General features: G+C 64.1%; 49 protein-coding genes and 1 pseudogene (1 of these 50 running past the window's edge). 19 read left to right on the top strand and 31 right to left on the bottom strand.

The annotated features are described in order from the left end of the window. The 8 genes in view from FJ424_RS28600 to uxaC are tightly spaced (at most 38 nt apart) and all read right to left on the bottom strand, a layout consistent with a single transcriptional unit that may run on beyond the window. A protein-coding gene (locus FJ424_RS28600) for a cupin domain-containing protein (protein WP_181166918.1) crosses the window boundary here: on the bottom strand, nt 1-195 show its 5' portion. The gene continues 138 nt to the left of window position 1, outside the view; only the first 195 of its 333 coding nucleotides appear in the window; it begins with the start codon at nt 193-195; the stop codon falls past the left edge of the window. Nucleotides 196-229: 34 nt separating this feature from the next. Next, the gene (gene kduD, locus FJ424_RS28595; RefSeq protein WP_140658987.1) at nt 230-997 is read right to left on the bottom strand and encodes a 2-dehydro-3-deoxy-D-gluconate 5-dehydrogenase KduD; all 768 of its coding nucleotides are present in this window, start codon (nt 995-997) and stop codon (nt 230-232) included. Then, the gene (gene kduI, locus FJ424_RS28590; protein ID WP_140658986.1) at nt 994-1,845 is read right to left on the bottom strand and encodes a 5-dehydro-4-deoxy-D-glucuronate isomerase; all 852 of its coding nucleotides are present in this window, start codon (nt 1,843-1,845) and stop codon (nt 994-996) included. The genes kduD and kduI overlap by 4 nt, the downstream gene beginning before the upstream one ends. Before the next feature lie 38 nt (nt 1,846-1,883). After that, nucleotides 1,884-2,657: a FadR/GntR family transcriptional regulator gene (locus FJ424_RS28585; protein WP_140658985.1), complete on the bottom strand. Its 774-nt coding sequence runs from the start codon at nt 2,655-2,657 to the stop codon at nt 1,884-1,886. Nucleotides 2,658-2,668: 11 nt separating this feature from the next. Then, nucleotides 2,669-3,949 carry a TRAP transporter large permease gene (locus FJ424_RS28580; RefSeq protein ID WP_140646490.1) on the bottom strand — a complete coding sequence of 427 codons (1,281 nt, stop codon included), beginning with the start codon at nt 3,947-3,949 and terminating at the stop codon, nt 2,669-2,671. Between the two features lie 3 nt (nt 3,950-3,952). Beyond that, nucleotides 3,953-4,534, bottom strand: coding sequence for a TRAP transporter small permease (locus tag FJ424_RS28575; RefSeq protein ID WP_140658991.1), 582 nt, complete (start codon nt 4,532-4,534; stop codon nt 3,953-3,955). A gap of 5 nt (nt 4,535-4,539) precedes the next feature. Continuing rightward, nucleotides 4,540-5,517: a TRAP transporter substrate-binding protein gene (locus FJ424_RS28570; RefSeq protein ID WP_140646489.1), complete on the bottom strand. Its 978-nt coding sequence runs from the start codon at nt 5,515-5,517 to the stop codon at nt 4,540-4,542. Nucleotides 5,518-5,554: 37 nt separating this feature from the next. After that, nucleotides 5,555-6,958 carry a glucuronate isomerase gene (gene uxaC / locus FJ424_RS28565; RefSeq protein WP_140658984.1) on the bottom strand — a complete coding sequence of 468 codons (1,404 nt, stop codon included), beginning with the start codon at nt 6,956-6,958 and terminating at the stop codon, nt 5,555-5,557. A 164-nt stretch (nt 6,959-7,122) separates the two neighbouring features. Here uxaC and FJ424_RS28560 point away from each other — a divergent pair, with 164 nt between their 5' ends. Further along, a complete protein-coding gene (locus FJ424_RS28560; protein ID WP_140658983.1) occupies nt 7,123-8,661 on the top strand; it encodes a mannitol dehydrogenase family protein in 1,539 nt (512 codons plus the stop codon). Between the two features lie 193 nt (nt 8,662-8,854). Here the strand turns inward: FJ424_RS28560 and FJ424_RS28555 are convergent, their stop codons facing one another. The 7 genes and pseudogenes from FJ424_RS28555 to FJ424_RS28525 all read right to left on the bottom strand — a co-directional run bounded on the left by FJ424_RS28555 (nt 8,855) and on the right by FJ424_RS28525 (nt 15,446). Next, entirely contained in the window at nt 8,855-9,262 is a 408-nt protein-coding gene (locus FJ424_RS28555) for a F0F1 ATP synthase subunit epsilon (protein ID WP_095769727.1), read from the bottom strand. A gap of 109 nt (nt 9,263-9,371) precedes the next feature. After that, nucleotides 9,372-10,952 carry a F0F1 ATP synthase subunit beta gene (atpD, locus tag FJ424_RS28550; protein WP_140658982.1) on the bottom strand — a complete coding sequence of 527 codons (1,581 nt, stop codon included), beginning with the start codon at nt 10,950-10,952 and terminating at the stop codon, nt 9,372-9,374. Nucleotides 10,953-11,017: 65 nt separating this feature from the next. After that, nucleotides 11,018-11,902, bottom strand: a complete 885-nt coding sequence (locus FJ424_RS28545; RefSeq protein ID WP_140658981.1) for a F0F1 ATP synthase subunit gamma — start codon at nt 11,900-11,902, stop codon at nt 11,018-11,020. Nucleotides 11,903-11,936: 34 nt separating this feature from the next. Further along, nucleotides 11,937-13,466, bottom strand: coding sequence for a F0F1 ATP synthase subunit alpha (gene atpA, locus FJ424_RS28540; RefSeq protein WP_140646477.1), 1,530 nt, complete (start codon nt 13,464-13,466; stop codon nt 11,937-11,939). Next, entirely contained in the window at nt 13,466-14,026 is a 561-nt protein-coding gene (locus FJ424_RS28535; RefSeq protein ID WP_140658980.1) for a F0F1 ATP synthase subunit delta, read from the bottom strand. Before FJ424_RS28535 ends, atpA begins: the two co-directional genes overlap by 1 nt. A 235-nt stretch (nt 14,027-14,261) precedes the next feature. After that, the gene (locus FJ424_RS28530) at nt 14,262-14,657 is read right to left on the bottom strand and encodes a DUF4345 family protein (protein ID WP_140546140.1); all 396 of its coding nucleotides are present in this window, start codon (nt 14,655-14,657) and stop codon (nt 14,262-14,264) included. 94 nt (nt 14,658-14,751) lie between these two features. Further along, a pseudogene (locus FJ424_RS28525) lies at nt 14,752-15,446 on the bottom strand (aspartate/glutamate racemase family protein). 64 nt (nt 15,447-15,510) lie between these two features. Between FJ424_RS28525 and FJ424_RS28520 the strand changes: the two are divergent. Both FJ424_RS28520 and FJ424_RS28515 read left to right on the top strand, forming a co-directional pair. Further along, the gene (locus FJ424_RS28520; protein ID WP_140646473.1) at nt 15,511-15,753 is read left to right on the top strand and encodes a type II toxin-antitoxin system Phd/YefM family antitoxin; all 243 of its coding nucleotides are present in this window, start codon (nt 15,511-15,513) and stop codon (nt 15,751-15,753) included. After that, nucleotides 15,750-16,205 (top strand): type II toxin-antitoxin system VapC family toxin, encoded by a 456-nt coding sequence (locus tag FJ424_RS28515; protein WP_140658979.1) that lies wholly within the window; start codon nt 15,750-15,752, stop codon nt 16,203-16,205. Before FJ424_RS28520 ends, FJ424_RS28515 begins: the two co-directional genes overlap by 4 nt. A gap of 11 nt (nt 16,206-16,216) precedes the next feature. Here FJ424_RS28515 and FJ424_RS28510 read toward each other — a convergent pair whose 3' ends face one another. Further along, nucleotides 16,217-18,400, bottom strand: a complete 2,184-nt coding sequence (locus tag FJ424_RS28510; protein WP_140658978.1) for a primosomal protein N' — start codon at nt 18,398-18,400, stop codon at nt 16,217-16,219. Nucleotides 18,401-18,490: 90 nt separating this feature from the next. On the opposite strand from FJ424_RS28510, the gene fsa reads away from it, so the two are divergent. Further along, nucleotides 18,491-19,147, top strand: a complete 657-nt coding sequence (gene fsa, locus FJ424_RS28505; protein ID WP_140658977.1) for a fructose-6-phosphate aldolase — start codon at nt 18,491-18,493, stop codon at nt 19,145-19,147. Nucleotides 19,148-19,528: 381 nt separating this feature from the next. Here fsa and lptE read toward each other — a convergent pair whose 3' ends face one another. Both lptE and leuS read right to left on the bottom strand, forming a co-directional pair. After that, nucleotides 19,529-20,110: an LPS assembly lipoprotein LptE gene (gene lptE / locus FJ424_RS28500; protein WP_140646467.1), complete on the bottom strand. Its 582-nt coding sequence runs from the start codon at nt 20,108-20,110 to the stop codon at nt 19,529-19,531. Beyond that, nucleotides 20,097-22,724, bottom strand: a complete 2,628-nt coding sequence (gene leuS, locus FJ424_RS28495; protein WP_140658976.1) for a leucine--tRNA ligase — start codon at nt 22,722-22,724, stop codon at nt 20,097-20,099. Before leuS ends, lptE begins: the two co-directional genes overlap by 14 nt. A 290-nt stretch (nt 22,725-23,014) precedes the next feature. On the opposite strand from leuS, the gene FJ424_RS28490 reads away from it, so the two are divergent. The 3 genes from FJ424_RS28490 to FJ424_RS28480 all read left to right on the top strand — a co-directional run bounded on the left by FJ424_RS28490 (nt 23,015) and on the right by FJ424_RS28480 (nt 25,400). Beyond that, nucleotides 23,015-23,677, top strand: a complete 663-nt coding sequence (locus tag FJ424_RS28490; RefSeq protein ID WP_140658975.1) for a YggS family pyridoxal phosphate-dependent enzyme — start codon at nt 23,015-23,017, stop codon at nt 23,675-23,677. A gap of 134 nt (nt 23,678-23,811) precedes the next feature. Next, complete coding sequence (locus FJ424_RS28485) at nt 23,812-24,216, top strand: hypothetical protein (RefSeq protein ID WP_140658974.1); 405 nt, start codon at nt 23,812-23,814, stop codon at nt 24,214-24,216. Nucleotides 24,217-24,350: 134 nt separating this feature from the next. Next, complete coding sequence (locus FJ424_RS28480) at nt 24,351-25,400, top strand: aldo/keto reductase (protein ID WP_140658973.1); 1,050 nt, start codon at nt 24,351-24,353, stop codon at nt 25,398-25,400. Nucleotides 25,401-25,467: 67 nt separating this feature from the next. Here FJ424_RS28480 and FJ424_RS28475 read toward each other — a convergent pair whose 3' ends face one another. Beyond that, the gene (locus FJ424_RS28475) at nt 25,468-26,373 is read right to left on the bottom strand and encodes a LysR family transcriptional regulator (protein ID WP_140658972.1); all 906 of its coding nucleotides are present in this window, start codon (nt 26,371-26,373) and stop codon (nt 25,468-25,470) included. 123 nt (nt 26,374-26,496) lie between these two features. Here FJ424_RS28475 and FJ424_RS28470 point away from each other — a divergent pair, with 123 nt between their 5' ends. Together FJ424_RS28470 and FJ424_RS28465 are read left to right on the top strand one after the other, a co-directional pair. After that, nucleotides 26,497-27,684, top strand: coding sequence for an MFS transporter (locus FJ424_RS28470; RefSeq protein ID WP_140658971.1), 1,188 nt, complete (start codon nt 26,497-26,499; stop codon nt 27,682-27,684). 40 nt (nt 27,685-27,724) lie between these two features. After that, entirely contained in the window at nt 27,725-28,759 is a 1,035-nt protein-coding gene (locus FJ424_RS28465; protein WP_140658970.1) for an aldo/keto reductase, read from the top strand. 300 nt (nt 28,760-29,059) lie between these two features. Here FJ424_RS28465 and FJ424_RS28460 read toward each other — a convergent pair whose 3' ends face one another. Next, nucleotides 29,060-29,332 carry an usg protein gene (locus FJ424_RS28460; protein ID WP_140658969.1) on the bottom strand — a complete coding sequence of 91 codons (273 nt, stop codon included), beginning with the start codon at nt 29,330-29,332 and terminating at the stop codon, nt 29,060-29,062. Nucleotides 29,333-29,635: 303 nt separating this feature from the next. On the opposite strand from FJ424_RS28460, the gene acs reads away from it, so the two are divergent. Together acs and FJ424_RS28450 are read left to right on the top strand one after the other, a co-directional pair. Continuing rightward, nucleotides 29,636-31,591, top strand: a complete 1,956-nt coding sequence (gene acs / locus FJ424_RS28455) for an acetate--CoA ligase (protein ID WP_140658968.1) — start codon at nt 29,636-29,638, stop codon at nt 31,589-31,591. Beyond that, on the top strand, nt 31,591-32,352 hold the full coding sequence (locus FJ424_RS28450) for an MOSC domain-containing protein (RefSeq protein ID WP_140658967.1): 762 nt from the start codon (nt 31,591-31,593) through the stop codon (nt 32,350-32,352). Before acs ends, FJ424_RS28450 begins: the two co-directional genes overlap by 1 nt. Nucleotides 32,353-32,364: 12 nt before the next feature. Here the strand turns inward: FJ424_RS28450 and FJ424_RS28445 are convergent, their stop codons facing one another. From FJ424_RS28445 to FJ424_RS28435, 3 genes are all read right to left on the bottom strand, one after another. Continuing rightward, a complete protein-coding gene (locus FJ424_RS28445; protein ID WP_140658966.1) occupies nt 32,365-33,633 on the bottom strand; it encodes a cyclopropane-fatty-acyl-phospholipid synthase family protein in 1,269 nt (422 codons plus the stop codon). A gap of 385 nt (nt 33,634-34,018) precedes the next feature. Further along, entirely contained in the window at nt 34,019-35,497 is a 1,479-nt protein-coding gene (locus FJ424_RS28440; RefSeq protein WP_140658965.1) for a TadE/TadG family type IV pilus assembly protein, read from the bottom strand. A gap of 333 nt (nt 35,498-35,830) precedes the next feature. Beyond that, nucleotides 35,831-36,700: a transglutaminase family protein gene (locus tag FJ424_RS28435; RefSeq protein WP_140658964.1), complete on the bottom strand. Its 870-nt coding sequence runs from the start codon at nt 36,698-36,700 to the stop codon at nt 35,831-35,833. Between the two features lie 292 nt (nt 36,701-36,992). On the opposite strand from FJ424_RS28435, the gene FJ424_RS28430 reads away from it, so the two are divergent. Further along, nucleotides 36,993-37,658: an HAD-IA family hydrolase gene (locus FJ424_RS28430; protein WP_140658963.1), complete on the top strand. Its 666-nt coding sequence runs from the start codon at nt 36,993-36,995 to the stop codon at nt 37,656-37,658. Here the strand turns inward: FJ424_RS28430 and FJ424_RS28425 are convergent. Further along, nucleotides 37,655-37,876: a DUF1674 domain-containing protein gene (locus tag FJ424_RS28425; RefSeq protein WP_140658962.1), complete on the bottom strand. Its 222-nt coding sequence runs from the start codon at nt 37,874-37,876 to the stop codon at nt 37,655-37,657. The two genes, FJ424_RS28430 and FJ424_RS28425, sit on opposite strands and share 4 nt — an antisense overlap. Nucleotides 37,877-38,043: 167 nt before the next feature. Here FJ424_RS28425 and htpX point away from each other — a divergent pair, with 167 nt between their 5' ends. The 4 genes from htpX (at nt 38,044) to purH (ending at nt 44,054) form a co-directional block, all read left to right on the top strand. Beyond that, nucleotides 38,044-39,078 carry a zinc metalloprotease HtpX gene (gene htpX / locus FJ424_RS28420; protein WP_140658961.1) on the top strand — a complete coding sequence of 345 codons (1,035 nt, stop codon included), beginning with the start codon at nt 38,044-38,046 and terminating at the stop codon, nt 39,076-39,078. Next, on the top strand, nt 39,069-40,466 hold the full coding sequence (locus tag FJ424_RS28415; RefSeq protein ID WP_181182184.1) for an RsmB/NOP family class I SAM-dependent RNA methyltransferase: 1,398 nt from the start codon (nt 39,069-39,071) through the stop codon (nt 40,464-40,466). Before htpX ends, FJ424_RS28415 begins: the two co-directional genes overlap by 10 nt. Before the next feature lie 133 nt (nt 40,467-40,599). Beyond that, nucleotides 40,600-42,324 (top strand): heparinase II/III family protein, encoded by a 1,725-nt coding sequence (locus FJ424_RS28410; RefSeq protein WP_140658959.1) that lies wholly within the window; start codon nt 40,600-40,602, stop codon nt 42,322-42,324. Between the two features lie 113 nt (nt 42,325-42,437). Further along, complete coding sequence (gene purH / locus FJ424_RS28405; protein ID WP_140658958.1) at nt 42,438-44,054, top strand: bifunctional phosphoribosylaminoimidazolecarboxamide formyltransferase/IMP cyclohydrolase; 1,617 nt, start codon at nt 42,438-42,440, stop codon at nt 44,052-44,054. 139 nt (nt 44,055-44,193) lie between these two features. Here purH and FJ424_RS28400 read toward each other — a convergent pair whose 3' ends face one another. Further along, nucleotides 44,194-45,582 carry an MFS transporter gene (locus tag FJ424_RS28400; RefSeq protein ID WP_246677369.1) on the bottom strand — a complete coding sequence of 463 codons (1,389 nt, stop codon included), beginning with the start codon at nt 45,580-45,582 and terminating at the stop codon, nt 44,194-44,196. 414 nt (nt 45,583-45,996) lie between these two features. Then, complete coding sequence (locus FJ424_RS28395) at nt 45,997-50,766, bottom strand: NAD-glutamate dehydrogenase (protein WP_140658957.1); 4,770 nt, start codon at nt 50,764-50,766, stop codon at nt 45,997-45,999. A gap of 128 nt (nt 50,767-50,894) precedes the next feature. On the opposite strand from FJ424_RS28395, the gene FJ424_RS28390 reads away from it, so the two are divergent. Together FJ424_RS28390 and FJ424_RS28385 are read left to right on the top strand one after the other, a co-directional pair. Then, nucleotides 50,895-51,458: a peroxidase-related enzyme gene (locus FJ424_RS28390; protein WP_140647000.1), complete on the top strand. Its 564-nt coding sequence runs from the start codon at nt 50,895-50,897 to the stop codon at nt 51,456-51,458. Nucleotides 51,459-51,627: 169 nt separating this feature from the next. Further along, a complete protein-coding gene (locus tag FJ424_RS28385; RefSeq protein ID WP_140658956.1) occupies nt 51,628-51,951 on the top strand; it encodes a YciI family protein in 324 nt (107 codons plus the stop codon). A gap of 62 nt (nt 51,952-52,013) precedes the next feature. Here FJ424_RS28385 and FJ424_RS28380 read toward each other — a convergent pair whose 3' ends face one another. The 5 genes from FJ424_RS28380 to typA all read right to left on the bottom strand — a co-directional run bounded on the left by FJ424_RS28380 (nt 52,014) and on the right by typA (nt 56,947). After that, complete coding sequence (locus FJ424_RS28380) at nt 52,014-52,628, bottom strand: LysE family translocator (protein ID WP_140647002.1); 615 nt, start codon at nt 52,626-52,628, stop codon at nt 52,014-52,016. A gap of 87 nt (nt 52,629-52,715) precedes the next feature. Next, nucleotides 52,716-53,051, bottom strand: coding sequence for a hypothetical protein (locus tag FJ424_RS28375; protein WP_140658955.1), 336 nt, complete (start codon nt 53,049-53,051; stop codon nt 52,716-52,718). A 133-nt stretch (nt 53,052-53,184) separates the two neighbouring features. Further along, nucleotides 53,185-54,300, bottom strand: coding sequence for an XRE family transcriptional regulator (locus tag FJ424_RS28370; RefSeq protein WP_140658954.1), 1,116 nt, complete (start codon nt 54,298-54,300; stop codon nt 53,185-53,187). Beyond that, complete coding sequence (locus tag FJ424_RS28365) at nt 54,297-54,974, bottom strand: hypothetical protein (protein ID WP_140658953.1); 678 nt, start codon at nt 54,972-54,974, stop codon at nt 54,297-54,299. Before FJ424_RS28365 ends, FJ424_RS28370 begins: the two co-directional genes overlap by 4 nt. A gap of 143 nt (nt 54,975-55,117) precedes the next feature. After that, nucleotides 55,118-56,947: a translational GTPase TypA gene (gene typA / locus FJ424_RS28360; protein WP_140647004.1), complete on the bottom strand. Its 1,830-nt coding sequence runs from the start codon at nt 56,945-56,947 to the stop codon at nt 55,118-55,120. A gap of 195 nt (nt 56,948-57,142) precedes the next feature. Here typA and FJ424_RS28355 point away from each other — a divergent pair, with 195 nt between their 5' ends. Beyond that, the gene (locus tag FJ424_RS28355; protein ID WP_246677368.1) at nt 57,143-57,430 is read left to right on the top strand and encodes a hypothetical protein; all 288 of its coding nucleotides are present in this window, start codon (nt 57,143-57,145) and stop codon (nt 57,428-57,430) included. Nucleotides 57,431-57,671: the final 241 nt, after the last annotated feature.

Raw genomic sequence — 57,671 nt, 5'->3', positions numbered from 1 at the left:
GGTGACCTCGAAGCGGCCCTCGGCGACATAGCTTGCCTGGACGTGCGGATGCGAATGCAGCGCGCCGATGCCGCCCTTGTCGAAGGCGAACTCGACCATCATCAACTCATCGGTGTGCACCAGCACGCGTCGCCTGTTGCCGTCCGCCGTCGGCTCCCAGGCTTTTTCGCCCGCGTGGGAAAAGATATCGGTCATCACTCAACGTCCGTTCGAAATGGGCGGGAAACTGTCATCGCGCCAGCCAGCCGCCATCGACAGGCATGACCGTGCCATGCACGTAGTCCGACGCCGGCGCGAGCAGGAACACCGCCACGTCACCGATATCCGCGGGCTGGCCCCAGCGTCCGGCCGGGATGCGCCCGAGGATCGCGGCGCTGCGGTCGGGATCGGCGCGCAAGGCTTCGGTGTTGTTGGTCTCGATATAGCCCGGCGCGATGCCGTTGACGTTGATGCCTTTCGCCGCCCATTCGCAGGCGAGCAGCCTTGTGAGGCCGAGCACGCCGTGCTTCGAGGCCGTGTAGGAGGCAACGCGGATGCCGCCCTGGAAGCTCAGCACCGAGCCTATGTTGACGATCTTGCCGCGCCGTCCCGGATCCGCAAGCACGCGCCTCGCGAAACCCTGGCAGAGGCGAAAGACCGTCTTCAAATTGACGTCCATCACCTCGTCCCAGTCGGCTTCGCTGAGGTCGACCGCGTCGGCGCGCCGGATGATGCCAGCATTGTTGACGAGGCCGTCCAGCGGGCCACTCTCGCCCCAGACCCGGTCGAGCATCGCGGCTGCCTCGGCTGGATCGCCGAGGTCGACTTTCACCGCTTCGAAGCTGCCCCCCGCCGCCGCGACCTTCCCGGCCGTCTCGTCCATCGCCGAGCGGCCTGCGCCGACGACCATGCCGCCGGCGCGCGCGACCGACACGGCGATGCCTTGCCCGATGCCGGTGTTGGCGCCAGTGACCAGGATGCGCTTGCCCGTGAGGCTGAAGGCGGAAATATCGCTCACCGCAATTGATCCATCGCCACCTGGTCGACGTCGGTATAGTCTACATTGTCGCCGGCCATCGCCCAGATGAAGGCGTAGTTGGATGTGCCGGCGCCCGAATGGATCGACCAGCCCGGCGACAGCACCGCCTCCTCGCTGCGCATGACGATGTGGCGCGTCTCGTCCGGTTCGCCCATGAAGTGGAAGACGCGCTGCCCTTCCGGCAGATCGAAATAGAGATAGGCTTCCATGCGCCGGTCATGCACATGGCAGGGCATGGTGTTCCACACCGATCCAGGCGCCAGTTGCGTCATGCCGACGACGAGCTGGCAGGTCTTGACGCCATCGGCGTGGATGAACTGGAAGATCGAGCGTTCGTTGCTGGTCGCCTGGCTGCCGAGGTCGAGCCGCCTGGCGTCGCCGATGCGGATCAACCGGCTGGGATAGGTCCGATGCGCCGGCGCGCTCAGCAGGTAGAATTTTGCCGGCTTGTCGGGCTCCGCCGAGGCGAACGACACCTGCTCGGTGCCCATGCCGAGATAGACCATGTCGCGCGCCGCCAATTCGTAAGGCAGGCCGTCGGCCATGACGGTCCCGGCGCCGCCGATGTTGACGGCGATCAGTTCGCGGCGGTCGAGGAAAGCCTTGGTTCCGGTCGGCTTGATCGCCTCGAGCGGCAGGATTTTGTCGACCGGCATGGCGCCGCCGACGATCATGCGGTCGTAATGCGTGTAAGTCAGGCTGACAAGGCCCGGCTGGAAAAGCCCCTCGACGTGGAAATGGTGGCGCAGCTCGTCGGTCCCCATGGCCGCGGCGGCGATAGGATCGATGGCGAAGCGCGAGGAAAATTCGGTGTGTGTCTGGTCCATTTCTAGGCTCTGGTCCATTTCTAGGCCTTGTCTGACGGTCACTCGGTCGATGCCGCTTTCAGCGAATTGGCATAATAGGCCTGTCTGGCCTGCAGCCGCTCGCGGTAGCGCTGCTGGCTGCGGGTCAGATGCGTGCGCATCGCCTCGCGCGCGGCCTCGGCATCGCCCGCCGAGATCGCATTGAGGATGACGAGGTGCTCGCGCTGCAGGCCGCGCTGGTACTCGTCCGACTGGACGATCTCTGTCGACCAGGGCGAGGTCACGTCGCAGGGAATGGCGCGGCGTCCCAGCACATCGAGCATCTCGACATAGAACGGGTTGTTGGTGGCGCTGGCGATCGTGCGGTGGAAGGCGAGGTCGGCCGGGCCGGTCGGCTGACTGGCGAGCAGCAGCCGCTCGAACTCGAAGAAGGCCTCCTGGATCGCGGCCTCCTGGGCGGCGTTGCGTCGGATTGCGGCTAGGCCCGCCGATTCGATCTCGATCGCGAGGCGGACCTCGAGCACGTTGAGCGCGACCGAATCCTTGGCTCCCATGTCGGCGGCCAAAACGCCGAAGGTCGTCGAGATGTGCTCGCTGACGAAGACGCCGGCGCCTTGCCGCGCTTCGACCAGGCCATCGGCGGCAAGCTTGGCCAGCGCCTCGCGGATGACCGTGCGGCTGACGCCGAAAGTCTCCGTCAGCTGGCCTTCGGTTGGCAGCTTCTGTCCGGGCGGAACCTCGCCTGCCAAGAGCTGCTTGCGGATCGCCGCGACCACTGTCTCCGACAGTTTCGGCTTGCGTTCGACCCTGAGGTCGGCAACTGTTTGGGACACGTGGTGCCCTCCTAATGGAACAGGCTCGGCAGCCACAATGAGATTTCCGGTATGTAGGTGACAAGCATCAGCACCGCGAAGGCCGCGCCATAGAACGGCCAGATCGAGCGCATTGCCGTCCAGATGGGAATGCGACCGATGGCGCAACTGACGAACAGCACCGCGCCGACCGGCGGCGTGCAAAGGCCGATGCCGAGATTGAGGATCAGGATGACGCCGAAATGCACGGGATCGACGCCGTAGGCCATGACCACCGGCAGGAAGATGGGCGTGGTGATAATGATGAGCGGCGACATATCCATGAATGTGCCGAGGATGAGCAGGACGACATTGATCAGAAGCAGTATGACCAGCTTGTTGTCGGACACGGACTGCAAAAACGCGACAAGCGCTGCCGGAACCCGGAGATAGGCCAGCAGCCAGCCGAAGGCCGCGGCGCAGCCGATAATCATCAGCACCATCGCTGTCGTGCGCACCGCCGCGGTGGTCGCGGTGACGAAATCGTTCCAGCTCATCGACCGGTAGATGATCAATGTCACCAGGAAAGCATAGACGATGGCGATGCACGAGCTTTCGGTGGCGGTGAAGATACCGGATCGGACGCCGCCAAAGATGATGCCGATCAGGATCAGCCCGGGGATGGCGGCGACAAGCAACTGCAAGGCCCGGCCGAAACCGGCAAACGGTTCCGTCGGATAGCCGCGCCGGCTTGCCACCAGATAGGCGGTGACCATCAGTGACAAGGCCAGCAACAGCCCCGGCAGAACGCCAGCGGTGAACAGATCCGCGATCGAGATGCGGCCGCCGGCCGAGATCGAATAGATGATCATGTTGTGCGACGGCGGGATCAGCAGCGCAATGATGGCGCCGACGGAGGTGATGTTGACTGCATAGTCGACGCCGTAGCCGCGCGCCTTCATCTGCGGGATCATCAGCCCGCCGACGGCTGAGGCATCGGCCACCGCCGAACCGGAAATACCGCCGAACATGGTCGACGCGGCAATGTTGACTTGGCCCAGACCGCCGCGCAGGTGGCCGACCAGGGACCCGGCCAATGCCACCAGGCGGGCGGCGATGCCGCCGCGAACCATAAGGTCGCCGGCGAAGATGAAGAACGGGATGGCCATCAGCGAAAAGACGCTGACGCCGGAATTGAGCCGCTGGAACACCACGACGGGTGGCAGGCCGATCGTGAGGATCGTCGCGAAGCTGGCGACGCCGAGGCAGAACGCGATCGGCGTGCCGATAACCAGCAGGAAGACGAAAGTGCCGAAAAGCACGATCAGCGCCATGGTTCAAAGCTCCTCGCCGGCTGCGTAGATGTCGGCATCGACCGGCAGCCCGGCAAAGCGCCCCGCCAGCCGCTCGAGTGAAAACAGGCAGACGAGCCCGCCACCCAGGATGACCGGCAGGAAGCTGACGCCGCCAGGCAAGGCGAGCGATGGCATCACCGTGTTCCAGGTCAGCCTGGCCAGCTGCACGCCATAGACGATCATGCCGGCGCCGAAGGCCAGCACGACGAGATCGGAAATGCTGCGCAGCACCGCCTTGGCCGAGGCAGGCAAGACATAGAGCAGCACGTCGAAGCCGAGATGCGTGCGCTCGCGCACGCCGACGGCGGCGCCGAGAAAGATGAACCAGCCCATGAGCAGCACGGATGAGGATTCGGTCCAGCTCGGCGAGCGGTTCAGCACGTAGCGCGAGAAAACCTGCCAGAAGATGATGACAGTCATCAGCGTCAGCCCGGTGCCGCTTACCCATAACGCCAACCGCGCAAGCCCGGAAAGGGTCCGTTCCACCCGCAACCAGAACCCTTTCGGACCCGACCGGCCGGATGGCAGCGCGGAAACCTCCGTGCCACCGGGCCCGTTGCCCATCCCGGTCATTTCGTCGCCTGGATACGGGCGGCGAGGTCCTTGAGCTCGGGAGTCGACAGATATTTGTCGTAGACCGGCTTCATCGCGTCGATCAGCGGCTGCTTGTCGATCTCGCTGACCTTGACGCCGGCCTTCTCGACGATGTCGCGTGACTTCTTTTCCTGCGCGTCCCACAGCTCGCGCATCTTGACGACGCTGTCCTTGGCCGCCTGGCGCACGATCGCCTGGTCTTCCGGCGCGAGCTTGTCCCAGCTTGCCTTCGACATCACCAGCACCTCCGGCACGATCTGGTGCTGATCCAGCGTGTAGTGCTTGGCGACCTCGTAGTGCTTGGCGGATTCGAAGCTCGGCCAGTTGTTCTCGGCGCCGTCGATGACGCCGGTCTGCAGCGCCGAATAGACCTCGCCATAGGCCATCGGCGTGGCGTTGGCGCCAAGCGCGTTCACCATGTCGACAAAGACGTCCGACTGGATGACGCGGAATTTCATGCCCTTCATGTCGGCCATCGAGGCGATGTCCTTCTTGGTGTTGTAGAAGGAGCGCGCGCCGGAATCGTAGAAGGCGAGTCCGACAAGGTCATGCGCTTCGAAGGCCTTCAGGATCTCGTCGCCGATCGGCCCGTCCATGACATGGCGCATATGCTCAACCGAGCGGAAGATGTAGGGCAACGACGGCACGGCGGTTTCCGGCACGATGCCGTTGAACGGCCCCATGGAGACGCGATCGAGGTCGATGACGCCGGCTTGGGTCTGCTCGATCGTGTCCTTTTCCTCGCCGAGTTGCGCCGAATGATAGACCTCGATCGAATAGCGCCCGTTGGTGCGCTGCTTGATCAGCTCGCCCATATATTTGACCGCCTCGACTGTCGGATAGCCGTCCGGATGCGTGTCCGAAGAGCGCAGGACGGTTTCGGCCCGCGCGGTGCCGATCATCAAGGACCCGATGGCGAATGTCGCCGCCAGCAATCTCGAAATACGCAACATGTTCTTTCCTCCCTTCAAAAATCACGGATGCCCTGGCTCAGAGCCGGTACGCCTTCTTGGCAAGCGAGTAGGCAAGCTCCCGCGCCAGCTCATGCGCCTCCTCCTCCCGGAGGCGATGCTCTGCGACCAGCCGCGCCAGAAAGGCGCAGTCGACACGCCGCGCGACGTCGTGGCGCGCCGGGATCGACGGAAAGGCGCGCGTGTCGTCGTTGAAGCCGACGGTGTTGTAGAAGCCGGCCGTCTCGGTGGTCATCTCGCGGAAGCGGCGCATGCCTTCCGGGCTGTCGTGGAACCACCAGGCCGGCCCGAGCTTGAGCGCCGGATAGACGCCGGCGAGCGGCGCAAGCTCGCGCGCATAGCTCGTCTCGTCGAGCGTGAACAGGATGATTGTGAGGTCGCGCTCCAGCCCGACGCAGTCGAGCAGCGGCTTCAGCGCCGTCACATAATCGGTCCGGGTCGGGATATCGAAGCCCTTGTCGCGGCCGAATCTCTGGAAAACAGAAGGCGAATGATTGCGCCATGATCCAGGATGGATCTGCATCACCAGGGCGTCGTCGCGGCTCATCTTGGCCATCTCGGTCAGCATCTGGGCTCGGAACAGTTTTCGCTCGCGCTCATCCTCGGAGCCGCTCCGGATGCGGTTGAACAGATCTTCGGCCGCCGCGTCGGAAAGATTGGCGGTCTCGGCCGTCGGATGGCCGTGATCGGACGAGGTCGCGCCGAATTCCTTGAAATAGGCGCGGCGCTTTCGATGCGCATCGAGATAGCCGGACCACCTTCCGGTGTTGCATCCGGTGATCTCGCCGAGGCGATCGAGATTGGAAGCAAACCCTTCGAAATCGGGATCGACCACGGCGTCCGGCCGGTAGGCGGTGACGACACGGCCGTTCCAGCCGCTGTCGCGGATCGTCCGGTGCCATTTGAGATCGTCGAGCGCGCCTTCGGTCGTCGCAATCACCTCGATGTTGAAGCGTTCGAACAGCGCGCGCGGCCGATAGTCGTCGCGCTGCAGCAGCGTGGCTATCGTATCGTAGATGCGGTCGGCGCTGGTCGCGGTGAGCGGCTCCTCGATGCCGAACAGATGTTCGAACACATGGTCGAGCCAGAGTCGTGTCGGCGTGCCGCGGAAGAGATAATAATGTTCGGCGAAGCGCCGCCAGATCGCCCGGCCGTCGGTCTCGACCGGCGAACCGTCGAGCGTCGGCACGCCGAGTTCCTCCAGCCGCACGCCTTGGCTGAACAGCATGCGGAAAATGTAATGGTCCGGCATGATCAAGAGCTGCGCCGGATCGGGAAACGGTTCGTTGAGCGCGTACCAGCGCGGGTCGGTGTGGCCGTGCGGACTGACGATCGGCAGGTCCTTCACATCCGCGTAAAGGTCGCGCGCCAATGATCGCGTTTCCGGCGCGAACAGCAGGTCCGGATCGGTCAATGCGGCCACGCGGCTCCTCCCAGGCTTCGCTATTGGTAGATCGGTCAGAGATAATGTCAACATACAAATATTATGCAGTTGTATGATGACTTTCCAAAGGAACGCGGCCATTGTGTATGGTGACAGCGGGTGTTACGTCGCTGCCGTCGTTTTCCGATCGGAGACTGGCTTCCATGAGCGGCCGCCTGTCAAACGCTACCTTTGCGGAGCTGCCGGCCGAAGTTCTGGTGCCTCGCTACGACCGCAAGTCCGTCGCGACCGGCATCGTCCATCTTGGCGTCGGCGCTTTTCATCGTGCCCACCAGGCCGCCTATGTCGATGCCTGCCTGGCGGATGGCGAGAGCGATTGGGGCATCGTCGGGGTTTCGCTGCGCAGTCCCGACACGCGCGATGCGCTCAAGCCGCAGGACGGGCTCTACACGCTGGCAATCAGGGACAGCGCCGGCGAACGGCTGCAGGTCGTCGGCTCGATCCAGTCCTTGCTCGTCGCCCCGGAAGACCCAGGCGCGGTGCTCGACGCGCTGACCGATCCGCGCACCCGCATCGTCACGCTCACCATCACCGAAAAGGCCTATCTCAGGGCGGCCGACGGCACGCTCGACAGCGCGCATCCCGATATTGTCCACGACCTCGCCAACCCCGGATCGCCGAAGACCGCGCATGGCTTTCTCGCCGAGGCCTTGGCGCGCCGTCGCGCGGCCGGCGCACAACCTTTCACCGTGCTCTGCTGCGACAACCTGCCGGCCAACGGCGCCACGCTGCACCGGCTGTTGATCGAATATGCGAAGCTCCGGGATCTACGGCTCGCCCGCCAGGGCGATGCCGGGGCCGCCCGTCAGGGCGATGCCGACCTCACGCGCCATGTCGCCGACGACGTGGCCTTCCCGTCAAGCATGGTCGACCGCATCGTGCCGGCGACGACGGACGCCGACCGGGCGCGTGTTGCGCAACAACTTGGCATCGATGACGCGTGGCCGGTGATGACCGAGCCGTTCCGCCAATGGGTGATCGAGGACCGCTTTCCCGCCGGGCGGCCGGCCTGGGAGAAATTCGGCGTCGCCATGGTCGAGGATGTCGGCCCGTTCGAGGACATGAAGCTGCGGCTGCTCAACGGCGCGCATTCGGGCATCGCCTATCTCGGCCTGCTCAGCGGCCACGCCACCGTCGATCGCGCCTTTGCCGATCCGTCGATCCGGCAGTTCGTCGACTGGCTGTGGGCCGAGGCCATTCCAACGCTGCCGCAGGATGCCGGGCTCGACCCGATCCCCTACACGGCCGAGCTCGCCACGCGCTTTTCCAACACCGCGCTTGCTCACCGCACCGCGCAGATCGCCAATGACGGCAGCCAGAAGCTGCCGCAGCGCATCATCGCCTCCGCCCTAGCCCGGCTGGAAGCGGGTCTGCTGCCGGAACATTTGTCGCTGGTTGTCGCCGCCTGGATCGCCGCCTGCGCCGCGCGCGGCAAGACATTGCCGGAAAGCCATTTCACCGATCCGCTCGATGCCGCCCTCAGCGACCTGTTCGGCCGCAATCTGCCGACGGCGGAGATGACGGCGGCGGTGTTCGATCTCGCCGGCTTTGCCAAGGGTCACCCGGAGCGGCGGAAATTGATCGAATTTGTCGCCACGCATCTCGTCCATTTCAAGCAGGGCGGCCCGAAGCTGGCTCTCGCCGCGCTCGGCATTAATGGCAAGAGCGGAACGGCCGGATAGCGTTTGTGCCTGGCATTGGCTCGGCGGTGAGCTGGGCGGCTTCACACTTGTTCGCCGGCCGACCCGTTCACCACCCGCAGTGCGGGCGTAGTCGAGCCCATTCGCATTCGGGACTGTTTCGCAAACGAAAAAACGGGCAAACAAAAAAGGCGGGGCAGGCCCCGCTTTCTCGATCGCTTGTCGGCAGCCGAAATCAGGCCGGCAGCAGAGCGCCTTCCAGCGTGGTGAGCTGGCTGAGGAACTGCTCGGCCTTGCTGCGGCTCTCGTCGTCCTTGGCGTCGGCGGCGTCTTCCTTGGCTTCCTGAATGCGGCGAGCCAGATCGGCGCGATCGATGTCGTTCACATGCGTCGCCGATTCGGCAAGAAGCGTGCAGCCGGAAGGCAGGATGTCGGCGAAACCGCCGAACACGACGAAGCGCTCTTCCTTGCCGCCCGCGGTCTTTATCGTGACGACGCCAGGCTTGATCGTGGTCATGACCGGCGCGTGCTGCGCCATCACGGTCATCTCGCCTTCGGCGCCCGGAATGACCACGGACTCCACCTGCTCGGAAACGAGCAGCCGCTCCGGCGAGACCAGTTCGAACTTGAAAGCTTCAGCCATGTAAAACTTAGCAGGTAGGGAATAGTGAGTAGTCAGTAGTGAAGGGACGCAACCGTCCGGATCACACCGCTATTCTCTACTCACTACTCACTACTCCCTATTCGCTTCATTATGCCGCTTCAGCCGCGAGGCGCTGCGCCTTCTCGACCGCCTCGTCGATGCCGCCGACCATGTAGAAGGCGGCTTCCGGCAGGTGATCGTAGTCGCCGGCGCAAAGGCCCTTGAAGCCCTTGATGGTGTCGGCGAGATCGACCAGCTTGCCCGGCGATCCGGTGAACACTTCGGCGACGAAGAAGGGCTGCGACAGGAAGCGCTCGATCTTGCGGGCGCGTGCAACCGTCTGCTTGTCCTCTTCCGAAAGCTCGTCCATGCCGAGGATCGCGATGATGTCCTGCAGCGACTTGTAGCGCTGCAGGATCGACTGCACCTGGCGGGCGACCTGGTAGTGCTCCTCGCCGACGACCATCGGGTCGAGCATGCGCGAGGTGGAATCCAGCGGATCGACGGCCGGGTAGATGCCCTTTTCCGAGATCGCGCGGTTCAGCACGGTCGTGGCGTCGAGGTGGGCGAACGATGTCGCCGGCGCCGGGTCGGTCAAGTCGTCGGCCGGCACGTAAATGGCCTGCACCGAGGTGATCGAACCCTTGGTCGTCGTCGTGATGCGTTCCTGCAGCGCGCCCATGTCGGTGGCCAGCGTCGGCTGGTAACCCACGGCGGAAGGAATACGGCCGAGCAGCGCCGACACTTCCGAGCCAGCCTGGGTGAAGCGGAAGATGTTGTCGACGAAGAACAGCACGTCCTGGCCCTGGTCGCGGAAATATTCGGCGACGGTGAGGCCGGTCAGGCCGACGCGGGCGCGCGCGCCCGGCGGCTCGTTCATCTGGCCGTAGACGAGTGCTGCCTTCGAACCCTGGCCGCCGCCCTTCTTGTTGACGCCCGATTCGATGAACTCGTGATAGAGGTCGTTGCCTTCGCGGGTGCGCTCTCCGACGCCGGCGAACACCGAGAAGCCGCCATGCGCCTTGGCGACGTTGTTGATCAGCTCCTGGATGAGCACGGTCTTGCCGACGCCGGCGCCGCCGAACAGGCCGATCTTGCCGCCGCGGGCGTAAGGCGCCAAGAGGTCGAGAACCTTGATGCCGGTGACCAGGATCTGCGCTTCCGTCGACTGGTCGACATAGGCCGGAGCCGGCTGATGGATGGAGCGCAGTTCGACGCCGTCGACTGGGCCTTCCTCGTCGACCGGCTCGCCGATGACGTTGATGATGCGGCCGAGCATGCCCGGGCCGACCGGGACCGAGATCGGCGCGCCGGTGTCGAAGACGTCCTGGCCGCGGACCAGGCCTTCGGTCGAGTCCATGGCGATGCAGCGCACGGTGTTCTCGCCGAGATGCTGGGCAACCTCGAGCACCAGGCGATTGCCGACATTGTCGGTTTCCAGCGCGTTCAGAATGGCCGGCAGGTGATCTTCGAACTGCACGTCGACGACGGCGCCGATGACCTGGCGGACCTTGCCGGCGGCGCCGACGCGCTTGGCCGCAAAGGCCGGCGCGTTGGCGGTCGCTGCCGCCTTGGCGGGGGCTGCTGCCTTGGCCGGAGCGGCCGCCTTCTTGGCCGGAGCGGCCTTCGTCGCCGCTTTGGGGGCCTCTGCCGCCTTGGCGGCGGTCTTCGGGGTAGCTGCTTTCGCCATCGTCTTTGCCCTTTTCGTCTATCCGTTGTTCACGCCGTCCGCCGGGTGTCCCGCGCGGCGCGTGATTAGAGCGCCTCGGCGCCCGAAATGATCTCGATCAGTTCCTTGGTGATCTGCGCCTGCCGCTGGCGGTTGTAGGTGATCGACAGTCTGTTGATCATGTCGCCGGCGTTGCGCGTCGCATTGTCCATCGCGCTCATCTTGGCGCCCATCTCGCCGGCCGCGTTTTCCAAAAGCGCGCGGAAGATCTGCACGGCGATGTTGCGCGGGATGAGGTCGGAGAGGATCTCGCCCGGCTCCGGCTCGTATTCGTAGACAGCGGTGGCGCCGTTGCCCGTCTCGACGACGGCCGAAGCCTGTGCCGCCGGGATGATCTGCTGCGCCGTCGGGATCTGGCTGATCACCGATTTGAACTGCGAATAGAACAGCGTGCAGATGTCGAAGCCGCCCTCGTTGAAGAGATGGATGACCTTGCGCGCGATCGCATCGGCATTGACGAAGCCGAGAGTCTTGACCTCGCGCAGGTCGACACGCTCGAGGATCATCGAAGCGTAGTCGCGGCGCAGGATGTCATAGCCCTTTTTGCCGACGCAGATGATCTTCACCTGCTTGCCGTCGGCCAGCAGCCTGCGGATGTGATCGCGGGCAAGGCGCGCGATCTGCGAGTTGAAGCCGCCGCACAGGCCGCGCTCGGCCGTGCAGACGATGAGCAGATGCACATCGTCCCTGCCGGTGCCCGTCATCAGCGCCGGGGCATCGCCGCCGCCGCCGATCGCCTGGGTGATGTTGGCCAGAACCGCGCCCATGCGCTCGGAATAGGGACGCGCCGCTTCCGCCGCTTCCTGCGCACGACGCAGCTTCGCCGCGGCGACCATCTGCATCGCCTTGGTGATCTTCTGCGTCGCCTTGACCGAGGCGATACGGTTACGAAGGTCTTTTAATGAAGGCATGCTTCAAACCTGATCCCGTGCGTCCGGCTTGTTGTTAGGCGAAGGTCTTGGCGAAGGCGTCGATCTCGGCCTTGAGCTTGGCGCGCAAATCGTCCGACAGCGCCTTCTCCTTGCGGATAGCGTCGAGCACGTCCTTGCCGGCCGAGCGCATGTGGCTGAGCAGGCCATGCTCGAACTTGCCGACCTGGTTCAGCGGCAGCTTGTCGAGATAGCCGTTGACGCCGGCGAAGATCACCGCGACCTGTTCCTCGACCTTCAGCGGCGAGAACTGCGGCTGCTTGAGCAACTCGGTCAGGCGCGAACCGCGATTGAGCAGACGCTGCGTCGCCGCGTCGAGGTCGGAGCCGAACTGCGCGAAGGCAGCCATTTCGCGATACTGCGCGAGCTCGCCCTTGATGGAGCCGGCGACCTGCTTCATCGCCTTGATCTGCGCCGAGGAGCCGACGCGCGACACCGACAGGCCGACGTTCACCGCCGGGCGGATGCCCTGGAAGAACAGGTTGGTTTCGAGGAAGATCTGGCCGTCGGTGATCGAGATCACGTTGGTCGGGATGTAGGCCGACACGTCGTTGGCCTGCGTCTCGATGATCGGCAGCGCGGTCAGCGAACCGTTGCCGTTGTCGTCATTGAGCTTGGCGGCGCGCTCGAGCAGGCGCGAATGCAGGTAGAAGACGTCGCCCGGATAGGCTTCGCGGCCCGGCGGGCGGCGCAGCAGGAGTGACATCTGGCGGTAGGCGACGGCCTGCTTCGACAGATCGTCGTAGCTGATCAGCGCATGCATGCCGTTGTCGCGGAAATATTCGCCCATGGTGCAGGCGGTGAACGGTGCCAGGAACTGCATCGGCGCCGGATCGGACGCGGTGGCGGCGACGATGATCGAATATTCGAGCGCGCCGCGCTCTTCCAGCACCTTGACGAACTGCGCGACGGTCGAGCGCTTCTGGCCGACGGCGACGTAGACGCAGTAGAGCTTTTCCTTTTCGGGACCGTTGTCGTGCACCGACTTCTGGTTCAGCATCGTGTCGAGGATGATGGCGGTCTTGCCGGTCTGGCGGTCGCCGATGACCAGCTCGCGCTGGCCGCGGCCGACAGGGATCAGCGCGTCGATGGCCTTGAGGCCGGTCGACATCGGCTCATGCACCGACTTGCGCGGGATGATGCCGGGCGCCTTGACGTCGACACGCTTGCGTTCGGTTGCCTTGATCGGGCCCTTGCCGTCGATCGGATTGCCAAGCGCGTCGACGACGCGGCCGAGCAGGCCCATGCCGACAGGCGCGTCGACGATGGCGCCGGTGCGTTTGACGGTGTCGCCTTCCTTGATGTCGCGGTCGGCACCGAAGATGACGACGCCGACATTGTCGGCTTCGAGGTTCAGCGCCATGCCGCGGATGCCGCCCGGGAACTCGACCATCTCGCCGGCCTGGACGTTGTCGAGGCCGTAGACGCGGGCGATGCCGTCACCGACGGACAGAACCTGACCGACTTCGGAGACCTCGGCCTCCTTGCCGAAATTCTTGATCTGGTCTTTCAGAATTGCGGAAATTTCCGCGGCGCGGATGTCCATCAGCCGACCTCTTTCAGTGCAAGCTTGAGCGAATTGAGTTTGGTTTTGAGCGACGTATCGATCTGGCGCGAGCCCATCTTGACGATCAGCCCGCCGAGCAGCGACGGATCGACGGTCATGGCGATGGCCACGTCCTTGCCGGCGATGCCCTTCAGCGTCGCCTTGAGTTCATCCTGCTGCGCGGTCGTCAGCGCATGCGCCGAGGTGACCTCGGCGGACGCCTCGCCGCGATGGTCGGCCGCGATCTGGCGGAACGCCTTGATCATGCCGGGCACCGCGAACAGGCGGCGGTTCTTGGCCACGACGCGCAGGAAATTGCCGACCAGGCCGGTGATCTTGGCCTTGTCGGCGATGGCGGCGATGGCCTTTGCCTGGTCCTCGCTGGAAAACACCGGGCTGTTGATCAGCCGCGAGAGATCGTCGCTGTCATTGAGCATTGCCTCGAAGCCGCCGAGGTCGGCCTCGACCTTGGCGACGGAATTGTCCTGCAGCGCGAGCTCGAACAGCGAGCCTGCATAGCGTTCGGCGACAGCTGAGATTGGCGATGACGATTGGGCCACGGACCGTCTTTTCTCTTGTCTGACAGGCCGCAGATTGTTGGCGCGAGCGAAAACTCTGGCTAAATCTTTGACCTTACTGCATTTTTCCAAGCACGGAGGCGCGGCTTCCGCTATCCCCGGTCGAAAGTCGATTGCCGTCTAGCACAGGCTTTTTAAGACCGCAATGCATCGTCCGGCATGGTTTTCAGGCACTTTTGTCGCATCAGGCGGCGAAGGCCAAGCTCAAGCGTCGAATTCACGGAACGAAGCCGAAGGCAAAGGCCAGCGGCAGCGCCGCCAATGCCAATTCAACCACGATCGAAACCCAGTTGAAAGGGGTGTTGGCGCCGTCCGACATCATCGACAGAAGCCGGCCGAAGGCGGTGAACAGCCAGGAGAAGCCCAGCGCCATGTAAAGCAGCGGCTGCGCCAGGAGGATGCAGCACAGGCTGACGCCGAGATAGAAGCCCGACATGCGGCCGCGTCCTTCGGCGATCGCCGCCGCTTTCTCCGGCCTTGGCTGCAGGCGCAGCGCGCGAAAGGCAAGCCCCGGCGCCAGGAACAGGAACAGGCCGAGGGCCAGGGTCACGACGGCGCTCGACCAGGCCAGCCATTCACCCTGGCTCGCGGGCCACGGAAACGCGAAGTCCATAAATCCCCCTCGTATTTCTTGTTCTGAAACACAGGCATTCTAGCGAGGGAATGAAACCGCGCCAGAGGATGGCGGGCACATTAGGTACAGCGCATCAAGCGAGCGCGAAATCGACTGCGGCCTCGGCATGGATCCGCGTCGTATCGAACACCGGAACGTCGAAATCGCCCTGGCCGATCAACATGGTGATCTCGGTGCAGCCCATGATGACGCCGTCCACGTCGTCGGCGTGCCGCATCCGGCCGACTTCGTCGAGATAGGCGGATTTCGATTCGCCTTTGACGACGCCCTGGCAAAGCTCGTCATAGATCACCTGGTGAACCATGTCGCGGCCGGCCTGGTCCGGCACCACCGGCTGGAGGCCGTATTTGTCGGCAAGCCGACCCTTGTAGAAATCCTGCTCCATGGTGAAGCGCGTCGCGAGCAGCGCCGGCCGTTTGACGCCCGCGGCGACAACGGCGCGCCCAGTTGCGTCGGCGATGTGGATGAGCGGGATCGATATGGCAGTCTGCACATCGTCGGCCAGCTTGTGCATGGTGTTGGTGCAGACCACCAGGCCCTCGGCGCCACCCCCTCCAACTTGCGCGCGGCTTCCACCAGAAGAGCGCCAGCGCCTTCCCAATCGCCCGCATGCTGCCGTTCGGCGATCTCGGCGAAATCGAACGACCATAGGAGCAGCCTCGCCGAGTGCAGGCCGCCGAGCCGTTCACGCACGATCTCGTTGAGCAGGCGGTAATAGATCGCGGTCGATTCCCAGCTCATGCCACCGATGAGGCCGAGGGTTTTCATGATCGCGCTGTCCTTCCTCAGCAATTCCTATATTATGACTACATGAGACCACAAGGAGGTTGCTGTGAAAACAATGCAAGTTCGGGAAGCCAAGGCAGGGTTCTCGGCGCTCGTCGAGGCCGCGGAGGGCGGCGAGCCCACCATCATCACAAAGCATGGTAAGCCAGCAGCCGCCATCGTTTCGGTCGAAGACTTGCAAAAGCTTTATCCGGTCGAGCGTCGAAATTTCGGGGAATTCCTTCTGACCTATCCGGGAGGAATCGAGTTTGAAAGGAATGAGTCGCCGTCGCGGGATATCGACCTTTGAGCGGCTATCTTGTGGATACTTCCATCTTATCGGCATTCGCGCCTGGAAGGCCGCCGCTTGCAAAAGACGTCGCCACCTGGATCGTGACCCAAGGTGCAAAGCAGGCACTCTTCATACCGGTTATAGCGATCACTGAAATCGAGAAAGGCATATGCAAGCTGGCCCGCGCCGGGGCCACAAAACGCGCCGAGGGTCTCACTGCCTGGCTCAATGAAACCATTGAAGACTTCGCTGATCAGATTCTAGAGGTCAATGCCGATATAGCGCGAAGGGCGGGTCAAATGGAGGAGGCAGCCTCTGCACAAGGGAAGAATCCCGGTCTAGCAGACATATTGGTCGCGGCCACGGCGGCAACCAACGAGCTCACCGTGATAACTGCAAACATCAGGCATTTTGAGGCGCTTGGTGTTTGGTGTTGGAATATACTGCAAGACCCGCCGAGCGACGGTTAGTCACCCCATTCTTACAAAAAGCTCTGCGGGTCGATGTCGACCTGCACCCTGACCGAGCCGCGCGGCTTCGGCCCGTCGGCCAGCATGGCGCGGATGAAGCCTTGCATGTCGGCGCGCCGCTCGCCCTGAATCAGCAGGCGGAAACGGTGACGCCCGCCGATCAGCGACAACGGCGCTTCGGCCGGCCCGAGCACGAAGAGGTCGGAAGCCTGCGGCGCCGCGCGCCTTAACCCCCGCGCATGGCTCTCCGCCTCGCCCCGTGTCGCGGCGCTGACGATGATGCCGGCGAGCCGTCCGAAGGGCGGCAGCGCCGCCCGTTCGCGCTCGGCGATCTCGCGCTCGTAAAACGCTTCCGAATCGCCCGAGACGATCGCCCGCATCACCGGATGATCCGGCTGGTAGGTTTGCAAGAGGCCGAGGCTCTTCTTGCCGGTGCGGCCGGCGCGCCCCGTCACCTGGCTGAGCAGCTGGAAAGTGCGCTCGGCGGCGCGCGGATCGCCATTGGCGAGCCCGAGATCGGCGTCGACCACGCCGACCAGCGTCATGCCGGGAAAGTTGTGACCCTTGGCGACGAGTTGCGTGCCGATGACGATGTCGGCCTCGCCATTGGCGACGGCCTCGAGTTCGAGCCGCAGACGGCGTACGCCGCCCAGAAGGTCGGACGAAAGCACGATGGTGCGGGCCTCGGGGAAATGCGCCACCACCTCCTCGGCGATGCGCTCGACGCCGGGGCCGCAGGCCACCAGATGGTCGAGCGTGCCGCATTCCGGGCAGGCCTCCGGCCGCCGCTCATTATGGCCGCAATGATGGCAGACGAGTTGGCCGCGAAACCGGTGCTCGACGAGCCAGGCCGAGCAGACCGGGCAGCCGAAGCGATGGCCGCAGACCCGGCAGAGCGTCAGCGGCGCATAGCCGCGCCGGTTGAGGAAGAGCAGCGACTGCTCCTTCCTCTCCAGCGTGCGCTGCATCTGCTCCAGCAAGACCGGCGACAGGAAACCGCCGCGCGCCGGCGGCGAGCGCCGCATGTCGATCGACTTCAGGTCTGGGAGCGCCGCCTCGGCGAAGCGCGACGACAGCACCGCCCGGCCGTAGCGGCCCTGGCCGGCGTTGACCCGGCTTTCCACCGACGGCGTCGCCGAGGCGAGCACGACCGGGAAAGCACCGATATGGCCGCGCACCACCGCCATGTCGCGCGCATTGTAGAAGACGCGGTCCTCCTGCTTGTAGGCGGGATCGTGCTCCTCGTCGACGACGATCAGGCCGAGTTCCTTGAACGGCAGGAACAGCGCCGAGCGCGCCCCGGCGACGACGCGCACGCCGCCCTCCGCAACCTGCCGCCAGACGCGTTCGCGCATCCGGGGCGGCAGGTCGGAGTGCCACTCGGCCGGCTTGGCGCCGAAGCGATCCTGGAAGCGTTCCAGGAAGGCGTGGGTAAGCGCGATTTCCGGCAAAAGGATCAGCACCTGCCTGCCCTTGTCGAGCGCAGCCGCCACCGCCTCGAAATAGACTTCCGTCTTGCCCGACCCGGTGACGCCGTCGAGAAGGGTGACATTGAAAGTATCGGCCGCGATTGCCGCGCGCAGCTTCTCCGCCGCGACATTCTGGTCCGGCATCAGCTCCGGCACGGCATGGCTGGTATCAGGCGCCGCCACCACCGGACGCGGCGGGATCATCACCGTCTCGAACACGCCTTGTGCCCGCAATCCGTCGATGACGGTCGAGGACACGCCCGCGGCATGCGCCAGCCCGGAGCGCGTCCAGGCAAGTCCGCCTTCGGCCGTCTCCAGCACGCGCCTCCGCGCATCCGTCAACCGGTCCGGTTCGGCCAGCGTGCGCTGCAGCCCTTCGATCCACGGCTCCGGGTCGAAAGCCTCGGGGGCCCTGAGCAGCATGCGCGCCACCATGCCGGGAGCCGACAGCGTGTATTGCGCGATCCAGTCGACGAAGCGGCGCATCGCTCTATCGATCGGCGGGCAGTCGAACACCTCCTCGATCGGCCGCAGTTTCTTCGCATCGACGGTTTCGACGGCGCCGTCCCAGACGATGCCCGCGACCTGGCGCGGCCCGAGCGGCACGCGCACGATCGAGCCCGGCACCACGCGCATGCCCGGCGGCACGGCATAGGTGTAGGGCCGTTCGGCCGGCATCGGCACCAGCACGGGCGCGGCTGCGACAAAGGGCGAATCTTCCATCATCAGGCGTGACCTTGCCCTGACTTTGGTCTAGATCAAAGGGGACCCTCGCATCTGCCTGGCTGGCGCCCGGCAATCCCCAAGGAGACCGCCATGAAATTTTTTGTCGACACCGCTGACATCAAGGAAATCGAGGAGCTCAACGATCTTGGGCTGCTCGACGGCGTCACCACCAACCCGTCGCTGATCCTGAAATCGGGTGGCAAGATCATCGACGTCACCAAGCAGATCTGCGACATCGTCGAGGGTCCGGTTTCGGCCGAGGTCGTGGCGACCGAGTACGAGGACATGATGGCGGAAGCCAAGGTGCTGGCCAAGATCGCGCCGAATATCGCCATCAAGGTACCGCTGACGCTCGACGGCCTGAAGGCCTGCAAGACCATCCGCACCGAGATGAACCGCATGGTCAACGTGACGCTCTGCTTCTCGGCCAACCAGGCTTTGCTGGCCGCCAAGGCCGGCGCCTCCTTCATCTCGCCCTTCGTCGGCCGCATCGACGACACCGGCTCGGACGGCATGGAGCTGATCTCGGAAATCCGCACCATCTACGACAATTACGATTTCAAGACCGAGATCCTGACCGCCTCGGTGCGCACGGTGAACCACGTCAAGCAGGCCGCCCTGATCGGCGCCGATATCGTCACCGCGCCGCCGGCGACGCTGAAGGCGTTGGTCAATCACCCGCTGACCGACAAGGGCCTCGCCGCCTTCCTCGCCGATTGGGCCAAGACCGGCCAGAAGATCGGCTGAGGCCGGAACAGTTCCAGGAAAAGTATGTAACGATTTTCCGTCTGGGAATTGCGCAAGGCAAAAAGTAGCGAAGAAGGCCGGGCAACCGGCCTTTTTCGTGGCAAAGTGTCTATGCCTTGGCAAGTCACATGCCTTGGCGATTGGCCGGGACGCCTATCGCGATCGTCATCCATGGGCGGAGCAAGGAGCGAAGCGACGCGCGCAGACCCGAGGATCCATTCCGTGACATACTAGCGTCGCAACGGTGCAGAAATTCTGCTCCGCTGCACCTTCGGGCCGAGGTAACGGAATGGATCCTAGGGTCTACGCGACGCCGCTTCGCGGCTGCTCCGCCCTAGGATGACGAAGTTCGGAAGGCTTCAGCCAATCCCCGGCGAGGAACTAGGCCCTTTTGCCGTGCTTGGCCAGGTCCTGCGCGATCGACAGCCGCAGAAGGTCGGCCAATTCGCGTGCGGCGCGGTTCTCCGCGTCGATCTGCGCGCGGTAGGCTGCGAATTCCTGGCGCGGCCGGTCGAAGGACGACGGGATGGAGCGCTTGCCGACGGCAATCACCGTGTTGGTCGCGGTGTCCCGCAGCACGTAATTGGCGGTCAGCGTGACCGTGCCCGCCGTCGGCTCGTCTTCCTGGGTCTGCACCTGCACGATGGCCGCCGATTCGACGAGCTCGGTGACGCCGAGATCGAGCGTGTAGGCCGGCGAGGCCGGCTCGCCCGAGCCTTGCCCGAAGGCGAAGATCAGATTGTTGCGCACCTGCTGCGCGTAGCGGGTATTGACCGGCTTGATCGAGATCGAGCCGAGCTCGGCGGACGCGCTGAGCCGCGATCCGGGCGACAGCGGCTGGTTGGAATAGAGCGGCCGCACGGTGCAGGCCGAGACCAGCGCGAGCGCGGCGACCATGCCGCAGACCGCCAAGCGGCCGCGCAGGCGGGCCGCTTCTGACTTCACCGGATCAGGCAACGACATTGACGATTCTCTGCGGCACGATGATCACCTTGCGCGGGGCCTTACCTTCCAGTGCTTTTTGCACGAAGTCGAGGGCCAGCACCGCTTTTTCGACGGCACCTTGATCCGCGTCGCGCGCAATTGTCAAATCCCCCCGCTTCTTGCCGTTGACCTGTACCGGCAGCACGATCTCGTTGTCGACGACCAGAGCAGGATCGTAGACCGGCCAGGGCCGTTCGGCGACCATCTCGGCGCCGCCGAGCTCCTGCCAGCACTCTTCCGCCAGATGCGGCATGACGGGCGCGATGATGTGCACCAGGATCTCCACCGCCTCGCGGCAGGCGCCTTTCAGCGCGGCATCGGCCTTGCCCTCGGCAACGTCGGCGAGCGGCGTCGCCAGCGCGTTGGCCAGCTCGTAGATACGCGCGATCGCCCGGTTGAAGCCGAGCTTCTCGATATCCTCGCCGACCGCCTTCAGGATCTTGTGCGCGGCCTTGGACACGGCGCCCGCCTCGCCATCCGTCGCCGCCGCCGGTTTCACACCGGCAAGCTGCTCGGCTGCGATCTGCACCAGGCGCCAGACGCGCTGCACGAAGCGGTGCGCGCCGGCCGCACCGTCGTCGGTCCATTCGACGTCGCGCTCCGGCGGCGAGTCCGACAACATGAACCAGCGCGCGGTGTCGGCGCCGTAGCCGTCGGTGATCTCTTCCGGGCTCACCGTGTTCTTCTTCGACTTCGACATCTTCTCAAGCGCGCCGACCGTCGCCTCCTCGCCGGTGGCGATCTCGACGGCGCGGCGCTTGCCACCCACGTCATCGAGCCTGACCTCGCTTGGCGACAGCCAGCGTCCGTTGTTGGACGGGCCGCCGACGCGGTAGGTCTCGTGCACGACCATGCCTTGCGTGAACAGGCCCTTGAATGGCTCGGCCAGATCGAGGTGACCGGTCTCGCGCATGGCGCGGGTGAAGAAGCGCGAATAGAGCAGATGCAGGATCGCGTGCTCGATGCCGCCGATATATTGGTCGACCGCCAGCCATTCGTCGGCCGCTTTCGGCTCGGTCGGCTCGTTCGCCCAGGGCGCGGTGAAGCGCGCGAAATACCAGGACGAATCGACGAAGGTGTCCATCGTGTCGGTCTCGCGCCGCGCACCGCGACCGCATTGCGGACATTTCACATGCCGCCAGGTCGGGTGCCGGTCGAGCGGATTGCCCGGACGGTCGAACTCGATGTCGTCGGGCAGCTTCACCGGCAGGTCGGCCTTCGGCACCGGCACGACGCCGCAATGCTCGCAATGGATCATCGGGATCGGACAGCCCCAGTAGCGCTGGCGCGAGATGCCCCAGTCGCGCAGGCGGAAATTCACCTTGCGTTCCGCCATCGGCCGGCCGCCGATCGTCTTTTCTTCCAACAGCTTCGCGACTTCGTTGAAAGCCCTCTGCGGCTTCATGCCGTCGAGGAAGCGCGAATTGATCATCACGCCGTCGTCGACATAGGCCTCCTCGATGATCTGGAAGGTCTTTGCGTCGGCGTCTTCCGGCATCACCACCGGGATCACCGGCAGGCCGTATTTGTTGGCGAAGTCGAGGTCGCGCTGGTCGCCCGACGGGCAGCCGAAAATGGCGCCGGTGCCGTATTCCATCAGCACGAAATTGGCGACATAGACCGGCAGCGTCCAGTTCTCGTCGAACGGATGGACGACGCGTATGCCGGTGTCGAAGCCCTTCTTCTCGGCCGTCTCCAGCGCTGCCACCGAGGTGCCCATGTGGCGGACCTCGTCGATGAACTTGGCCAGCTCGACATTGGTCTCGGCGGCTTTTCTCGCCAGCGGATGGTCGGCGGCGACCGCCATGAAGGAGGCGCCGAAGATGGTGTCGGGCCGGGTCGTGTATACTTCCAGTTCGTTCATGTCGCCGACCGGCGCCGCCAGCGGCCACCGGATCAGCAGCCCTTCCGAGCGGCCGATCCAGTTGTGCTGCATCAGCTTGACCTTTTCCGGCCACTCTTCGAGCCCGTTAAGCGAGTCCAGCAGGTCCTGCGCGAAGTCGGTGATCTTGAAGAACCACTGCGTCAGCTCGCGCTGCTCGACCAGCGCGCCCGAGCGCCAGCCGCGGCCGTCGATGACCTGCTCGTTGGCGAGCACCGTCATGTCCTCCGGATCCCAGTTGACCTTGGAGGATTTGCGCGTCACCAGCCCCTTCTCGACGAAGTCGAGGAACAGCATCTGCTGGCGATGGTAATAGCCGACGTCGCAGGTCGCGAACTCGCGTGCCCAGTCGAGCGACAGGCCCATCATCTTGAGCTGCTCGCGCATGACGGCGATGTTTTCATAGGTCCAGTCCTTGGGGTGGACCTTGTTCTGCATTGCGGCGTTTTCGGCCGGCATGCCGAACGCATCCCAGCCCATCGGGTGCAGCACGTTGAAACCCTTGGCGCGTTTGTAGCGCGCCACCACGTCGCCCATCGTGTAGTTGCGGGTGTGGCCGATATGGATCTTGCCCGACGGATAGGGGAACATCTCGAGCACGTAATATTTCGGCTTCGGGTCGTCGTTGCGGGCCTCGAACAGCTTCTTTTCGGCCCAGGCCTTCTGCCATTTGGGCTCTGAGGTGCGCGGATTGTATCGTTCGGTTGCCATCGGATGTTTTTCACTTAAAAGCAGGTGCGCGGTGCTGGATCAAGGCGTGTTGATATTCAGATCAGGCCGAGCCGAAAATGGCGGGTTCCGAGAACCGGAGCGGAGCGTACTTAAAGTACGTGAGCACCGGAAGCGCAGGAAACCGGCATTTGCAGGCCGGCATCACCTGAATATCGACACGCCTAGGCCGGCAGCCGAGACTATGTCGTCGCGGTGTTCACCATGGATTGCCGGACCCGTCAACTGCGGCGAGCCGGCGCGAGCTTTAAAACTATGGGCAGGATAGTGGCATGACGAGCGCCGTAGAGCAGCTTCACGCGGTCAAGGCGAGGATCGCGAGCGCCGAACGCGAGGCGAAGCGCCCGCCCAGCGCCGTCACGCTTGTGGCGGTGTCGAAGACCTTCGCGGCCGAGGACATCCGCCCCGTCATCGAGGCAGGCCAGCGGGTCTTCGGCGAGAACCGCGTGCAGGAAGCGCAGGGAAAATGGCCGGCGCTGAGAGAGGCATTTGCCGATCTGGAGCTGCATCTGATCGGCCCGCTGCAGTCCAACAAGGCCAAGGAAGCCGTCGCTCTCTTCGACGCCATCGAGACCGTCGATCGCGAGAAGATCGCCGCGGAGCTTGCCAAGGAGATCGCCAGGCAAGGCCGCGCGCCGAGGCTGTACGTCCAGGTCAATACCGGCTCCGAGCCACAAAAGGCCGGCATCGAGCCGCGCGACGCGGTCGCCTTCGTCAAGCGCTGCCGCGACGTGCACGGCCTCGCCATCGAAGGCCTGATGTGCATCCCACCCGCCGATGAGAATCCTGGCCCGCATTTCGCGCTGCTGGAGAAGCTCGCTCGCGAAGCGGGTGTCGCGAAGCTTTCGATGGGCATGTCCGGCGACTACGAAACAGCCGTCGCCTTCGGGGCGACCAGCGTCAGGGTCGGCTCGGCGATCTTCGGCAGCCGGTAGCAAGGAGCGCCTCGAGGAAGCGTAGGCCTTTCCTTGGGCCGGCCGCGTCACACCACCGCATTGTCGCCTAGAATCCTGGCGCTAGCTCCGTGCACAGGAAGCAAGTGGCTCCTTTCATAGCAAAGGAGGTCCCTATGACCGCCACACGCCACAGCCAGCACACCATGCAAAACCGGCAAGTCTCCCGCGGGCTGCACCGCTGGGTCTATTTCGCCATGGTGGGGCTCGCGGCCTGCTATGCGTTGTCGGCCTGGATCGGCTTCGCGGGCAGCGGCGCCGACGACTATTTGCTGTTCGTCGTAACTGGATTCATCGTCATGTCGGTCGTGCTGCCGGCCATCGCCGGCCGTGTCTGGCGTCATCACCGGATCAGCGCTGCCGGCAGACCCACGACGCTCGCCGACTGGATGGCAGGCGAGTTCGACACTGGCGATCATCCCGTGAAGGCCAGCACGGCGACGATCGAAATTCTGCTGCCCCTTGCCGCCGTCGCATTCGGCATGACTGCCTTCGCGATCCTCGCTTTGGTGGAAAGCTGAGCGCCCTGGCAATCGTCACGATCTCGTTACCGGCCCGCCAACCGGACGATATTCTTTGCGCCCGCGCTTGAAACGAAACGGTCCGTTCCTATTTCCCCGATGTCATTCAATCCTTTTCTCGGGGAAAGCTCACCATGCGCTATAACCAGCTTGGCAACACCGGCCTGTTCGTTTCCGAACTCTGCCTCGGCACCATGACCTTCGGCGCCGCCGGCCAGAATGCCCAATGGGGGCTGATCGCCAGCCTCGACCAGAAGGGCGTCAACGAAATCGTCGGCCGCTCGATCGCCGCCGGCGTCAATTTCTTCGACACGGCCGACGTCTATTCCTTCGGCCAGTCCGAGCAGCTGCTGGGACGGTCGCTCAAGGACCTCGGCGTCAAGCGTTCGGACGTCATCATCGCCACCAAGGTGCATGGCGCCATGGGCAACGGGCCCAACGAGCGCGGCTCCTCGCGCGGCCACATCATGGATTCGGTCGACCGCAGCCTGGAGCGGCTGCAGACCGATCATATCGACCTCTACCAGCTGCATGGCACCGACACCGTGACGCCGATCGACGAGACGCTGCGCGCGCTCGACGATCTCGTCGCCAGCGGCAAGGTCCGCTATGTCGGCGTCTCCAACTGGCAGGCCTGGCGCATCGCCAAGGCGCTGGGCATTGCCGAGCGCAAGGGCTTTGCCCGTTTCGAGACGATCCAATCCTATTACTCGATCGCCGGCCGCGATCTCGAACGCGAGATCGTGCCGCTCATCAACGAAGAGAAGCTCGGCCTGATGGTCTGGTCGCCGATGGCCGGCGGGCTGCTCTCCGGCAAATACGGTCCCGGCGCCCCCGGCAATGGCGAGGGCCGCCGCGCTTCCTTCAATTTCCCGCCGGTCAACGAGGACCGCGCCTGGGCGGCGGTCGCCGGCATGCGCGAGGTTGCCAAAAAACACGATGTTGGCGTCGCCACCGTGGCGCTTGGCTATGTGCTGGCCAAGCCTTTCGTGATGAGCGTCATCATCGGCGCCAGCCGCATGGACCAACTCGAGCAAAATCTTGCCGCGACAGGTCTGAAGCTCGACACCGACGACCTCGCCAGGCTCGATGAGGTGAGCGCCCTGCCTGCCGAATATCCCGGCTGGATGCTGGAGCGGCAAGGCGCCGGCCGGCGTCCGGCGCCGTTCGTGCCGAAGGCGTAATCCGTCTTCGCAAGCAAGCCGACGTCCTTCGGGAGCCGCGTGTCCTTGGACGCGCGGCTTTTCCGTTTCAGAGACGAACGGTCTCCGCGAGAAAGTCGAGGAAAGCCCGCACCCGCGCCGGCAGATGCTTGCCATGACCGACATAGACAGCATGTGTCGGCTCCTCGTCGCCAGGATTGAACTCCTCGAGCAACGGCACGAGCAGTCCGGCGGCAATGTCGGGCTCGACATGCCAGCGCGCCAGCCGCGCTATACCGGCTCCTGCCAGCGTCGTTCGCCGCATCGCTTCGCCGTCGGTGAGCGACATGTTTCCGACAATCGGCATGATGATCGATTTGCCTGTCGCATCGACAAAGGGCCAGCCCTCGATATGCCTGGCGAAGCCGAAGGCCAGCATGTTGTGGCGAGCGAGGTCGGACAATCCGCGTGGCGTACCGCGTGCTTCAAGATACGCAGGCGACGCGACCAGGACCATCCGGCTCTGGCCGAGCTTGCGCGCAACCAGGCGTGACTCGCGTAGCGGCCCGGCGCGGATAGCGACATCGGCGCGCTCTTCCAGAAGATCGATCACACTGTCGGTCAGCACGGCTTCGACGAAAATCTCGGGATAATTCTCCAGGAAGCGCGGCAACAACGGCATCAGCCGGTGCTGGCCGAACGGCACATAGGAATTGACCCTGAGCCGGCCTCGCGGCGCTGCACCCGCCGCCGCTTCGCGCTCGGCCGAGTCGAGATCGGCGAGGATGCGCAGGCCGCTATCATGGAAGGCAGCCCCTTCCGGCGTCAGCTGCAGCTTGCGTGTCGAGCGGCTGATGAGCCGTGCGCCAAGCCGCGCCTCAAGCCGCGCGATCAGCTTGCTCACCGCCGACGGCGTCATCCGCAGCGCCCGCGCCGCGGCCGAGAAGCTGCCCGCCTCGACGACGCGGACGAACACTTCGATCTCGCCGGAGCGGTTGATGTCGGGTCTCGCCATTCGTGAATCTATTTCACAGAAAATATGCCGGACGCAAGGCTGGTTCACAGCTTGGCGGATCACGATCTTCCGCCCGGGGCGCGGGACTTTGGGCGTCCCTTCCTGATCAACCGGACCGCAGCCATGCCTCTTGCTCTTTATGCCCTCACCGCCGGCGCCTTCGGCATCGGCGTCACCGAATTCGTCATCATGGGCCTGCTGCTCGATGTCAGCGCCGATCTCGGCGTCTCGATCTCGGCCGCGGGCCTGCTTATTTCCGGCTATGCGCTGGGCGTCGTCGTCGGCGCGCCGCTGCTTGGCGCCTTGACTGGACGCCTGCCGCGCAAGACCTTGCTGCTTGCCCTGATGGTTGTCTTCACCGTCGGTAACCTCGCCTGTGCGCTGGCGCCCGACTACTGGACGCTGATGGCGGCGCGTGTGCTTACCGCCTTCGCCCACGCTTCCTTCTTCGGCGTCGGCTCGGTCGTCGCGACCAGCCTCGTCGCGCCCAACAGGAAGGCTTCGGCCATTGCACTGATGTTCACCGGCCTCACCGTCGCCAACATCCTCGGCGTGCCGTTTGGCACCTGGCTCGGCCAGGCCTATGGCTGGCGCTCCACCTTCCTCGCCGTCACGCTGGTCGGCGTCGTCGCCTTCGCCGTGATCGCATTGCTGGTGCCGCGCGACGAGCCGGCCGCCGCGGACGAGGCGGAAAGCGCCGAAGGCACGCTCGCCGTACTCGGCCGCCGGCCGGTGCTGCTCGGCCTTTTGACCACGGTGCTGAGCTGGGTCGGCGTCTTTGCCGCCTTCACCTATCTGGCGCCGATCCTCACCCGCGTCAGCGGCTTTTCCGAAGCGTCCGTGTCGCCGATCCTGCTCGTCTTCGGCGGCGGATTGGTCGCCGGCAACCTGCTCGGTGGACGCCTCACCGACCGGCATCTGGTGCCGACGGTTATTGGCACGCTGGTCGCGCTGTCGGCGGTGCTGTTCGTCATGACGGCGGCGATCCATCAGCCGATCATGGCGATCGTCGCCGTCGGGCTGCTGGGCGCTGCCGCCTTCGCCACCGTCGCGCCGCTGCAGATGTGGGTGCTGGAGAAGGCCGAGGGCGCCGGCCAGGGCCTTGCGTCTTCCTTCAACATCGCCGCCTTCAATCTCGGCAACGCCATCGGCGCCTGGCTCGGCGGCTTCGTCATCGACCACGGCCCCGGCCTCGGCGCCGTCCCTCTCGTTGCCGGCCTGGTGCCGCTCGCCGCGCTCGGCGTGGTGCTCGTGGCGCTGCGCCTCGAACGCGGCCGCGCCATCGGCAAGCCGGTCACGGCGCAGTGCTGAGCGGCCGAATTCCGCCTTCGACATCCCAAGGAGAAAAATCATGGACTATCGACCTCTCGGCGCCTCCGGCCTGAAAGTGCCGGCGCTTTCCTTCGGCGCCGGTACCTTCGGCGGCTCCGGCCCGCTCTTCGGCCACTGGGGCAACAGCGACGCCAAGGAGGCGCGCCGGCTGGTCGACATCTGCCTGGAGGCGGGCGTCAATCTCTTCGACACGGCCGATGTCTATTCGAACGGCGCCTCGGAAGAGGTGCTTGGCGAGGCCATCAAGGGTCGCCGCGACGCGGTGCTGATCTCGACCAAGACGTCCCTGCCGATGGGCGACGGCCCGGCCGACTGGGGTTCGTCGCGCTCGCGCCTGATCCGCTCCGTCGACGCGGCGCTGAAGCGCCTCGGCACCGATTATATTGACCTGCTGCAGCTTCATGCCTTCGACGCCTCGACGCCGGTCGAGGAGGTGCTGTCGGCGCTGGACGACCTCGTACGCCAAGGTAAGCTGCGCTATGTCGGCGTCTCAAACTTCTCCGGCTGGCAGGTGATGAAATCGCTCGGCCTCGCGGAAAAGCACGGCTACCCGCGCTATGTCGCGCATCAGGTCTACTATTCGCTGGTCGGCCGCGACTATGAGTGGGAACTGATGCCGCTCGGCCTCGACCAGGGCGTCGGTGCGCTGGTGTGGAGCCCGCTCGGCTGGGGCCGGCTCACCGGCAAGATCCGCCGCGGCCAGCCCTTGCCGGAAAAGAGCCGGCTGCACGACACCGCCAGCTTCGGTCCGCCGGTCGAGGACGAGCATCTTTTCAAGGTGGTCGATGCGCTTGAAGCGGTCGCCGCCGAGACCGGCAAGACCGTGCCGCAAGTCGCCATCAACTGGCTCTTGCTGCGGCCGACCGTGTCGTCGGTGATCATCGGCGCGCGCAACGAGGAGCAGTTGCGGCAGAACCTCGGCGCCGTCGGCTGGGCGCTGACGCCTGAGCAGATCAAGGCGCTCGATGAAGCAAGCGCGGTGACCGCGCCCTATCCCTACTTCCCCTATCGGCGCCAGGAAGGCTTCGCCCGGCTGAACCCGCCGGCGGTTTGAGCCCACGTGTCGACCCGTCCCTATTAGGGCGGGCGTGAACGTTTGCGATTAGCTGCCGCCCTCCGAGCTTCGTCATCCACGGGCGAAGCAGCCGCGAAGCGGCGTCGCGAAGACCCGAGGATCCATGCCGTTACCTTGATCGCAGAGCGCGGCGGAGCAGAATTCTGGATCGCCGCAACGCTTCGAAGTCACGGAATGGATCCTCGGGTCTGCGCCGCGTCGCTTCGCTCCTTGCTTCGCCCGTGGATGACGAAGCGACGGACATTTCCGCCAATCACTGACGATCGATAAAACCTGCACCTAATGTACCAGGAACTCCCCATCCACCTTCCGCCATTCATTCGGCGCGATCAGCCTTTGATGCGTGTAGGTGACCGAGTGCAGCGGTCCGTCGAGCTTGGTCTTCCAGAATTCGATGAAGCGGATCAGCACCGGGAATTTCGGAGCTATGTCGTAGTCCTGCCAGACAAAGCTTTGCAGCAGGTGCGGGTGGTCCGGGTAGTGGTAAAGGATCTTGGCCGTGGTCAGCCCATACCCCTTGAGCATCAGGTCCATTTCGGAATTGTCGCGCATTGCGTTTCCTTGGTTGATTCTCCTTCCTCCCAACGCTGAATTGTGCGCACGGTTGCTTAACTGTCTATGGATTTTTTCGAGCTTTTTCAAAATTTTTTCCATTAAAACAGGCGGTTAGCAGCCGTAAAGCGAGAGTGCTGATAGCGCTTTGCGCTTGACCCTGCGTCATCCCGCCGCGCGAATCCAACGTCTAATATTGCCGTCACGGCGGAACTGTTAATAATGCCCGCGAATTCGCGGCCGCTTCGCCGCGATGCCGCCGGCGGCCCAAGCCGGTGGAATGGTTCGGGAGGAAAGCTGAAAATGTCCGATGTGCATGTCCACCGCGTCCAGCCGGCGTGGAAGAAGAACGCGTTGATCGACAACGATACCTATCTCAAATGGTATGCCGACAGCGTGAAAAATCCGGACAAGTTCTGGGGCAAGCACGGCAAGCGCATCGACTGGTTCAAGCCTTTCACCAAGGTCAAGAACACCTCCTTCGACGGCAAGGTCTCGATCAAGTGGTTCGAGGACGGGCTGACCAACGTCTCCTACAATTGCATCGACCGGCACCTGAAGAAGCGCGGCGACCAGACCGCCATCATCTGGGAAGGCGACAACCCCTACGACGACAAGAAGATCACCTACAATGAGCTTCACGCGCATGTCTGCCGGCTCGCCAATGTGATGAAGAAGCACGGCGTCAAGAAGGGCGACCGCGTCACCATCTACATGCCGATGATCCCGGAAGCCGCCTATGCGATGCTTGCCTGCACGCGCATCGGCGCCATCCATTCGATTGTCTTCGGCGGCTTCTCGCCGGACGCGCTGGCCGGCCGCATCGTCGACTGCGAATCGACCTTCGTCATCACCGCCGACGAGGGCCTGCGCGGCGGCAAACCGATCCCGCTGAAAGAGAACACCGACAAGGCGATCGAAATCGCCGCCAAGCATTATGTGCGGGTGAAGAACGTGGTCGTCGTACGCCGCACCGGCGGCAAGGTCGGCTGGGCGCCCGGCCGCGACGTCTGGTACCACGACGAGATCGCCACGGTGAAGGCCGACTGCAAGCCGGAGAAAATGAAGGCGGAAGACCCGCTTTTCATCCTCTACACCTCCGGCTCGACCGGCAAGCCGAAGGGCGTGCTGCACACCACGGCCGGCTATCTCGTCTATGCCTCGATGACGCACCAATATGTCTTCGACTACCATGACGGCGACATCTACTGGTGCACGGCCGATGTCGGCTGGGTGACGGGCCACAGCTATATCGTCTACGGGCCCTTGGCCAACGGCGCCACGACGCTGATGTTCGAAGGCGTGCCGAACTATCCCTCGCAGTCGCGCTTCTGGGAAGTCATCGACAAGCACAAGGTCAACATCTTCTACACCGCGCCGACGGCGTTGCGCGCGCTGATGGGCGCCGGCGACAGCCATGTGAAGAAGACCTCGCGCAAATCGCTGCGCGTACTCGGCTCGGTCGGCGAGCCGATCAATCCGGAAGCCTGGGAGTGGTATTTCAATGTCGTCGGCAACGGCAAGGTGCCGATCGTCGACACATGGTGGCAGACCGAAACCGGCGGCATCCTGATCACGCCGCTGCCCGGCGCCACCGACCTCAAGGCAGGCTCGGCGACTCGGCCCTTCTTCGGCGTCAAGCCGGAACTGGTCGACGGTGAGGGCAAGGTGCTCGAAGGAGCCGCCGACGGCAATCTCTGCATCACCGATTCCTGGCCCGGTCAGATGCGCACCGTCTATGGTGACCACGACCGCTTCGTGCAGACCTATTTCTCGACCTACAAGGGCAAGTACTTCACCGGCGACGGCTGCCGCCGCGACGAGGACGGCTACTACTGGATCACCGGCCGCGTCGACGACGTCATCAACGTCTCCGGCCACCGCATGGGCACGGCGGAAGTCGAATCGGCGCTGGTGAGCCACGAGAAAGTGTCGGAAGCCGCCGTCGTCGGCTACCCGCACGACATCAAGGGCCAGGGCATCTACAGCTACGTCACCCTGATGAAGGGCATGGAGCCGAGCGAGGAACTGCGCAAGGAACTGATCGCGCATGTCCGCAAGGAGATCGGCGCCATTGCTTCGCCCGACAAGATCCAGTTCGCGCCCGGCCTGCCGAAAACCCGTTCCGGCAAGATCATGCGCCGCATTCTGCGCAAGATCGCCGAGGACGATTTCGGCGCGCTGGGCGACACTTCGACGCTGGCCGATCCGGCCGTGGTCGACGACCTCGTCGCCAACCGGCAGAACAAGAAGGGCTGATGACCGGCGATCTCGGCACCGTCAGCCAGCTCTGGCGCTACCCGGCGAGTTCGCTCGCCGGCGAGCGGCTCGATGCCATCTCCGTCGGGCTGAAAACCGTCGACGGCGACCGGCTGTTCGGACTGGTCGATGCATCCGACGGCGAGATCGCCAGGCCCGACCGCGAGGCCAGATGGCACAAGGTGCCGCTGATCCGCACCCGGTTGAGCGAGGCCCCGATGAGCAAGGAATGGCGGCTCGAAGTGGCCGTGCCCGGCGGCGGCTGGCTGCCGGCGCCAGACCCTCGAAGCGACCGCGCAGTATCCGCCTTCCTCGGCTTCGAGGCCGCGATCCGACCATTCGGCGCGCAGAACGCGGCGCCCTCCTATGCCGGTCCGCTGACCGAGGCCCGCTACGCCAAGGCGCCGATCCATCTGCTCACCACCGCCTCGCTGTCCCGGCTGAAGGCGCTGCATCCCGAGGGCACGCCGGATCCGCGCCGCTTCCGCCCCAACATCGTCGTCAATATGGACCCGGTCGAAGGCGCCTTTCCGGAGACGGAATGGATCGGCAGGAAACTCGCGGTCGGCGATCTCGAGCTCACCGTCTCCGAGCCCTGCCGCCGCTGCGGCTTCACCATCATCGCCCAGGACGGTTTCGACACCGATCCCGGCATCCTGCGCAATTTGGTACGCCACAATGCCCATAATCTCGGCGTCTACTGCACGGTCGACCGGCCGGCGCGGATCGAAGTCGGCGCGCCGATGCGCTTGATGGACTGAAGCGGGCCGGGTCTACCTGTACAAATCCGCCCGTGTCGGTGGCAGGCCGCTCGGGCCGCGGGCGCGCCTGGTGGCGACAGTCTGGAAAATCTGCGCCGAGGCGCGCTGGAAGGTGATCGAGCAACCCGTCAGGTAGAGCAGCCACAGCCGCGCCTTGGGCTCGCCGACCTCGGCGACCGCCTCGTCGAAGCGCGCATGCAGACGCTCCGCCCACAGGCGGCAGGTTTGCGCATAATGCTCGCGCAGGTTCTCCACGTCATAGACGAGGAAGCCGTGCGCCTCGAGATTGCCGAGCGTCATGCCGATCGTATCGAGCTCGCCGCCAGGAAAGATGTATTTGATCAGGGCCTTGTATTCCGGCCCCTTGCGCAGCGTCTTGCGGATGTCGCCCTTGCTGCGCCTGGTGATGGCGTGATGCAGATAGATCCCGCCGGGTTTCAGCAGGCGATGGACAGTCGAGAAGTAGGCGTCGTGATTGGCAAGCCCCAGATGCTCGAACATGCCGATCGACGATACCTTGTCGAACGTGCCTGAGAGTTCGGCATAGGATTTTATCTCGATGGTGATGCGATCCTCCAGCCCCTCAGCGCGAATGCGCTCGCGGGCAAGGTCGGTCTGGGCTTGCGACAGCGAGACGCCATGGCCGAAGACGCCGTAATTCTTCGCCGCATGGATAAGCATCGCGCCCCAGCCGCAGCCGATGTCGAGCAGCCTTTCGCCGGGCTCGAGCCTGAGCTTGCGGCAGATGTGGTCGAGCTTGTCGACTTGCGCCTGGTCGATGCCATTGGCGAAATCGTGGAAATAGCCGCAACTGTAGACCATGCGCTCGTCGAGGAAGAGTCGGTAGAAATCATTCGAAATGTCGTAATGGTGCTGGATCGCCTCCTTGTTCGATCCGCTGACGAAAGGCTTGCGGCTGGAAAGGTCGCTGCGCGCCGTCATCTGCTTGCGCGAAAACAGCACAGCCGGCAGGTCGCGCAGGATCGCCAGCTTGGGCAGGGATTTGAGCTTCGCCTTGAGCTTGCCTTGCGAAGGCAGCGCATAGAAATCGAACAGCGTGCCCTCTTCGATATCGACGGTCTTGGAAATCCACATCTCCACCAGCGTCGAGAAGGTCGGCCGGCGAACCAGCTGCCAGACGATGTCCTGATCGTTGATGGCAAGCACCGGACCGCTGGCGGGCCCGATCCGCTCGCCGGTCCACAGCCGGACCGCAAAACCCGGCTTCAGCGTTTCGACGACCTTGCGTACGATCCGCGCGGCTCTGTCGGCGGCGTCCATTCCCACCTCCCGCTATGTCGCCCCCAAGCCGCACTGTCGTCCACCGGCCTGTAGACCGCAATCCCGATCTGTTGCGCAAAAGCACCGCAAGAGCAGTTTCCCGGCTCGTGGCACGACCATTCCGTGGCGTCATCTTGTCTTTTGCCGCGGCGCACCCCATCATCTGAGCGTGTTCAACGAACTGAAAGGAGGTGATCCGATGTCGAGTGATTTCGTTTTCCATAACGTGAGCTCTGCGGATTGCACTTCCGGGAAGCAGTCTTCCCGTTAAGGCGCGAGACGCGCGGCGGGTAGCCCGATGGGGTTGCCGCCAGAAGCCGCGTCATGGACGGAAACACGGAAGGCCGCCGGCTTCGTCAAGAAGCGGCGGCCTTTTCCGTTTGGATCACTGCGTCAGCGCGACCTTTTCAGTGTTGCGGATGATTTCCTGAAAGGCGGCATCCAACTCCGCTCCGGTGGACGCTTCGAAATAATGCTTGTTGGCGGAGGAGGTATCCTTCGACGAACAATCCTTCAGCACCGCTTTCGCCTGGTCCCGCTCGGTTGCCGACATGTCCTTGTCGTTCAGATCGAAGCCGATGGTGAAAACCTCGATGCCATCGTCTTTCATGTTGCCGCACAAGGTTTGAGCATTGCGGCGCGCAAGGTTGCCTTGGCTGTTGTAGTTGGCTCCCGCGCCGGCGAAGGCGGTGTTGAACTGGCCATCGGTCATCAGGATCGCGACCTTGGCGATCTTTTTCGCATTGTTGTCCGAGGGGCCGCTGCCCAGGCCGGCATTCTTGATCACGGTGCGCCATTGCGGCGACAGCATGTAATAGGTCCACTGAACGGCGATCGCACCGGCCGTGTAGCCATCCGCCTGGAAGTCGTCGATCGAATCGAGCAATGCACCGGAATCGGCGGTCAGCGGGATCACCGCCGCGGTAGGGCATTTGTTCATTCCCGAGCCGCCCAGATGATCGTCCCGGTTGACCAGCGCAAAATATTTCTTGCCATTCTTGTCCGTGCGGACCGTGTCGGGGCCGTCAGCGCTGAAATCCGGATTGCCGCTTTTGTCCTTGCGCTCCGTGGCGCAATTGTCGGGGCGAGGCGTCGCCGCGCCGACGATGGAGACATAGTCGCCGAAAGCCGGCAGCAGTTTGCTGTTCGTCTTGGCGACCAGAAGTGTGCTGCCGGCAACGGGAGGCAGGTCCGAGCCTCCTTGGGCTTCGACATAGACATTTTCCGCCAGCTTGCCGGCGTTCACGGCAGATGCATAGGACACAAGCGCCACTCGGACGCGAGGGTTCTTCGGGTCCTGGTTCTGAAGCATCGTTTGGACGGCGTTTTTCGCCGCTGCTTTCAGATCGCCGATCTTGTCGACCTTGCCTTTCTTGGCCATCGACCCCGTTATGTCGAGCATCATCGCCACCTCGACCTGCTTGTCCGAATAAAGCGCCGTGGTCGAAGCATTCACCCGTCGCATATCGCCGGTGCTGAAGATCGGGAAAAACAGGCCGACATCGACATGCGCATCCGCCTGTACCGTATTGGCCGTCCTGTTGACCGTAAGCTTGTCGAGCACGACCCGATTGGCCTGCATGATGCCGGCCGCGCTGTTGGCGTCGAGGAATGCCTGCACCGTCTTGGTGGCGTCGGCATCTTTGATGACGCCGAGGGTGAGATCGCGGGCCGTCGAGGTCACAGCGGCGTCGACGACGCCCTGCAGGCTCGATCTCGCATTGTAGAGCTGCGAGATATTGACGGCGAATCCCACCCCCAGCGCGAGGACCGATGCGGCAGCTCCGAACAGAACCGCGAAATTGCCTTCGCGATTGCGGGCAAAGCCGTCCACCCCACGAACGACACCTCTGAACTGCCGCATCTCTTCCGCCTCCACTGTTTGCGGCACCGTGCCGCACGACAAAGGCGCTGCAGGATTTCGGCCAGATCCGGCCGTCGGCCGCCGAAAGACGCTTAACGGCAGGTTAATCCATTGTTTTTGCTGGCTTTCGGCAAATACTAGAGTGAACGGGAAGTAAACGAAAATACGCTGGCCAAGCGACCTTCATGAAGTGCTTACCATGATCTCGAAGGCTGTCGCGGTCGTTCTCTCTTCAGCACAATCGAACCGTGCCGAAGCGGGTCAGCGGCAGCCATGAAACGGGCGCAGCGCAGGGTCTGTTGAGATAGAGGTCAGGCCGGCATCACCTGAATATCAAAGGAGCATCTGTGCGCTAACCGTCCGATCGATGCCATGATGCGGAGGATTGAAGCGGTTGCCTTCCTGCTCGTAGGTCCAGACCTTGAACAGGCTGAGCTGGTGCGGACCGAAACTGTGCAGCAGCGGCACGTCGGTGGCATCGCGGCCGCGCGCAATGACGACGCGGCCGATGCGCGGACAGTTGTGGCGCGGATCGAACGTGTACCATTTGCCGTCGAGAAAAACTTCCATCCAGGCCGAGAAGTCCATCGGTGCCGGATCGGCCGGCACGCCGATATCGCCGAGATAGCCGTTCACATAGCGGGCCGGAATGTTGATGCATCGGCAAAGCGCGATCGCCAGATGCGCGAAGTCGCGGCACACGCCGACGCGCTCCTCATGCGCCTGGGCCGCCGTGCGCGTGGCGCGCGCATAGCCGTAGCCGAAGGAAAGCCTGCTGTTGACATAATCGACGATCGCCTGCACCCGCGCCCAGCCAGGCGGCAAATGGCCGAAAAGCTGCCAGGCGATGTCGCTGAGGTGATCGGTCTCGCAGTAGCGGCTGCCGAGCAGATAGACCAGCACGTCGTCAGGCAGTTCCGAGACCGGCGTTTCGCGCGCCAATGTATTGACTTCGTCGGTCTCGCCGCTGTCCTCGATCGCCGCATCGTAGAGGATGCGGAAGCTTCCGGCGGGCGCCGTGAAGCGACGGCAGATATTGCCGTGGCGGTCGCGATAGGTCCGGGTCGGCACCGAGGGCGAGGTCAGAACCCGCGTCTGCCGCTTGATGTCGGCATGCCGTTCGGCATGAATGTCGAGAAGCGAGATGATCGGCGTCACCGCCGCGCATTCGATGGCGATTTCATAGCCGAGCCGGATCAGCATCGCATGCCCCCCTTGGTGATTTTGGAAAGACTGCCTGTTCAACGCCGCGAGCCGGAGCTGGTTCCGGCGCAGAGTCGAAATGGCGGCGTCTGGAGCAATTCAGGAAAAGTGCGCAGCGGTTTGGCTCTGCGACTTCGCCGTAGCCTTCCGTCCGCAATTGCGTAAAAACAAGGAGTGGGAGCAGGTCAGCGTTCTATCAACGCTGACCTGCTCCCTTCTCAGGCGGTCCTGCCCGGTCTAAACTGCGCTTCGCGTTTCGCCCCTCCCCGAAAACGATTCTCCAGGACATCCGATGTTTGCAGGCTCAAAATTCGCCGCCTTCCTGTTCGACATGGACGGCACGGTGCTCAACTCGATCGCCGCGGCGGAACGGGTGTGGACGGCATGGGCAAACAGGCATGGCCTCGATGTGGCGGCTTTCCTGCCCACGATCCATGGCAGGCGCGCGCGCGAGACGATCGCCGCGCTGAGGCTTCCGGGTGTCGATCCGTTGGCGGAGGCGGATTTGCTGCTCAAGGCCGAGGCGGATGACCTCGAAGGCATCGTCCCGATCCCCGGCGCCGTTGCGTTTTTGCAATCGCTGCCGCCAGAGCGCTGGGCGATCGTCACCTCGGCGCCGCGCGAGCTGGCGCTGCTGCGCATCAAGGCGGCCGGCATCCCGGTTCCCGCCATGATGGTGACCGCCGAAGATGTGACCCATGGCAAGCCGGCGCCGGACTGTTTCCTTCTGGCGGCAAGGCGTCTCGGCGTCGAGGCGCGCGACTGCCTGGTCTTCGAGGATGCGCCAGCGGGCATAGCGGCGGGCGAGGCTTCCGGCGCCTCGGTGATGGTGATCAGCGCCACGCATGTTCACCCGCTCGTCACGTCGCACCTGACAATCCATTCCTACGATGAAATCGCCATTGCGACGGACGACAATGGCTGGATCGCCCTCGCGCCTGAGCGTGCCGTTGCTTAAAAGTCGCTGGTGAGACCCTTGACTTCCCAGTCGCCGTAGCGGCCAGGTTCCTTGCCGCCGCGGCCGCCGATTTCCTTCGGCAACTGCGCTTCCGCCGCTCGATACTTTTGACGACGCGCTTCAGCCTCTGCTAACGCCCGCTGTGCTTCGGGCGTCAGCGCTTTTCGCAGCTCTTCGGTCGTTGCAACTGCTTCGGTTTTGCTTGGCTCTTCGGTCATGCGATACTCCCGCCGATTGAAACGAAGACCGGCCTCTCCCATCATATAGCCATGATACCAGAAGGATCGACCCCTATTGGTGAGCATCGGAATACTCCGAAAACCGGATTCCACTTTTCGGTCCGATGCTCTGGCCCCCTCCGACACCACGTCAGACGGATGAAACGATGAACACGCTTCGCACCACCATGCTTCTTGCCGCGATGACGGCGCTGTTCATGGGCGTCGGCTATCTGATCGGCGGCTCGGGCGGCATGGTCATCGCGCTTCTGATCGCCGCCGGCACCAATCTGTTCAGCTATTGGAACGCCGACAAGATGGTGCTGTCGATGAACCGCGCTGTCGAGGTCGACGAGAAGAACGCGCCGGAATATTACGCGATCGTCCAGGCGCTGGCCAAGCAGGCCGGGCTGCCCATGCCGAAGACCTATCTGATCGACAACCCGCAGCCCAACGCCTTCGCCACCGGCCGCAACCCCGAGAATGCCGCGGTGGCGGCGTCCACGGGCCTGCTCGAGCGCCTCTCCCACGAAGAGGTCGCGGCGGTGATGGCGCACGAGCTTGCGCATGTGCAGCACCGCGACACGCTGACGATGACGATCGTGGCGACGCTTGCCGGCGCCATCTCGATGCTCGGCAATTTCGCCTTCTTTCTCGGCGGCAGCCGGGAGAACAACAATCCGTTCGGCTTCGTCGGCGTGCTTGTGGCGATGATCGTCGCGCCCTTCGCCGCGATGATCGTGCAGATGGCGGTGAGCCGCACGCGCGAATACGAAGCCGACCGGCGCGGCGCCGAGATCTGCGGTCACCCGCTATGGCTTGCTTCGGCGCTCAGCAAGATCGCGCGCGGTGCCGAACAGATCCCCGATCCGGACGCCGAGCGCAACCCGGCTATGGCGCATCTTTTCATCATCAACCCGCTTCACGGCGAGCGCATGGACAATCTGTTCTCGACCCATCCGAACACGGAGAACCGCATCGCTGCCCTGCAGGAGATGGCGCGCGCGATGGGTGGCGCCGCGCCGGCCAATCGGCGCAAGGCTTCCGCGCCACCCATGCAGCCCGAGGAGCCGTCGGCGGGGCCATGGGGCAAGCCGGCAGACGCGGCCCCAGAGGCTGAGCCGGCGCCGCCGAAGCCCAATCCCTGGGGCCGCAACCCGACCGGACCGCGCAATGCCCGGCCGAAGGGTCCCTGGTCGTGACGCCGCCGAGGCGCGGACAGCCAGGCAATCCGCAACACAAGAATGGCGACGAGAACGTCGCCGGCCTTGCCGCGCGCAAGGCGGCCGCGCGCCTGCTTGCCGCCGTCATCGACGCGCATACGCCGCTCGATGGCCTGACCGACAACGAGCACGGCCACCCGCAATACAGGGCGCTGGACGGCCGCGACCGGGCGCTGGTGCGCGCCATCCTGGTCACCGCGCTGCGCCATCGCATGACCATTGCCGGGCTGCTGGCCAGGCGGCTGGAAAAGCCGCTGCCGGCCAACGCCACCGCGCTCTCGCATATCCTCAACGTCGCCGCCGCGCAGATCCTGTTCCTCGATGTTCCCGACAGCGCCGCCGTCGACCTAGCCGTGACCCACGCCAAGTCCGATCCGCGAGCACTGCGCTTCTCCGGCCTCGTCAACGGGGTGCTGCGCTCGCTGGCGCGTGCCAAGGAGGCCGAGCTTGCCCCGGCGCTCGCTGCGACCAGCGAGGCGCCCCAATGGTTCTCCGAGCGGCTGACCGCTGCTTACGGAGCCGACAAGGCGCGAGCCATCCTTGCCGCCCATCGCCACGAGGCGCCTGTCGATTTCACCGTCAAGGCCGATCCGGTGATCTGGGCCGAGCGTCTCGGCGGCATCGTGCTGTCGACCGGCACCGTGCGCGTCGAGAAGCTTGCTGCCAATGTCATCGACCTCCCCGGTTTCGCCGACGGCGCCTGGTGGGTGCAGGATGCGGCGGCAAGCCTGCCGGCACGCCTGTTCGGCGACATCAGAGGCCAGCGCGTCGCCGACCTTTGCGCCGCGCCCGGCGGCAAGACGGCGCAGCTTATCCTGGCCGGCGCCGAGGTGACCGCGGTCGACACCTCGAAGAACCGGCTGGCGCGGCTCAGTCAGAATCTCGAGCGCCTTGGCCTGACCGCCGAACTCGTCCAGACCGACCTCCTGGATTACCGGCCGGCACAATTGTTCGACGCCGTGCTGCTCGATGCGCCCTGCTCCTCGACCGGTACGGTGCGCCGCCACCCCGACGTGCCATGGACCAAGACCATGGCCGATGTCGAAAAGCTCGCCGACCTTCAGCGCCGGCTGCTTGCCCATGCCGTCAGTCTCGTCAGGCCCGGCGGCCGGATCGTCTTTTCCAACTGCTCGCTCGACCCGATCGAAGGCGAGGAGCTTTATCGCGATTTCCTCGCCGGGAGCCCCGGCGTCGTCGCCGACCCGATCCGGCCCGGCGAGTTCGTCGGCATCGATCCGTTCCTGACACGGGAGGACACATTGCGCACGACACCTGCCGACCTGGCGCTGGAATCGCCCGGAATTTCAGGCCTGGACGGTTTCTTCGCCGCGCGGATGAGACGGGCCGATCGAAGCGTTATCTCGTAAAACTTGCTGACTTTTTTAGGGATCGGTACCGGCAAAGCGGCGTGAATTGGTTCACTTCGGCGAAATCCGCCTTCGCATAAGTTCTTGAATCGCATAAGCTTGTGCTCGGGTTATGGGGACATCAGGAGGGCTATTGGCACTTGTTGCCGGCAGCACGACGCGTCTATGGACGCTTGTCGCGAGGGAGTTCTGGCGCAAAACGCGCCGGCGCCTCCGCGCCGGCCCGGTCTATCGCTGGCGCTATTCCGGCCGCACGCCCGAACGTGTCCTGATCGCGCCGCCGGACCTGCGGCTCGCCGATCCGCAGATCGCGCTGGAGATCTATTACGGCCGCTACCCGCTGTCCGGCCATCTGGTCGAGACCGGCGGCACATCGCCCTTCCAGCTCGACGTGCCCAATCGCGGCTGGCAGAAATCGCTGCATGGCTTCCGCTGGCTGCGCCACATGCGCGCCACCGGCACCGAGCTTGCCGCCGCCAACGCCAGGGCGCTCGTCACCGACTGGATCGCCATGCACGGCAACCAGATCTCCGGCATCGCCTGGGAGCCGGGCACGACGGCCAAACGGGTGATCGCCTGGCTGCAGCATTCCTCGGTGGTGCTGCAAGGCGCCGAATTCCCCTTCTATCGCGCCTTCCTGAAATCGCTCGCCGTGCAGATCCGCTATCTCCGCTCGATGGCGCGCGAGATGCCGGATGGCGAGGCCAGGCTGCGCGCCCGCATCGCGCTCGCCTTCGCCGCGCTGTCTCTGCCGGCGCCGGCCTCGGCGCTGCGCGCCGCGACACGCAACCTGGCCGAGGAGCTGGAACATCAGATCCTGCCTGATGGCGGCCATATCTCGCGCAAGCCGATGGCGGTGCTGGAGCTGCTGGCCGACCTTCTGCCGTTGCGCCAGACCTATGCCAACCAGGCCGAGGCGCCGCCGTCGGCCCTGATCGGCGCCATCGACCGCATGTTGCCGGCGCTGCGTTTCTTTCGCCACCAGGACGGCAGCCTCGCCCGCTTCAACGGCATGGGCGCCACCATCCACGACCGCATCGCCACCATCATGCGCCATGACGACACGGCGGGCGCGCCGCTGCTGCACGCGCCGCACTCCGGCTACGAGCGCCTGTCGATGGGTGGCGTGACGGTGATCGCCGACACCGGCTTGCCGCCGCCGGTCGACGTCTCCAACGCCGCGCATGCCGGCTGCCTCGCCTTCGAACTCTCCTCCGGGCGCCAGCACTTCATCGTCAATGCCGGCATCGACACCTACGGCGCCCCGGAATTCCGGCCGCTGGCGCGCGCCACCGCCGCGCATTCGACCGCCACGCTCAACGACACCTCGTCGGCGCGCTTCAGCCATTCGCTGCGCGTCAGCGACCTGCTGGGCTCGCCGCTGATCGGCGGCCCGCAGCACGTGCCCTGCAAGCGCCTCGACCAGAAGGGCGTGCACGGCTTCGTCGCCCGCCACGACGGCTATGCCCAGCAATTCGGTTTCCTGCATGAGCGCGAGCTGAAGCTGACCACGAACGGCAACGTGCTTGCCGGTCGCGACCGTTTCCTGCGCCCGGGCAATGCCGCGATCCGCAACAACGGCCGCGACTTCGTCACGGTGCGCTTCCATGTCCACCCCGACATCAGCCTGCTGCGGGACGACCACGACCGCCTGACGCTCGCCGCCGCGCAGGGCGACACCTGGGTCTTCACCTGCGCCGAAGTGGTGCCGGAGGTCGAGGAATCGATCTATTTCGCCGGATTGAGCGGCCCGCGCCGCAGCCGGCAGATCGTGCTCTCCTTCAAGGCCTCGGAGGTTGCCGAAGTCCACTGGCAGCTGACCCGCACCGGCATTGCCGGCCATCCCGAGAACAACTGAATTCCCGACAAATCCGGCCGCGCGCTTGATTTCCGAGACTCACTTGATTTCCGGGGCTCATATGCTAGGGCCGGCCAACGTCCCGTCCAACAGCTCTGAAAGGCCGCCCGCCCATGGCCGTGCCCACGAAAAACATTCCGGCGCCCGATCTCGTTCCGGTGCGCCGGGCGCTGCTTTCCGTCTTCGACAAGACCGGCCTGGTCGATTTCGCCAAAGCGCTCGCCGCAGCCGGCGTCGAGCTGGTTTCGACGGGCGGCACGGCGAAGGCCATCGCCGAGGCGGGCCTGGCTGTGCGCGACGTTTCCGAGCTCACCGGCTTTCCCGAGATCATGGACGGCCGGGTGAAGACCTTGCATCCGTCGGTGCATGGCGCGCTGCTCGGCATCCGCGACGATGCCGAGCATGCCAAGGCCATGCGTGACCATCGCATCGAGCCGATCGATCTTGTCGTCTCCAACCTCTACCCGTTTGAAGAGGTCCGCCACTCCGGCGCCGGCTATGCCTCGATCGTCGAGAACATCGACATCGGTGGACCGGCGATGATCCGCGCCTCGGCCAAGAACCACGCCTATGTCGCCATCGTCACCGATCCGGCCGACTATGCGCCCGTCGTCAACGCGCTGGAGATGAATCTTGGCTCGCTGTCGCTCGACTTCCGCAAGATGCTTGCGGCCAAGGCCTTTGCCCGCACCGCCACCTATGACGCCGCGATCTCCGGCTGGTTCGCCGAGGCGCTGCAGATCGAGCATCCGACCTGGCGCGCCTTCGGCGGCCATCTCGACCAGGTGATGCGCTATGGCGAGAACCCGCATCAGAACGCCGGCTTCTACCTGTCGGGCGACAAACGGCCGGGTGTGGCGACGGCAAAGCAGCTGCAGGGCAAGCAGCTCTCCTACAACAACATCAACGACACCGACGCGGCCTTCGAGCTGGTCGGCGAGTTCGATCCCGCCCGCTCGGCGGCGATCGCCATCATCAAGCATGCCAACCCTTGCGGCGTTGCGGAGGGTGAAACGCTCAAGGCGGCCTATGCCAAGGCGCTGGCCTGCGATCCAGTCTCGGCCTTTGGCGGCATCGTCGCCATGAACCGCATCCTCGACGCCGAGGCGGCGCAGGAGATCGTGAAAACCTTCACCGAGGTCATCATCGCGCCCAACGCGACCGACGAGGCAGCCGCGATCGTCGCCGCGAAGAAGAACCTGCGCCTGCTGGTCACCGGCGGCCTGCCCGACCCGCGCGCTGCCGGCACAACGGCGAAATCGGTCGCCGGCGGGCTGCTGGTGCAGAGTCGCGACAACGCCGTGGTCGACGACCTCGAGCTGAAGGTGGTGACGAAACGCGCGCCGACGCCGGCCGAACTGGCCGACCTCAAATTCGCCTTCCGCGTCGCCAAGCACGTCAAGTCGAACGCCATCGTTTATGCCAAGGACGGCGCCACGGTCGGCATCGGTGCTGGCCAGATGAGCCGCGTCGATTCCTCGCGCATCGCCGCCCGCAAGGCGCTGGACGCGGCGGAGGCTGCGGGCCTCGCCGAGCCACTGACCAAAGGCTCGGTCGTCGCCTCCGACGCCTTCTTCCCCTTCGCCGACGGCCTTCTCTCGGCGATCGAGGCCGGCGCCACGGCCGTCATCCAGCCCGGCGGCTCGATGCGCGACGAGGACGTCATCGCCGCTGCCGACGAGCACGGCATCGCCATGGTGTTCACGGGCGTGCGGCACTTCCGGCATTGATGCTCGGCGCGGAGATGCTTCAAGAATTCGCTCCGCTGAGTCGATTGGTGCGGTTTTCGAGAACCGGAGCGGAGCGGACATTCAGGTCCGTGAGCACCGGAAGCGCAGAAAACCGCGGCAAGCGGCCAGCGGAGTAGAATTATCGAAGCATCTCTTTCGGCTTGTCCGCCGGATAGGGTGTCCCCACCAGGATCGCCATGCCGATGCCGAGGAACAGGATGATCGCCGCCATGCCGAGCCGTGGTGAATCGCTCATCGTGGTGATGGTCGCCACCATGAACGGCGCCAGGAAGCTGGTCGCGCGTCCCGCCAGCGCGTAGATGCCGAAATAGCGGCCCGACTCGGCGGCGGTCACGCTGCGCGCCATGTAGGAACGCGACGATGCCTGCACCGGCCCGAAAGCGAGCCCGATCAGCAGGCCATAGAGGATATAGGCCTTTTCGGCCGCGGTGCCGAACAGGCCGCCGGAATCCGCGGTCGACAGCGGGATCAGGCCGAGCAGCGTGAAGCCCGGACCGGTCGAGACGACGCCGATCGTGGCGACCGACAGCATCACCAGCGCGATCATCACCACGTGCTTCGAGCCGAGCGCGGTATCGAGCCGCGCGGCGATCCAGCAGCCGAAGATGGCGACGACGTTGAGGATGATGCCGAACAGGCCGATCTCGGTGATCGACCAGCGGAACATGCCGGCCGCGAAGGTGCCGCCGAGCGCCAGCAGCGCATTGACGCCGTCCTGATAGATCATGCGCGCCAGCAGGAAGCGCAGGATGCCGCTGCGCTGGCGCACTTCCACCAGAGTAGACTTCAACTCGGACAGGCCCTCGCGCACCGCCGGGCCGATCGGGATTCCCTTGCTGGCGTCCGGCGTGAAGAAGAACATCGGCAGGATGAACAGGAAATACCAGCCGGCGGACATCGGCCCGGTGAAGCGCGCGTCCTCCCCGAGCTTCGGATCGAGTCCGAACAATGGATCGAGGCCGATGAGCGTCTTGCCGGTTTCGAGATTGCCCGCCAAGAACAGCACCACGAAGATCAGTGCGATCATGCCGCCGAGATAGCCGAGCCCCCAGGCCATGTTGGATATCCGGCCGATCTCTTGCTTCGGCACCAGCCGCGGCATCATGGAATCGTTGAACACGGTGGAGAATTCGGCCGCCACCGAAGCCAGCGAGAACAAGAGCACGACCAGGAAAAGATTCGAGCCGGGTGCGGCGAACCACAGCAGGCTGAGGCTGACGATCTTGATCGTCGCGAAGAAGGCGATCCACGGCTTGCGCGGCCCGGTCTGGTCGGCGATCGAGCCGAGCACCGGGGAGAGCACCGCGATGACCAGGCCCGCGGCGGCAATGCCATAGCCCCAGGCGGCCTGCCCGGCGGTCGGATCGCTCGCCATGCGCGAGACGAAATAGGGCCCGAAGATGAAGGTGGTGACAACAGTGAAGAAAGGCTGCGCCGCCCAGTCGAAGAACATCCAGCCCCAGATGCCGCGCCCCGATGCCTGCTGCACTGTCTCTACCGCCACCATGCTGATTCCCCTGGCACCGCTCGCGTCGGGCGCCATGTCTGCATGTTTTCAGGCAGTGATGCAAATGAACAAGCAGGCGCCAATTCCTCGCCCCACGAAGGCGGCTACGCGATGCACGCCTCTTCTGGCGTGACCGATCGGGCCGAGGCTTGATTGCCAGGTGGCTCCCCCAATCCGTCGCTGCTTCGCAGCGCCACATTTCCCCCCTCCGAGGGAAAGGAAGGGAGCGTTGCTGGACGAGCATTGACGGCAAAAAGCTTGGCGCCTTCCTCTACCCCGTCGATCGGGGAGAGGTGGCTCGGCGAAGCCGAGACGGAGTGGGGGGTCGACCAGCGCAGCATAGGATAACGCAAGCGCCAAGCTGCCATGCGCGCTATCGCCAAAGACCAGCCGCTTTGGCAGGGGCGAGGAACTTCACATCCCCGTCAGGTCGCTCATCAGGCCGGACGCCACCGAGAGCCGCGACACGGTGATGTCGCCGCCTTCGGTCAGCGCCTGCAGCCGCTCGCGGATGCGCGCGACGCGTTCGCCGCCGGCCTCGAGCCATGCCCCGACCGGATCCGCCGCCGTGCCGTGCGCGGTGAGCGCCGCCACCGCGATGCCGCGTCGCGCCACGCCGATTGTGTCGGTCGCGCGCGACAGCGCCAGCTGGTCGTAATAGTCGGGCGGCATGATCGAGCGCGCGGCCTCCTCGACGCGCGGGATGCGGAAGGCATCGCTGACGGCGAAGAACGCCTTGGCCGCGCTGACGATGTCGGCATTGGCCGTGCGCGCGGTGAGCGCGACATCCGGGATCAGCTCGGCCACTTCGGTCAGAGCGAGCTGCCCGGCGAGTTCTTCCGGCGCGCCGCCCTTGAACAGGCCGTGTCGCCGCTCCTCGATACGCTCGCGCGAGAAGGCCGGCAGCAGCGACGCCAGCTTCGGTTCGAGCGCCTTGCGCGCATCCTGCAATTCGGCGATGCGCTGCCCCAGCGGCGCGGAGCCCACTTCGTTCTTCAGTGACCAGCCGCTGGTCACGAAGATAAGCCGGCTGACCGACTGATAGAGATCGAGCTGGATCTGGCCGTCGATCTGGTTATCGAGCGCGTCGATCTCCTTGTAGAGCGCCGGCAGCGCGAAGCCGTCGCGGATCACCGCGAAGGTGCGCACGACATCGGCCGCCGTGCGGCCGGTCGCTTCCTGCAGCCGGCTGACGAAGGACGGCCCGCCGCGATTGACCAGATCGTTGGCGACGACGCGCGCGATGATCTCGCGCCGCAGCCGGTGGTCGCGGATCTCGCCGGCGAATTTCTTCGCCATGCGTTCCGGGAAATAGCCCATCAGGTCGCGGTCGAAATGTTGCTCGTCCGGCACGTCGCTGGCGACGATGTCGGAGAACAGCACGATCTTGGCATAGGCGAGCAGCACGCCGAGTTCGGCCCTGGTCAGCGGCTCGCCGCGTGCCTCGCGTTCGGCAAGCGCCGCCGGCGAAGGCAGCGTCTCGACCGCGCGGTCGAGCAGGCCGCGCGATTCCAGCGCCGTCATGAAACGGGCCTGGTGCGCGATGTCGGCAAGGCCGCGCTTGCGCGCCAGCGAGAGCGCCAGCGTCTGCTGGTAGTTGTTGGAGAGCACCAGCGCGCCCACCTCGTCGGTCATCTCGGCGAGCAGCTTGTTGCGCGCCGGCCGCGTCAGCGAGCCCTTGCGCATGGCGGAAGCCAGCGCGATCTTGATGTTGACCTCGACGTCGGAGCAGTTGACGCCGCCCGAATTGTCGATGGCGTCCGAATTGCAGCGGCCGCCATTCAGGCCGAACTCGATGCGCGCCCGCTGCGTGACGCCGAGATTGGCGCCTTCGCCGATGACTTTCGCCCGGACATCGAGCGCGGTGACCCGGACAGCGTCGTTTGCCCGGTCGCCGACATCCTGGTTGCTCTCGCCTGAAGCCCGCACATAAGTGCCGATGCCGCCGAACCACAGAAGGTCGACCGGCGCCTTGAGGATGGCGTTCATGATCTCGACCGGCGTCGCCGTCGTCTTGGCGAGGCCGATGGCGGCGGCGGCCACCGGCGGCAGCGTGATCGATTTCTGGTTGCGCGAGACGATGACGCCGCCTTCCGACAGCTTCGACTTGTCGTAGTCCTGCCACGACGAGCGCGGCAGCGCGAACATGCGCACCCGCTCGGCCATCGATGCGGCCATGTCCGGATCGGGGTCGATGAAGATGTCGCGATGGTCAAAGGCGGCGATCAGCCTGGTCTGCGGCGACAAGAGCATGCCGTTGCCGAACACGTCGCCCGACATGTCGCCGACGCCCACCACGCTGAAGGGCGAGGTCTGGATGTCCCGGTTGATCTCGCGGAAATGCCGCTTCACCGCTTCCCAGGCGCCCTTGGCGGTGATGCCCATCTTCTTGTGGTCGTAGCCGGCCGAACCGCCGCTGGCGAAAGCATCGTCCAGCCAGAAATGGTGCTTCTCGGAAATGGCGTTGGCGGTATCGGAGAAGGTCGCGGTGCCCTTGTCGGCGGCGACGACGAAATAGGGATCGTCAGGATCGCGCCGCACCACGCCGGCCGGCGGGATGACGCCGTCGACGCCGATATTGTCGGTGATCGAGAGCAGGCTGGAGACGAAATTCTTGTAGGCCGAGGTCCCGGCCTCGAAGATGGCGTCGCGCCCGGCGCTCATCGGCAGCTTCTTCGGGTAGAAGCCGCCCTTGGCGCCGACCGGCACGATGACCGCGTTCTTCACCTGCTGCGCCTTCACCAGGCCCAGCACCTCGGTGCGGTAATCCTGGGCGCGGTCCGACCAGCGCAGGCCGCCCCGCGCCACCGGACCGAAGCGCAGATGCACGCCCTCGACCTCGGAGCCGTAGACGAAGATTTCGCGCCATGGCCGCGGCGCCGGCAGGCCCTCGACCGCCTGGGAGTCGAGCTTGATGGCCAGCGACTGCCCTTTCTCTTTCGTATCGGCTACGAAATGATTGGTGCGCAGCGAGGCTTCGATGAGGTTCAGATAGCGGCGGATGATCGTGTCGTCATCGATATTGGGCACCTCTTCCAGCGCGTCCTTGATCTTGGCCTTGAGGTGCTTGGCGGCGACCGCGCCATCGCCCTCCGCCGCCGGCCCGAGCCGTGCGACGAACAGCGCATGCAGGCCGCGCGCGATCTCCGGATAACGGTTGAGCGCCGCGGCGATGAAATCCTGGCTCTGCGGAATACCGGCCTGCTGCAGATAGCGGCCATAGGCGCGCAGAATGGTGATCTCGCCCGACCACAGGCCGGCGGTCTGGGCCAAGCCGTTATAGCCGTCATTGTCGACATCGCCACGCCAGACCGACAGGAACGCGTCCTCGAACAGCGCGCCGCCATCGGCAAGGTCTATTCGCGCGCCGTAGCTGTTCTCCAACTCCATGTCGTGGATGAACACCCGGTCGGCCGGATCGTCGCCGACCTCGAAAGTGCGCTCGCTGATGACGCGGAAGCCGATGTTTTCCAGCACCGGCACGCGCCGCGACAGCGCCACCGGGCTGCCGAAATGATAGATTTTCAAAGCCGCCTGTTGCGGCTTCTGGTCGGCATGGCGGTAATAGTCGATGGCGATCGGATTGACGGCGCTGATCTTCGCAATGCGCCCGGCATCGGCCAACGCCACGGCGGCCGAGAAGGAGTCGCGATAGCTTTCGGGGAACCGCGCCGCGATTGCCTTCAGCGCCGGATCGCTGCCGGCCGCTTCCGCGGCTTCGGACAGCGCGTCCTCCCAGGTGCGCACGATGTCGCGGATCGCCGCCTCGATCGTCGACTGCTCGACCTTCGGCGTCTTGCCGCCGGAACGGCCGATGATGAAATGCACGCGCGCCAGTCCGCCTTCCGGAAAGGCCGGGTAATAGGCCGACAACCGGCCTTCGAACGCCGTCTTGAGATAGCTGCCGACCTTCTCGCGCACGACACTGTCGTAGCGGTCGCGCGGCACGAAAACGATGATCGAGACGAAGCGGTCGAACTGGTCGACGCGCACCAGCGCCCGCACGCGCGGCCGCTCGATCAGCCCGAGTATGGCGACCGCGTGCTTGCGCAGGATGGGAATGGGAACCTGGAACAGCTCGTCGCGCGGATAGCTTTCCAGGATGTTGATCAGCGCCTTGCCGGAATGATCGTGCGGATCGAAACCGGATTTCGAGATCACGGTCTCGGCCTTGGAGCGCAGATAGGGGATCTTCATCACCGAGCGCGTGTAGGCGGTCGAGGTGAACAGGCCGACGATGCGCAGCTCGCCCGCGAGCGCGCCTTTCGCCGTGTAGGTCTTGATGCCGATGTAATCGAGATAGATGCGGCGATGCACCGACGACTTGGCGTTGGCCTTGGTGACGATCAGCGGCTCCGGCCCGTGCAGGAAGGCGCGGATCTCCGGCGTCGTCGTCACCGCCTCGGTGCCGCGCCGCAACACCAGCACATCGGGATCCGAAAGGATGCCGAGGCCCGGCTTCTCGGCGCGCTCCAGCGAGCCGCTTTCCTCGCCGCCGGTATATTTGAACTCGCGCATGCCGAGGAAGGTGAAATTGTCGTCGCGCAGCCATTCTAGGAAGGCGATCGCCTCGGCGACGCTCTTCTTGTCGAGCGGCACCGCCGAATAGCGGAATTCGGAAATCGCCTGGTCGAGGCGGGCAAGCATGCGCTTCCAGTCGGCGACGGCCGCCCGGACCTGGGAAAGCATCTTGCGCAGCCGCTCGGTGAGGCTCTTGGCCTGCTCGGCGTTCAGCCTTGGAATGTGGACATGGACGACACTCAGCCTGTCGTCATCCTCCTTGCCGCCATCGCCAAGCACCTCGACCACGCCATCCTTGCCGTGGCGGACGGTGACGATCGGATGGGTGACCAGCGTCGGCTCGCCGCTGATCTCGGTGATCTCGCCGAGGATGGAATCGAACAGGAACGGCATGTTGTCGTTGACGACGGTGATGACCGTGACCGGCCGGCCGTCGCAGGCGACGCCCGAATCGGCTTCGACGGCGACGACGCTTTCGCCTTTCCTGTGGCTGGCGACCGCTTGGGCGGCGAGCTCGCCGGCGCGTTCGAGGTCGGCCACGTCATAGGACGCGATGTCCTCGGCGGGCGCCCGTGCCAGCAGATAGTCGGCAAGCCTTGCGGGTTTCTCCTCCGCTTTCGCGGCGGCGGCTTTCTTCTTCGGCTTGGATTTCACGCTGGCCATGACGCTTATTGCCTCCCGTGGCATGCTTTTGCGACTATGGTAGCCAGATGACTGCGGTTTGGCGACAAAGGTTTGACGACGCTTTAAAAAATTCGAACCGACGCCATCGCCGCGCGAGGAGAACGACCATGACCGGCAAAATAACCGCGCTCGACCTTGTCCAGGCGGAGCTCAGCGAGGCGACGAAAGCCTATTTCGACAAATGTCGGGAGAAGCTCGGCCTCGTACCCAACGTGCTCACCGCCTACGCCTTCGACGAGAAGAAGCTGCGCGCCTTCACCGACATGTACAACGATCTGATGCTGGGCGATTCCGGTCTTTCGAAGCTGGAGCGCGAGATGATCGCCGTGGTCGTCTCCTCGATCAACCACTGCTTCTATTGCCTGACCGCGCATGGCGCGGCAGTGCGCCAGCTGTCGGGCGAACCGGCGCTCGGCGAGATGATGGTGATGAATTTCCGCGCCGCCGAGCTGTCGCCGAAACAGACAGCGATGCTCGAATTCGCGGTCAAGCTGACCGAGGAGCCGGCCACGATTGTCGAGGCCGACCGCGCCGCCTTGCGCCAGGCCGGCTTCACCGATCGCGATATCTGGGACATCGCCTCGACCGCCGCCTTCTTCAACATGTCGAACCGGGTGGCCGCCGCGGTCGACATGCGGCCCAACCCGGAATACCACGCCATGGCGCGGTAGCGGCCGCGGCTTTACATTAGCAATATCGAATTTTTCGTTGCCCATCCCGCCATTTGGTCCGATGATCAGGATTGCGGCGTAGCCGCATATCCAGGACTGCGGCGCAGCCGCATAATCGCAAGCGGCGTGGCCGCATGCCGGTTCGACGCCGCCGACAAGGGAGGAGAACATGGCGAAATTTCTCTATGTCTATCACGGCTCCGGCAAGATGCCGACCGACGAAGCCGAACGCAAAGCGGCTATGGATGCCTGGACCGGCTGGTACGACAGGCTCGGCTCGGCCGTGGTCGACGGCGGCAATCCGGTCGGCATGTCGAAGACGGTGCTGCCAAGCGGCAAGATCGAGAACAATGGCGGCAGCAATCCGACCGCCGGCTACACCATCGTCGAAGCCAGAGACATCGACGACGCCGTCGCCAAGGCAAAGGATTGCCCGATCCTGATGGACCCAGCCTTCAGCGTCGAGATCGCGCCGATCATCGAGATGATGTAGCGCCTAAGCGTTTGATGCATGTCGTTATCCCAAAACCGGGGTGCACTTTTGGGCGACATGCATTAGGAACGCGCCGCGATTGCCGCGGCCGCGCCCGCCATGGTCGTGGCGCTGACGCGGTTGGCGATCTTCATGGCGCGCTTGCTCTTCAAGAGCCGGCGCGCTTGCGATGCCGCCAGCACCCAGGCGAGGTCGATGACCACCAGCACGATAGCCATGGTCAGCGTCAGCTCGACCCAGCCGACAACGCTGACCGAGGCGAGATCGATGATGGTCGGCAGCAGCGCCAGATAGAACATCATGATCTTCGGGTTGCCGAGCGTCACCGCCATGCCGGCAAAGAACAGTTTCAAGGGCGAGTCCTCGCGCGGCATCTCGCCTTCCTTCGCCTCGACCGGCGCCGTCCACATCTTGAACGCCAGATAGGCGAGATAGGCGACGCCCACCCATTTCACGACGACGAAAGCGTAGTGGAAGGTCTGCGCCACGACGGCGAGCCCGAACACCGCCAGCGACAGCCAGACGGCTTCACCGATCCACATCGCCAGCAGGAACGGGAAGACGTCGCGGAACCCCTTCGAGATCACCCGCGCCACGAGTGCTGCGATCGACGGGCCGGGCGAGCCGGCGGCGACGAACAAAGCGGCGGCGAAGATCAGCAGCGAGGCGAGATGCATGGCGGACCTCATGTGGTGAAGAATTTTAGCCCACGAGACTAGCGCAACCGCCGGGATGGCGAAAGCAAACCGACTGCCGGTAGTGTCTCAGTTAGAAATTAAGGCCTTCGCGTAGGCCTTCGCAAAATCCGCAGAGGATGGCGGATAAATGTCGTACCAGTCCTGCGCATAGACGCGCTCTCGTTCCTTATCGAAGTCTGTAGGGTCAAGCGGGATTTCGTCGCCTGGCGTCCCACGTATTTTTCCAACCACGATGGAGTTGAGTGTCGGAAGGCCGTTTTGATGGCAATAAAACGCTATATGGCCAAGTATTTGTGCTAAAACTCCCGCCGCAGGCTTACCATACATCAGCACAGACAGGCCTTTGTAAGTAGATGTTTGTCTGTTCTTAGCCATCCCGACGAGGATCTGCCATGCCTGCACGGCTCTCTCCGAGTGAGACGCCGTTGGGTTAAATTTCTGCATTTTCCTTGACCGTGGTTGTATAGGCCGCGCGTGCCAGATTGTACACGTTCCCAATATGTGAAACTTTATGCTTAATGCTAAGCGTTAAGGTTCACTTTAAAAGTCGCAATTGAACGACCTTTGTCTGAAGTTCTTCCCTCTGCAGGCCGGACAGGCTCTCAATATCGAAGGTGTTGAGTGATAGCGCGCCGACAACTTGTGCCTTGGACTGGACGCCGTGGTCCATCAGCATTCGCATGCCTGTCGCCAATACGGTCGGCGGCGGCAAATGGAAGGCGTTGTCCAGCGGTTCCTTTTTGCGGATGCGCCGTATGTTCATCTGTTTCCAGATATATTGGACCTGAACAGGGTTTAGAATTTCGAGGTCCTTGCAGCGGTAGACCATAGCGGCAACGGCAACCCGCCAGCGTTGTTTCATCGCTAAGAAATAATCGATGGACGTGCTGGCCACCTCGGATGCGAACTGGGACCTTGGCAGCAAAAACGCACCAGCGAAGCGGTTTGCTTGCCGTTCGATCCGGTCGAGGTTCTTGCTTGTCACCTCGACCGACGCATGCAGCACAATATGGCCAAGTTCATGCGCAAGATTGAAAAGCGTGCGCGACGTGCTCTGCACTTCCCTAGAGTAGAGGATATATGGTCGCCCTCCCTGCCAGCGCGAAACCGCATCCATGTCCTCGCACTTTACTTCTTCCTCGATCAAGATGCAGCCATTGAACTCCAGCACGGCGGTGAGATCGGTTACAGGCTCTTGAGCGAGCCCCCAAAGCTTGCGGACCGCCTCTGCGACAGTTTCAATTTTGTCATCATCGTCCACCTCATAATCGAAGTCGATTTCGGGCAAACGGACGGGTGGCAATTCGATGAACCGCTCAAGATAGGACGTAATGTCGAAGGCCCATTCGAGTCGGCGGGCAACACGCAGTCGCTCTGGCCGCTGCATCCTTTTCAAGCTGCGCCAGTTAGGCATGCGGAAGCGCGATACAGATCTGTTTCTCGGTGTCGTGAAAAAAGAGGGCGGCTGTCCCGTCACCTCGATTATCCGGGCAAACACTTCGCCCCTTGGCGTGCTCAAGCCGGTTTCATAGTGTCCAACAGCGCCGCGCGAGACACCAATCGCATCAGCGAATTGTTCGTCGGTTAGCCCGGCCGATTCGCGCGCCTCCCGGATGCGTTCCGGGATCACCTTATGCTGCTCGCCGATCATTTCTCTTTGCCGGATTCGATATCGTCTTTTTGCTGCTCAAGTGCTTCCTGAACTTCCTCCCGGAATTTCATTGCATCACGCGGATTGACTTTGGGTCTTTTCGACTCCTCAGGTCTAACAATCGCCGTGCGCGTGGCGTTCAGCGCGTCTTTTCGAGCTAGCCAGGTTTCGCTTTCTTGCCCACTCGGTAGGCCCCAAAGTGCATGGCTCAACGCACCATTCTTGGTGGCCCCGTAACAAAGCCACGCGGTGTAGAACTTCGCCGTAGGCAGATGGACCACCTTCGGGTCGTCGAACATGTCGATCTGGTTTGAGTGGCGCTTGTCCTGCTGATTTGGCGTGTCCTCAGGAAACGCTTCTTTTTCCGGGGTTCTCACCAAAAAACCGCGACACTGGCCGCTGCGGATTTCCAGCCAGTGCCAGCTACCAATGGGCATGGGAGTAAACTCAGCGACAAATGGAAGGTCGCCGGCTTCACAGAGTTGGTGGATACGAAACATCACACCCGCGCGGCGCATCAGGCCTCGGAAATCTTTCCCTACAGGAGTATCGAGGAAGGGAAGACTTTTGACGGCGTCATCGCCGAGCGCAACCCCCTCGCGCAATGCACGAATTGTGTCGCCGTAGGTATGCTCGGGGAATGCAGTATCAAGCGCTTCTACGTAGTCGGGCATGGCAAAAGTCCTGTTCTGACTGGTGCATACCCTCTTACCAAAATTACCGTCCTGCGTCTAGCAGACTATTTGTTTTTCCCGACTTTCGGCAGCCTTCAAAAAGAGGGAGCACCCGCTCCCCCTTTTTGGCTTCCGTGGAAAGCTTACGCCGCGCCCATCACCTTGGCGGCCTTTTCGAAACGCTTGCGCTCGTTAGGATCGAGATAGAGCTTGCGCAGCCGAATGGTCTTCGGCGTCACTTCGACCAGCTCGTCATCCTGGATCCAGGCCAGCGCCCGCTCCAGCGTCATGCGGATCGGCGGCGTCAGCTTCACCGCCTCGTCCTTGCCGGCGGCGCGGATGTTGGTGAGCTTCTTGCCCTTGAGCACGTTCACTTCGAGGTCGTTGTCGCGCGAATGAACGCCGATGATCATGCCCTGATAGACCTTGACGCCCGGATCGATGATCATCGGGCCGCGGTCTTCGAGGTTCCACATCGCATAGGCGACGGATTCGCCCTGCTCGTTGGAGATCAGCACGCCGTTGGTGCGGCCGGGCAGCTCGCCCTTGTAAGGCTCATAGGCGAAGAACAGGCGGTTCATCACGGCGGTGCCGCGCGTGTCGGTCAACAATTCGGACTGGTAGCCGATCAGGCCGCGCGTCGGTGCGTGGAAGACAAGGCGCTGGCGGTTGCCGCCGGACGGGCGCAGCTCGACCATTTCGGCCTTGCGTTCCGACATCTTCTGCACGACGACGCCGGCATGCTCCTCGTCGACGTCGATGACGACTTCCTCGACCGGCTCCAGCAGCTGGCCGTCGTCGCCCTTCTGCATGACGACGCGCGGACGCGACACGGCAAGCTCGAAACCTTCGCGGCGCATCGTCTCGATCAGCACGGCGAGCTGCAACTCGCCGCGGCCGGAGACGAAGAAGGAGTCCTTCTCCGCCGATTCCTCGATCTTGAGCGCGACATTGCCCTCGGCCTCGCGCAGCAGGCGGTCGCGGATGACGCGGCTGGTCACCTTGTCGCCCTCGGTGCCGGCAAGCGGCGAATCATTGACCAGGAAGGACATGGTGACGGTCGGCGGGTCGATCGGCTGCGCATGCAGCGGCTCGCTCACCGCCGGGTCGCAGAACGTGTCGGCGACGGTGCCCTTCGACAGGCCGGCGATGGCCACGATGTCGCCCGCCTGGGCTTCGTCGATCGGCTGGCGCTCGAGACCGCGGAAGGCGAGGATCTTGGAGACGCGGCCGGTTTCGATCTGCGTGCCGTCGTGATGCAGCACCTTGACCGCCTGGTTGGCCTTCAGCGTGCCGGACTCGATACGGCCGGTGATGATGCGGCCGAGGAACGGGTTGGCTTCGAGGATGGTGCCGATCATGCGGAACGGGCCGGGATGAACGGTCGGTGCCGGCACATGCTTGACGACCAGGTCGAACAGCGGGGCGAGACCCTGGTCCTTCGGGCCCTCGGGATTTTCCGAAACCCAGCCGTCACGGCCAGAACCATAGAGGATTGGGAAATCGAGCTGCTCGTCGGTGGCGTCGAGGGCCGCGAACAGGTCGAACACCTCGTTGACCACTTCGATGTGGCGGGCGTCCGGACGGTCGATCTTGTTGATGACGACGATCGGTCGCAGGCCCACCTTGAGCGCCTTGCCGACCACGAACTTGGTCTGCGGCATCGGGCCTTCGGCGGCGTCGACGAGCACGATCGCCGAATCCACCATAGACAGGATGCGCTCGACCTCGCCGCCAAAATCGGCGTGTCCGGGCGTGTCGACGATGTTGATGCGGGTGCCGTGCCAGTCGACCGAGGTCGCCTTGGCCAGGATCGTGATGCCGCGTTCCTTTTCGAGGTCGTTGGAATCCATGGCGCGCTCGGCGACGCGCTGGTTGTCGCGGAAGGCGCCGGACTGTTTCAGAAGTTGGTCGACCAGCGTGGTCTTGCCATGGTCGACGTGCGCGATGATCGCGATATTGCGGAGGTTCATTTTTCTGGTCTCGGGAACGTTGCAGGCAGCAGGCCCAAAAGCGCCGCCTTTTTCGGTTGCGCGGCTCATACAAGGTTTTTCGCAATTGCGAAAGGGGAGGGACGATCCCAAATAGATGGTCACTGATTCTTAAACGTCTTGGTGTGAAATGATTCTGTTAACCAAGGCGGAACCTTTGAGGGGCCGGACAGTTCGATGTTCATGACCGATCATATGCCCAGATTGCGTCCGGTTTTTGTGTGGGCGGCGCTTGGCGTGCTTGTAGCGGCAGGCGCCGCGCAGTCGGCGGCCGCGCTGCGGGAAGCTGACCCGATCGCACCGCCCGACGCCAGGACAGTACAGCAGATGTTCGCCGACGCCCCCGACGGCGTCGACCCGATCGTCACCGGCCCGGTCAGCGCCGCCTTCAAGCAGCGCCAGAAGGATGCCAACTGCGACACCGCGGTCTGGCCGGACGTTCCGCGAGCTTGCTATCCGGATTGATCTTTCCGCCACAGAAAACGGCAAATGCTGGCGGGACAGCGCCCCCCTCTGCCCTGCCGGGCATCTCCCCCTCAAGGGGGGAGATTAGCAGCTTTGATCCCGCCGCCAGTCCTGCAGCGTTGGAAATTAGCGAAAGCCGATGCGAAATCCGATCTCCCCCTTGAGGGCAGGGCTATCGCATATGAGTGATCGCATTGATGAGATAGTCGTCGTTCCAGGCGCATTTTTTGATGCGATGGCT

The sequence above is a fragment of the Mesorhizobium sp. B3-1-8 genome, from assembly GCF_006439495.1.
Lineage (GTDB): Bacteria > Pseudomonadota > Alphaproteobacteria > Rhizobiales > Rhizobiaceae > Mesorhizobium.
This window is presented reverse-complemented; position numbering and strand designations above follow the sequence as displayed.

Coding starts and splice junctions, on each gene's coding strand:
- atpD (WP_140658982.1), bottom strand. CDS start 10,952: ATGGCGAAAGCAGCTACCCCGAAGACCGCCGCCAAGGCGGCAGAGGCC.
- fsa (WP_140658977.1), top strand. CDS start 18,491: ATGAAATTTTTTGTCGACACCGCTGACATCAAGGAAATCGAGGAGCTC.
- FJ424_RS28390 (WP_140647000.1), top strand. CDS start 50,895: ATGACCGGCAAAATAACCGCGCTCGACCTTGTCCAGGCGGAGCTCAGC.
- FJ424_RS28385 (WP_140658956.1), top strand. CDS start 51,628: ATGGCGAAATTTCTCTATGTCTATCACGGCTCCGGCAAGATGCCGACC.
- FJ424_RS28580 (WP_140646490.1), bottom strand. CDS start 3,949: ATGGCGCTGATCGTGCTTTTCGGCACTTTCGTCTTCCTGCTGGTTATC.
- FJ424_RS28435 (WP_140658964.1), bottom strand. CDS start 36,700: ATGCTGATCCGGCTCGGCTATGAAATCGCCATCGAATGCGCGGCGGTG.
- FJ424_RS28490 (WP_140658975.1), top strand. CDS start 23,015: ATGACGAGCGCCGTAGAGCAGCTTCACGCGGTCAAGGCGAGGATCGCG.
- FJ424_RS28450 (WP_140658967.1), top strand. CDS start 31,591: ATGACCGGCGATCTCGGCACCGTCAGCCAGCTCTGGCGCTACCCGGCG.
- FJ424_RS28370 (WP_140658954.1), bottom strand. CDS start 54,300: ATGATCGGCGAGCAGCATAAGGTGATCCCGGAACGCATCCGGGAGGCG.
- FJ424_RS28510 (WP_140658978.1), bottom strand. CDS start 18,400: ATGATGGAAGATTCGCCCTTTGTCGCAGCCGCGCCCGTGCTGGTGCCG.
- FJ424_RS28460 (WP_140658969.1), bottom strand. CDS start 29,332: ATGCGCGACAATTCCGAAATGGACCTGATGCTCAAGGGGTATGGGCTG.
- FJ424_RS28380 (WP_140647002.1), bottom strand. CDS start 52,628: ATGCATCTCGCCTCGCTGCTGATCTTCGCCGCCGCTTTGTTCGTCGCC.
- htpX (WP_140658961.1), top strand. CDS start 38,044: ATGAACACGCTTCGCACCACCATGCTTCTTGCCGCGATGACGGCGCTG.
- FJ424_RS28465 (WP_140658970.1), top strand. CDS start 27,725: ATGGACTATCGACCTCTCGGCGCCTCCGGCCTGAAAGTGCCGGCGCTT.
- lptE (WP_140646467.1), bottom strand. CDS start 20,110: ATGTCGTTGCCTGATCCGGTGAAGTCAGAAGCGGCCCGCCTGCGCGGC.
- typA (WP_140647004.1), bottom strand. CDS start 56,947: ATGAACCTCCGCAATATCGCGATCATCGCGCACGTCGACCATGGCAAG.
- FJ424_RS28355 (WP_246677368.1), top strand. CDS start 57,143: ATGTTCATGACCGATCATATGCCCAGATTGCGTCCGGTTTTTGTGTGG.
- FJ424_RS28485 (WP_140658974.1), top strand. CDS start 23,812: ATGACCGCCACACGCCACAGCCAGCACACCATGCAAAACCGGCAAGTC.
- FJ424_RS28365 (WP_140658953.1), bottom strand. CDS start 54,974: ATGCCCGACTACGTAGAAGCGCTTGATACTGCATTCCCCGAGCATACC.
- FJ424_RS28575 (WP_140658991.1), bottom strand. CDS start 4,534: ATGGGCAACGGGCCCGGTGGCACGGAGGTTTCCGCGCTGCCATCCGGC.
- FJ424_RS28480 (WP_140658973.1), top strand. CDS start 24,351: ATGCGCTATAACCAGCTTGGCAACACCGGCCTGTTCGTTTCCGAACTC.
- FJ424_RS28560 (WP_140658983.1), top strand. CDS start 7,123: ATGAGCGGCCGCCTGTCAAACGCTACCTTTGCGGAGCTGCCGGCCGAA.
- FJ424_RS28425 (WP_140658962.1), bottom strand. CDS start 37,876: ATGACCGAAGAGCCAAGCAAAACCGAAGCAGTTGCAACGACCGAAGAG.
- acs (WP_140658968.1), top strand. CDS start 29,636: ATGTCCGATGTGCATGTCCACCGCGTCCAGCCGGCGTGGAAGAAGAAC.
- purH (WP_140658958.1), top strand. CDS start 42,438: ATGGCCGTGCCCACGAAAAACATTCCGGCGCCCGATCTCGTTCCGGTG.
- FJ424_RS28395 (WP_140658957.1), bottom strand. CDS start 50,766: ATGGCCAGCGTGAAATCCAAGCCGAAGAAGAAAGCCGCCGCCGCGAAA.
- FJ424_RS28475 (WP_140658972.1), bottom strand. CDS start 26,373: ATGGCGAGACCCGACATCAACCGCTCCGGCGAGATCGAAGTGTTCGTC.
- leuS (WP_140658976.1), bottom strand. CDS start 22,724: ATGGCAACCGAACGATACAATCCGCGCACCTCAGAGCCCAAATGGCAG.
- FJ424_RS28570 (WP_140646489.1), bottom strand. CDS start 5,517: ATGTTGCGTATTTCGAGATTGCTGGCGGCGACATTCGCCATCGGGTCC.
- FJ424_RS28530 (WP_140546140.1), bottom strand. CDS start 14,657: ATGGACTTCGCGTTTCCGTGGCCCGCGAGCCAGGGTGAATGGCTGGCC.
- FJ424_RS28430 (WP_140658963.1), top strand. CDS start 36,993: ATGTTTGCAGGCTCAAAATTCGCCGCCTTCCTGTTCGACATGGACGGC.
- atpA (WP_140646477.1), bottom strand. CDS start 13,466: ATGGACATCCGCGCCGCGGAAATTTCCGCAATTCTGAAAGACCAGATC.
- FJ424_RS28545 (WP_140658981.1), bottom strand. CDS start 11,902: ATGCCTTCATTAAAAGACCTTCGTAACCGTATCGCCTCGGTCAAGGCG.
- FJ424_RS28445 (WP_140658966.1), bottom strand. CDS start 33,633: ATGGACGCCGCCGACAGAGCCGCGCGGATCGTACGCAAGGTCGTCGAA.
- FJ424_RS28555 (WP_095769727.1), bottom strand. CDS start 9,262: ATGGCTGAAGCTTTCAAGTTCGAACTGGTCTCGCCGGAGCGGCTGCTC.
- FJ424_RS28470 (WP_140658971.1), top strand. CDS start 26,497: ATGCCTCTTGCTCTTTATGCCCTCACCGCCGGCGCCTTCGGCATCGGC.
- FJ424_RS28400 (WP_246677369.1), bottom strand. CDS start 45,582: ATGGTGGCGGTAGAGACAGTGCAGCAGGCATCGGGGCGCGGCATCTGG.
- kduI (WP_140658986.1), bottom strand. CDS start 1,845: ATGGACCAGACACACACCGAATTTTCCTCGCGCTTCGCCATCGATCCT.
- FJ424_RS28440 (WP_140658965.1), bottom strand. CDS start 35,497: ATGCGGCAGTTCAGAGGTGTCGTTCGTGGGGTGGACGGCTTTGCCCGC.